The 57671-nt window shown below is 57.3% G+C and carries 49 protein-coding genes (2 of these 49 only partly in view); 25 read left to right on the top strand and 24 right to left on the bottom strand.

Annotated elements, in window-relative coordinates; genetic code table 11:
• Positions 1 to 1166 carry the 3' portion of an alpha/beta hydrolase-fold protein gene (locus AC5S3R_RS13505; protein ID WP_494267581.1) on the top strand. It extends 475 nt beyond the left edge of the window, so 1166 of the gene's 1641 nt are visible here — the last part of the coding sequence; the start codon falls outside the window, past its left edge; it ends in the stop codon at positions 1164 to 1166.
• A gap of 127 nt (positions 1167 to 1293) precedes the next feature.
• On the opposite strand, the gene AC5S3R_RS13510 is transcribed toward AC5S3R_RS13505, so the two are convergent.
• From AC5S3R_RS13510 to AC5S3R_RS13540, 7 genes are all read right to left on the bottom strand, one after another.
• Positions 1294 to 2550: an MFS transporter gene (locus AC5S3R_RS13510; protein ID WP_494267582.1), complete on the bottom strand. Its 1257-nt coding sequence runs from the start codon at positions 2548 to 2550 to the stop codon at positions 1294 to 1296.
• A gap of 128 nt (positions 2551 to 2678) precedes the next feature.
• Positions 2679 to 4271 (bottom strand): hydantoinase B/oxoprolinase family protein, encoded by a 1593-nt coding sequence (locus AC5S3R_RS13515; protein WP_494267583.1) that lies wholly within the window; start codon positions 4269 to 4271, stop codon positions 2679 to 2681.
• On the bottom strand, positions 4268 to 6238 hold the full coding sequence (locus AC5S3R_RS13520; RefSeq protein ID WP_494267584.1) for a hydantoinase/oxoprolinase family protein: 1971 nt from the start codon (positions 6236 to 6238) through the stop codon (positions 4268 to 4270). Before AC5S3R_RS13520 ends, AC5S3R_RS13515 begins: the two co-directional genes overlap by 4 nt.
• Before the next feature lie 113 nt (positions 6239 to 6351).
• Positions 6352 to 7068: a GntR family transcriptional regulator gene (locus AC5S3R_RS13525; RefSeq protein WP_494267585.1), complete on the bottom strand. Its 717-nt coding sequence runs from the start codon at positions 7066 to 7068 to the stop codon at positions 6352 to 6354.
• A 125-nt stretch (positions 7069 to 7193) separates the two neighbouring features.
• Positions 7194 to 8369: a DUF2891 family protein gene (locus AC5S3R_RS13530; protein WP_494267587.1), complete on the bottom strand. Its 1176-nt coding sequence runs from the start codon at positions 8367 to 8369 to the stop codon at positions 7194 to 7196.
• Between the two features lie 108 nt (positions 8370 to 8477).
• Positions 8478 to 9755 (bottom strand): DUF2891 family protein, encoded by a 1278-nt coding sequence (locus AC5S3R_RS13535; RefSeq protein WP_494267588.1) that lies wholly within the window; start codon positions 9753 to 9755, stop codon positions 8478 to 8480.
• A gap of 106 nt (positions 9756 to 9861) precedes the next feature.
• On the bottom strand, positions 9862 to 12864 hold the full coding sequence (locus tag AC5S3R_RS13540) for a TonB-dependent receptor (protein WP_494267589.1): 3003 nt from the start codon (positions 12862 to 12864) through the stop codon (positions 9862 to 9864).
• 510 nt (positions 12865 to 13374) lie between these two features.
• On the opposite strand from AC5S3R_RS13540, the gene AC5S3R_RS13545 reads away from it, so the two are divergent.
• Positions 13375 to 13869 (top strand): hypothetical protein, encoded by a 495-nt coding sequence (locus tag AC5S3R_RS13545; RefSeq protein WP_494267590.1) that lies wholly within the window; start codon positions 13375 to 13377, stop codon positions 13867 to 13869.
• Positions 13870 to 13992: 123 nt separating this feature from the next.
• On the opposite strand, the gene AC5S3R_RS13550 is transcribed toward AC5S3R_RS13545, so the two are convergent.
• On the bottom strand, positions 13993 to 14604 hold the full coding sequence (locus AC5S3R_RS13550; RefSeq protein WP_494267591.1) for a hypothetical protein: 612 nt from the start codon (positions 14602 to 14604) through the stop codon (positions 13993 to 13995).
• A gap of 88 nt (positions 14605 to 14692) precedes the next feature.
• On the opposite strand from AC5S3R_RS13550, the gene AC5S3R_RS13555 reads away from it, so the two are divergent.
• Positions 14693 to 14914, top strand: coding sequence for a helix-turn-helix domain-containing protein (locus AC5S3R_RS13555; RefSeq protein ID WP_494267592.1), 222 nt, complete (start codon positions 14693 to 14695; stop codon positions 14912 to 14914).
• A 17-nt stretch (positions 14915 to 14931) separates the two neighbouring features.
• The gene (locus AC5S3R_RS13560) at positions 14932 to 15183 is read left to right on the top strand and encodes a hypothetical protein (RefSeq protein WP_494267593.1); all 252 of its coding nucleotides are present in this window, start codon (positions 14932 to 14934) and stop codon (positions 15181 to 15183) included.
• Positions 15184 to 15416: 233 nt separating this feature from the next.
• Here the strand turns inward: AC5S3R_RS13560 and AC5S3R_RS13565 are convergent, their stop codons facing one another.
• Both AC5S3R_RS13565 and AC5S3R_RS13570 read right to left on the bottom strand, forming a co-directional pair.
• A complete protein-coding gene (locus AC5S3R_RS13565) occupies positions 15417 to 16508 on the bottom strand; it encodes an IS1595 family transposase (protein WP_494267595.1) in 1092 nt (363 codons plus the stop codon).
• 191 nt (positions 16509 to 16699) lie between these two features.
• Positions 16700 to 20017 carry a vitamin B12-dependent ribonucleotide reductase gene (locus AC5S3R_RS13570; RefSeq protein WP_494267596.1) on the bottom strand — a complete coding sequence of 1106 codons (3318 nt, stop codon included), beginning with the start codon at positions 20015 to 20017 and terminating at the stop codon, positions 16700 to 16702.
• Between the two features lie 577 nt (positions 20018 to 20594).
• Between AC5S3R_RS13570 and AC5S3R_RS13575 the strand changes: the two genes are divergently transcribed.
• On the top strand, positions 20595 to 21263 hold the full coding sequence (locus AC5S3R_RS13575; protein WP_494267597.1) for a GNAT family N-acetyltransferase: 669 nt from the start codon (positions 20595 to 20597) through the stop codon (positions 21261 to 21263).
• A gap of 66 nt (positions 21264 to 21329) precedes the next feature.
• Here the strand turns inward: AC5S3R_RS13575 and AC5S3R_RS13580 are convergent, their stop codons facing one another.
• Positions 21330 to 23879, bottom strand: coding sequence for a sodium-translocating pyrophosphatase (locus tag AC5S3R_RS13580; RefSeq protein ID WP_494267599.1), 2550 nt, complete (start codon positions 23877 to 23879; stop codon positions 21330 to 21332).
• Positions 23880 to 24065: 186 nt separating this feature from the next.
• Positions 24066 to 26231, bottom strand: a complete 2166-nt coding sequence (locus AC5S3R_RS13585) for a sodium-translocating pyrophosphatase (protein ID WP_494267600.1) — start codon at positions 26229 to 26231, stop codon at positions 24066 to 24068.
• 234 nt (positions 26232 to 26465) lie between these two features.
• On the opposite strand from AC5S3R_RS13585, the gene AC5S3R_RS13590 reads away from it, so the two are divergent.
• Positions 26466 to 26855, top strand: a complete 390-nt coding sequence (locus tag AC5S3R_RS13590) for a TOBE domain-containing protein (protein WP_494267602.1) — start codon at positions 26466 to 26468, stop codon at positions 26853 to 26855.
• Positions 26856 to 27015: 160 nt separating this feature from the next.
• On the opposite strand, the gene lptE is transcribed toward AC5S3R_RS13590, so the two are convergent.
• Complete coding sequence (gene lptE / locus AC5S3R_RS13595) at positions 27016 to 27534, bottom strand: LPS assembly lipoprotein LptE (protein ID WP_494267604.1); 519 nt, start codon at positions 27532 to 27534, stop codon at positions 27016 to 27018.
• 22 nt (positions 27535 to 27556) lie between these two features.
• Entirely contained in the window at positions 27557 to 28411 is an 855-nt protein-coding gene (locus AC5S3R_RS13600; RefSeq protein WP_494267605.1) for a class I SAM-dependent methyltransferase, read from the bottom strand.
• 64 nt (positions 28412 to 28475) lie between these two features.
• Between AC5S3R_RS13600 and AC5S3R_RS13605 the strand changes: the two genes are divergently transcribed.
• The 9 genes from AC5S3R_RS13605 (at position 28476) to AC5S3R_RS13645 (ending at position 34199) form a co-directional block, all read left to right on the top strand.
• The gene (locus tag AC5S3R_RS13605; RefSeq protein WP_494267606.1) at positions 28476 to 28895 is read left to right on the top strand and encodes an EamA family transporter; all 420 of its coding nucleotides are present in this window, start codon (positions 28476 to 28478) and stop codon (positions 28893 to 28895) included.
• The gene (locus AC5S3R_RS13610) at positions 28892 to 29425 is read left to right on the top strand and encodes a shikimate kinase (protein ID WP_494267607.1); all 534 of its coding nucleotides are present in this window, start codon (positions 28892 to 28894) and stop codon (positions 29423 to 29425) included. The genes AC5S3R_RS13605 and AC5S3R_RS13610 overlap by 4 nt, the downstream gene beginning before the upstream one ends.
• A gap of 114 nt (positions 29426 to 29539) precedes the next feature.
• Positions 29540 to 30952 (top strand): hypothetical protein, encoded by a 1413-nt coding sequence (locus tag AC5S3R_RS13615; RefSeq protein ID WP_494267608.1) that lies wholly within the window; start codon positions 29540 to 29542, stop codon positions 30950 to 30952.
• 60 nt (positions 30953 to 31012) lie between these two features.
• A complete protein-coding gene (locus AC5S3R_RS13620; RefSeq protein WP_494267609.1) occupies positions 31013 to 31264 on the top strand; it encodes a DUF6364 family protein in 252 nt (83 codons plus the stop codon).
• Complete coding sequence (locus AC5S3R_RS13625; protein WP_494267610.1) at positions 31254 to 31673, top strand: PIN domain-containing protein; 420 nt, start codon at positions 31254 to 31256, stop codon at positions 31671 to 31673. The genes AC5S3R_RS13620 and AC5S3R_RS13625 overlap by 11 nt, the downstream gene beginning before the upstream one ends.
• Before the next feature lie 89 nt (positions 31674 to 31762).
• The gene (gene cyoE / locus AC5S3R_RS13630; RefSeq protein ID WP_494267611.1) at positions 31763 to 32767 is read left to right on the top strand and encodes a heme o synthase; all 1005 of its coding nucleotides are present in this window, start codon (positions 31763 to 31765) and stop codon (positions 32765 to 32767) included.
• A 25-nt stretch (positions 32768 to 32792) separates the two neighbouring features.
• Positions 32793 to 33335, top strand: coding sequence for a DUF420 domain-containing protein (locus AC5S3R_RS13635; RefSeq protein WP_494267612.1), 543 nt, complete (start codon positions 32793 to 32795; stop codon positions 33333 to 33335).
• A gap of 6 nt (positions 33336 to 33341) precedes the next feature.
• The gene (locus tag AC5S3R_RS13640) at positions 33342 to 33611 is read left to right on the top strand and encodes a hypothetical protein (RefSeq protein ID WP_494267613.1); all 270 of its coding nucleotides are present in this window, start codon (positions 33342 to 33344) and stop codon (positions 33609 to 33611) included.
• A gap of 120 nt (positions 33612 to 33731) precedes the next feature.
• Complete coding sequence (locus AC5S3R_RS13645; RefSeq protein ID WP_494267614.1) at positions 33732 to 34199, top strand: single-stranded DNA-binding protein; 468 nt, start codon at positions 33732 to 33734, stop codon at positions 34197 to 34199.
• Between the two features lie 65 nt (positions 34200 to 34264).
• On the opposite strand, the gene malQ is transcribed toward AC5S3R_RS13645, so the two are convergent.
• Entirely contained in the window at positions 34265 to 35794 is a 1530-nt protein-coding gene (malQ, locus tag AC5S3R_RS13650; RefSeq protein WP_494267615.1) for a 4-alpha-glucanotransferase, read from the bottom strand.
• Positions 35795 to 36117: 323 nt separating this feature from the next.
• Between malQ and AC5S3R_RS13655 the strand changes: the two genes are divergently transcribed.
• Both AC5S3R_RS13655 and AC5S3R_RS13660 read left to right on the top strand, forming a co-directional pair.
• A complete protein-coding gene (locus AC5S3R_RS13655; RefSeq protein ID WP_494267616.1) occupies positions 36118 to 38784 on the top strand; it encodes a glycoside hydrolase family 2 protein in 2667 nt (888 codons plus the stop codon).
• A 111-nt stretch (positions 38785 to 38895) separates the two neighbouring features.
• Positions 38896 to 39702: a TIGR03435 family protein gene (locus AC5S3R_RS13660; protein ID WP_494267617.1), complete on the top strand. Its 807-nt coding sequence runs from the start codon at positions 38896 to 38898 to the stop codon at positions 39700 to 39702.
• A 195-nt stretch (positions 39703 to 39897) separates the two neighbouring features.
• On the opposite strand, the gene AC5S3R_RS13665 is transcribed toward AC5S3R_RS13660, so the two are convergent.
• Positions 39898 to 40365, bottom strand: a complete 468-nt coding sequence (locus AC5S3R_RS13665; RefSeq protein WP_494267618.1) for a hypothetical protein — start codon at positions 40363 to 40365, stop codon at positions 39898 to 39900.
• Between the two features lie 91 nt (positions 40366 to 40456).
• On the opposite strand from AC5S3R_RS13665, the gene rplS reads away from it, so the two are divergent.
• The 4 genes from rplS (at position 40457) to AC5S3R_RS13685 (ending at position 43260) form a co-directional block, all read left to right on the top strand.
• Positions 40457 to 40837, top strand: a complete 381-nt coding sequence (gene rplS / locus AC5S3R_RS13670) for a 50S ribosomal protein L19 (RefSeq protein ID WP_494267619.1) — start codon at positions 40457 to 40459, stop codon at positions 40835 to 40837.
• Between the two features lie 154 nt (positions 40838 to 40991).
• On the top strand, positions 40992 to 41315 hold the full coding sequence (locus tag AC5S3R_RS13675; protein ID WP_494267620.1) for an antibiotic biosynthesis monooxygenase family protein: 324 nt from the start codon (positions 40992 to 40994) through the stop codon (positions 41313 to 41315).
• 26 nt (positions 41316 to 41341) lie between these two features.
• Complete coding sequence (rnhB, locus tag AC5S3R_RS13680; RefSeq protein ID WP_494267621.1) at positions 41342 to 42004, top strand: ribonuclease HII; 663 nt, start codon at positions 41342 to 41344, stop codon at positions 42002 to 42004.
• A gap of 14 nt (positions 42005 to 42018) precedes the next feature.
• Positions 42019 to 43260, top strand: coding sequence for a hypothetical protein (locus tag AC5S3R_RS13685; protein WP_494267623.1), 1242 nt, complete (start codon positions 42019 to 42021; stop codon positions 43258 to 43260).
• Positions 43261 to 43263: 3 nt separating this feature from the next.
• On the opposite strand, the gene msrQ is transcribed toward AC5S3R_RS13685, so the two are convergent.
• The 3 genes from msrQ to AC5S3R_RS13700 are packed head-to-tail and all read right to left on the bottom strand — an operon-like array spanning position 43264 to position 46345.
• Positions 43264 to 43887 (bottom strand): protein-methionine-sulfoxide reductase heme-binding subunit MsrQ, encoded by a 624-nt coding sequence (msrQ, locus tag AC5S3R_RS13690; protein ID WP_494267624.1) that lies wholly within the window; start codon positions 43885 to 43887, stop codon positions 43264 to 43266.
• Positions 43888 to 43908: 21 nt separating this feature from the next.
• Positions 43909 to 44880, bottom strand: coding sequence for a protein-methionine-sulfoxide reductase catalytic subunit MsrP (msrP, locus tag AC5S3R_RS13695; protein ID WP_494267625.1), 972 nt, complete (start codon positions 44878 to 44880; stop codon positions 43909 to 43911).
• 43 nt (positions 44881 to 44923) lie between these two features.
• Positions 44924 to 46345, bottom strand: coding sequence for an APC family permease (locus tag AC5S3R_RS13700; RefSeq protein WP_494267626.1), 1422 nt, complete (start codon positions 46343 to 46345; stop codon positions 44924 to 44926).
• A 53-nt stretch (positions 46346 to 46398) separates the two neighbouring features.
• Between AC5S3R_RS13700 and AC5S3R_RS13705 the strand changes: the two genes are divergently transcribed.
• The 4 genes from AC5S3R_RS13705 (at position 46399) to AC5S3R_RS13720 (ending at position 53181) form a co-directional block, all read left to right on the top strand.
• Positions 46399 to 49245: a PIG-L family deacetylase gene (locus tag AC5S3R_RS13705; protein WP_494267627.1), complete on the top strand. Its 2847-nt coding sequence runs from the start codon at positions 46399 to 46401 to the stop codon at positions 49243 to 49245.
• Positions 49246 to 49649: 404 nt separating this feature from the next.
• The gene (locus AC5S3R_RS13710) at positions 49650 to 51434 is read left to right on the top strand and encodes a hypothetical protein (protein WP_494267628.1); all 1785 of its coding nucleotides are present in this window, start codon (positions 49650 to 49652) and stop codon (positions 51432 to 51434) included.
• 687 nt (positions 51435 to 52121) lie between these two features.
• A complete protein-coding gene (locus AC5S3R_RS13715) occupies positions 52122 to 52580 on the top strand; it encodes a lysozyme (protein WP_494267629.1) in 459 nt (152 codons plus the stop codon).
• A 256-nt stretch (positions 52581 to 52836) separates the two neighbouring features.
• Entirely contained in the window at positions 52837 to 53181 is a 345-nt protein-coding gene (locus tag AC5S3R_RS13720) for a phage holin family protein (protein ID WP_494267630.1), read from the top strand.
• A 4-nt stretch (positions 53182 to 53185) separates the two neighbouring features.
• On the opposite strand, the gene AC5S3R_RS13725 is transcribed toward AC5S3R_RS13720, so the two are convergent.
• From AC5S3R_RS13725 to AC5S3R_RS13745, 5 genes are all read right to left on the bottom strand, one after another.
• Positions 53186 to 54544, bottom strand: a complete 1359-nt coding sequence (locus tag AC5S3R_RS13725; RefSeq protein WP_494267631.1) for an amidohydrolase family protein — start codon at positions 54542 to 54544, stop codon at positions 53186 to 53188.
• A 65-nt stretch (positions 54545 to 54609) separates the two neighbouring features.
• Positions 54610 to 55089, bottom strand: a complete 480-nt coding sequence (locus AC5S3R_RS13730) for a hypothetical protein (RefSeq protein ID WP_494267632.1) — start codon at positions 55087 to 55089, stop codon at positions 54610 to 54612.
• Positions 55086 to 55628 carry an RNA polymerase sigma factor gene (locus tag AC5S3R_RS13735; protein ID WP_494267633.1) on the bottom strand — a complete coding sequence of 181 codons (543 nt, stop codon included), beginning with the start codon at positions 55626 to 55628 and terminating at the stop codon, positions 55086 to 55088. Before AC5S3R_RS13735 ends, AC5S3R_RS13730 begins: the two co-directional genes overlap by 4 nt.
• A 231-nt stretch (positions 55629 to 55859) precedes the next feature.
• Positions 55860 to 56564 (bottom strand): tetratricopeptide repeat protein, encoded by a 705-nt coding sequence (locus tag AC5S3R_RS13740; RefSeq protein ID WP_494267634.1) that lies wholly within the window; start codon positions 56562 to 56564, stop codon positions 55860 to 55862.
• Between the two features lie 144 nt (positions 56565 to 56708).
• Positions 56709 to 57671, bottom strand: the end of a protein-coding gene (locus AC5S3R_RS13745) for an Orn/Lys/Arg family decarboxylase (protein ID WP_494267635.1). Its footprint extends 1344 nt past the window's final position; the window shows 963 of its 2307 coding nt (coding positions 1345-2307); its start codon lies off the right edge, out of view — the gene reads right to left on this strand; it ends in the stop codon at positions 56709 to 56711.

Below are 57671 nucleotides of genomic sequence, written 5' to 3' on the forward strand. Positions count from 1 at the left end.
TGCTTAGCGCCTTTTGGGGCCGTCCTGTAGGGCTGGGCGCGTTTGTACTGCTCCCACCGGGATGGGATACGCACCCCAACGCGCACTATCCGCTGGTCATCACTCCAGCTCACTTCCCTACCACTCTTGCCGGCTATCGCGAAACCCCGCCAACTCCCGATATGAAGGGCGTGCCGCGGGCTATGGCCGACATGGCCTACAAGTTCTATCAGGACTGGACCAGCGGCAAGGTTCCGCACATGCTGATTATGACGATTCAGCATGCAACGCCTTACTATGACGACTCCTATGGCGTAAACTCTCCGAATAACGGCCCATACGGAGATGCGATTACGCAGGAACTGATTCCCGAGATTGAAAAGCGATTTCGCGGCATAGGGCAGCCGTGGTCACGCATGCTGAACGGATGCAGCACTGGCGGGTGGGAAGCGCTCGGCATGCAAATCAAGTATCCGGACTTCTATAACGGGGAATGGACCGGCGCTCCGAGCCCTATCGATTTCCGCGCGTGGCGTCTGGTCAACATCTACTCCAATAAGAATGCCTACTTCTACAACGCACCTTGGGCGCTCGTCCCCATTCCCGCCATTGGCAATCGCGGACCGGCCACAGTGGCGCCCGCCGATCGAATGGACGACGACCGCGTAGCAACAACAATGGAGCAGGATGATCGCATTGAACTCGTGGTGGGCGATCATGGCCGCGGCGAGGGGCTATGGGATGGCATGCAGGCCGTCTTCGGGCCGGTAGGTGCGGACGGTTACCCAGGCATGATCTGGGATAAGAAAACCGGCGTGATTAATCCAGAAGTGGCAAAGTACTGGCAGGAACATTCCGACTTGGATTACATCATGCGCCGCGACTGGTCAACGCTAGGGCCAAAGTTGGTAGGCAAGATACACCTTGCGGTAGGCACCCAAGATCAGTTTTATCTGGCAAACGCGGTGCGCTATACCGCAGCCTTCCTCGAAAGCACAAAGGACCCATATTACGATGGCACCGTCGAATACGGAACGCGGCAAATTCACTGCTACTGGGGTGGCGATCCTGCCTTGCCGGGAACGACACTTCGCGGGCAGGTCTATCAACGGCAAATGCCGCTGATGCAACAGCGCATGCTGAAGACCGCGCCCCCGGGAGCCGACACCACCAGTTGGCGATATTAACAATCGGCAGCCAACCCGAAAGCAATTAGATCGAGGTTCAGCAATACACTTCCGCACAGGCTGAACCTCGACGCCTGCTCTTATAGAAAGAGAAAGATATATCCGCTTGGGAATTACACTCTGAGAGCTATTCGTGGATCAGCGCTTTGCCCCGTGTTTCAGGCAGAAGAAAGACACTGAGCGCCATCAGCACATAAGCAGACGCCGAAAAGAGTGCAATCGCCGGCCCCAGGCTCATGCTCGCACTGAAGTGACCAACCAGCGCTGGGAAAAGCGCTCCTACGCCTCGTCCGAGGTTATAAGCAAACCCTTGGCCTGAGCCACGAAGCGATGTCGGAAACAACTCCGTGAAGAAAGCCCCCATAGGGCTGAACGAACCTGACGGGAAGAATCCCAACGGAAATCCAAGAAGCATGATGACCCAGTTATCCGTCGCGACAACCATATATAAGACAATCGTGACGAAAGAAAGCGCAGCAAAGATCACGAGAGTCCATCTGCGGCCCAGCGCATCTGCCAAATGCGCACTGGTCATATAGCCAAAGAACGAACCAGCGATCACAATCATCAGATAACCGCCAGTGTGCGTCACGGAAAGCCCACGCGAATTCAGGTAGAGAGGCAGGAAAGTATTCACCGCATAGTAGCCGCCCTGTGCACCCAGTGCGACCAGGGAAGCAAGTAACGTCGTACGCAGAATGCCAGCGCCAAATATCTTAAGAAAACCCGCTGCCGGCTGTTGCGATGATTCACGATGCTGCATAAACAGCGGCGGCTCTGCAATGTGCTTCCGCACCCATACCGCAATAATCGCCGGCAGCAAGCCTATCCAGAACATCGCTCTCCATGCAATTGCAGGAGGAAAAACAACGAAGAAAATCGTATAGAACAGGGCCGCCATTCCCCAGCCTATCGACCATCCCCCTTGTACTACCCCCACGGCACGGCCACGGTACTCGGCTCGTACAACTTCCCCAATGAGCACAGAACCTACAGCCCACTCCCCGCCAAAGCCGAGCCCCTGGAGTCCTCGAACAATTAGCAACTGCGTAAAACTGTTCGTGAATCCACTCAGAAACGTAAAGAAGGCAAACCAGAGAATCGTAATCTGGAGCACGCGCACGCGGCCATAGCGATCAGCAGCAAGTCCGGCAAGCCAACCACCCACAGAAGAAAGAAGCAGCGCAGAAGTGCTCAGCACGCCAGCCTGCTCCTTATTGATGTGCCAGAGCAGAACCAGGCTGGGAAGCACAAAGCTGTAGATGGTCACGTCCATGCCATCCAGCATCCAACCTGCAAAAGTCCCAATGAGCGTGGACCGCTCATCGGCGCGCAGACGTGTAATCCATACGCCGGACGCTTGGTTGTTGGTGATAGAACTCATCCGCTCTCCAATCCAACTGCGACGCTTTAACCTCGCTCATCTTCAAAGGAGGCTTCTTCTCTACATGGTTGTCGAGAGGCTACAATCAATCCTCAGCCACAATCAGACGCTTTGGCTCGCTGCTGCTGCTACTCGTTACTTCCCCAGCCACCGCCACCCGGCGTTTCTATCCTGATAACTTCATTCTTTTTCAGATACAGTGTGCATTTGCCCGGCAGTTCAGTCTGGGTTCCGTCAACGGCAATAAGAGCAGCCTTCCCTGAGGCTCCTCCATCTCCACCGGCCAACCCATACGGTTGCAGCTTTCTGCGGTCGCACAGGAGAGTCACTTGAGCAGGCGTAAGCAACTCAATCTCACGAACAAGACCATCCCCACCCTTGTATTTACCCGCGCCGCCAGACCCACGGCGATAGCCGTAAGACCGCACGCGGAATGGATAGGCATATTCAAGCGCTTCAATAGGAGTGTTCAAGGAATTTGTCATATGGCAATGAATGCCATCAATACCGGGCATGCCGGGACGTGCACCCATGCCTCCGGCAGTCGTCTCGTAATACGTGAACGGAACGTGAGTGCGATGATCCACGCCACCAATCGTGAGGTTGCTCATAGTGCCATAACTAGCTGCCGGAACACGGTCAGGAGCGGCTTTAGCCAGCGCACGCAGGAGAGTGTCGGTAATTCTCTGGCTCGCCTCAACATTGCCACCAGCCACTGGCGCGGGCAGAGTCGCGTTCACAATCGTCCCAATAGGCAACGAAAGGTTCACCGCATTCATGATGCCCGCTGTCGCCGGCGCATCATCACTCAACAGGCAACGCAGCATATAGAAACAAGCCGAATACGTAATGGGATAGACCGCATTCACACTGCCGCGCACCTGCGGAGACGAACCACTGAAATCAATCTCCACGGAACCCGTATCGGGATGAAACTGAAGCGAAACAGCAATCCGTATCAGTTCATCCGTTACTCCATCTCCGTCAAGAAAATCTTCCGCCTCAAAGGTTCCGGCAGGCATTTTGCGAAGCTCTGCTCGAATCAGTCGCTCGGAATAGGCAATCAGCTCGTCCGTCAAAGCATTGACCTTAGCTAAGCCATACTTCTCGACAATCTCCTGAATGCGCCGCGCACCTACACGGCATGCGCCAATCTGAGCAGCCAGGTCTCCTTTGCGTTCTTCCGGAGTTCTGACATTGGCCAGAAGGAGAGACAGAACTCCCTCTTGTATCTGGCCTTCTCGAATCAGAAGGATCGGAGGAATACGGATTCCTTCCTGATAAATCTCCTGTGCCGGTCCCATCGATCCCGCATACATTCCACCTACATCAGCGTGATGTGCTCGCGAAGCAGCGTAGAAAGCGGGCTTGGGATCATCTCCCATGAAGATAGGCAGTACCAGCGTGATGTCAGGAAGATGCGTTCCACCTGCATACGGATCATTCAGGATCGCAATATCGCCTTCCTTCATCTGAAGGTTATCCACCACTGCCTTAACAGACATCGGCATAGCGCCCAGGTGAACTGGCATGTGATCGCCCATCGCGATAACACGCTGCGCGCTATCAAACAGTGCACAGGAGTAGTCCCGTCGCTCTTTGATGTTAGGCGAGATGGACGTCCGTCGCAATGCTGCACCCATCTCTTCTGCAATCGAGTGAATGCTGTTCTGAAAGATTGCCAGTTCTATCGGGTCACGAATCTCGTCAACCAAACTCATCCGTGCACCTCGATAACAAGATTGCGAAACTCATCCACTCTCAGTACATCGCCAGGAGGCAGGATAGTTGCAGAACTATACTCAGAAACGATTGCCGGGCCAGCAAACGTATCCCCGGGTTTCAGCAATTCGCGATCATAAACGCGTGTTTGTTGGAACTCGCCATTGAAATAAACCTCGCGCATACCAATCAATGCGTGCTCTCCATTGCTTTTCTGCAGATTCTCTTTAGCAGGTTCAAAGGTTTCGGCTGACGCTGTCATTCGCACTCGCACGTTCACCACTTCAATCGAACGGTCCGTGCTGGAAAACCCATAGCGTCGCTGATGCAACTTGTGAAGGCTTTCAGCCATATCAGGACCATATGGAACATTCAGCTCATACCCCTGCCCCTCATAACGAAGATCGACAGTACGCATGGATACGCCCTTCAGCCCTTCCTCACGAAAATCCTCTTCGCCCTGCGCTTCAACCTCAAGAAAGATGCTTTCCAGCGGTGACGCAACAGGCAGCATGACCGTACGTGAATACTCACGCATCGTATCTGCCAAAAGAATGCCCACTGCAGAGAGCGCTCCAGGCAGGCTCGGCACCAGAACACGCGGAACTTTCAGAGCACGGGCAAGCGAACAAGCGTGAACAGGTCCGCCTCCGCCGAAAGCAACCAGCGTAAAATCGCGAGGATCATACCCCTTCTCAACCGAGACAACTCGGATTGCCTTAGCCATGGAAGTTTCAATAACCTGCAGAATGCCTGCCGCAAACTCTTCCACGCTGGCAATCTTGCCCTTGGATCTCTCCATCCAATGCCGCATACGAGCTTCGTCAAGCTTCATGCTTCCACCCAGGAAGCGATCCGTATCCAGCCTGCCCAGTGCGAGATTCGCGTCTGTCACTGTCGGCAGTTCTCCGCGCCCAAAACAAATCGGGCCCGGCGTAGAGCCTGCGGATTCCGGCCCAACTCGCAGCATTCCACCAGCATCGAAACGCGCAATCGATCCACCGCCCGCGCCTGCGGTATGAATATCAAGCATCGGAACGCCTATCGGCACTCCGGAAACCACAGACTCATTGCTGGTGTGCAGCCCTCCCGCTTCACCATCAATCAAGCACACATCCGTCGAAGTACCGCCCATATCAAAACCGATAATGCGGTGGAATCCTGCCATAGCTGCAAGCTTCTGCGCGCCGATTACTCCTCCGGCGGGCCCTGAAAGGACCGTGCGGACAGGTTCGGCTGCTGCAAGACGAGACGAGATAATACCGCCCGACGATTGCATAACTTCCAGGCGCGATCCTGCATATCTCTCTTTGACGCGATCTGCCAATGACGTCAAATAGCCGCCAACCTTGGGCGCAAGATAGGCGTTCGCTACAACAGTAGAAGCGCGTTCATACTCTCGGAACTCAGGAAGAATCCGGTGCGATATGGAGAGCGGCAACCCCAGCTTCTCAAGAGAAGCTGCAATGCGGCGTTCATTTGCAGGATTCGCAAAAGAAAACAGGCAAGAAAGCGCAATTGCTTCCACATTCGCATGCTGCACTGCCGCACAGAGTTCGTCGATCTCTTTCTCATCCAGCTCTGCGACAATCTCCCCTTCTGAAGTAACCCTCTCCGTGATGCCAAACCGCAGCTCCGGATCGACGAGGCACTCCGGCGCAGGCTGGAACCAGTCATACAACTTAGGGCGAGCCTGACGGCCTATAGAGATCGTGTCTTCAAAACCCTTTGTCGTCACAAATGCTATGCGAGCGCCCTTGCGCTCCAGCATTGCATTTGTACCTACCGTAGTGCCGTGGCGCACCAAAAGCTCTCCAGGAGAAGCAATTTGCTGCAGCCCGTTCAACACAGCCTCTCCCGGATCCGAGGGAGTCGAAAATACCTTTAGGACGACTAGCTTTCCATCTTGGAGATACACGCAATCTGTAAATGTACCACCGGTATCTATAGCAATCCCCATTGCCATGGGACACTCCTCCACATCTGCGTGTTCCGCTGAACAAAATCTCGCCTTAGACGAATTCCCAATTCGCCCATAACTAAACCATTCCCCGAGCTACATATTGACTACACGTTTCGTCATCTTGGTGGTGTGCCCGTATAGACACCGATTTCCGGATTGACTGTCCGCAGATCGATGTTCATACTCCTGCGTCTTGTATTCAGGAGATGCTCGCTGGCGCGTGTTCTTGCAAGCTCCGCATTGCCGGCCTTGATGGCGCGCACCAGGTCACGATGTTCCTTCACGAGTTCAGGGCCATAGGCATCCATCACAATCACCAGGTAGTAATAGCGCATCAAGCGCGTCTGAACATTCTGCACTACATCCAACAACGCCTGGTTGCGGCTTGCCGCCGCAATTGCAATGTGAAAGTTCCGGTTCCATTCCAAAAATGTGAAGTAGCTATTCTTCTGCCCCACCTTGTATTCATACGATCCCCATGATTCAATTTCCTTGATCTGCGCCTGGCTGGCACGCTCTGCCGCCATCGCTGCAATCGTAGGCTCCACCACTGTCTGCAGCTCGTCAAGATTGCGGTACTCCTCAATCGTGAGAGCAGGAATTGTGTAGCCGCGAAACGGAATCATTTGCATCAGCGACTCTTCGCACAGTTTGCGACAGGCCTCGCGCACCGGTGTACGGCTTGCGTCATACCTGGAACACATTTCCTGCTCTGACAGAGAAAGCCCCGGTTGCAGAGCGCAGGTAACGATATCTTGTTTCAGTTCCCGATAAATCCTTGCTGATTCGGTCATAAGGGCACCTTGTATATCAAGAGTATACAAAGTACCCATCTTCCCTCCGCACTCAGGTTACTGTCAAACCAGCCTTGCGACTGGCAATTCATCTGAATTTGCCTGAAAAGCACATGACTGATTGCTGCCGGAAACCTCCGTGCACCATGCATATGCAAGCTGAGTTACTTCTTTGCGGACTGTGCTGATCCAGCCTTGCTATCAAGCAGGTTTTCGTACATCAAAGCGTATGTCGCCAGCCAATGTGTCCCAAGGTAGCCGCCGAGGCCGATCTTGTCGTACCCCTGCTTGCCCGTAATCTCAGAAAAGCGATGGTAAACAGGCACTCTGGGATCTCCTTGCGGAAGCGAGCGGGCAATCCAAAGAAAGTCAGCCGCTCTCTGGAAGCTCAAGCCGATAAGATGGGCATTTGGCTGGCCTTCTTGCTCTGTGCCGGTTGTGTCCCGGTTATCGCCATGCAGCGCATCAATATCGGCTGCGTAGATCTGAAACTCGGGAGCATACACCGGGGGCAGAAACTCATCGAGCCACTTTGCATAAGCCTCCGGCTCCATCACACGCCCCATCAACGCTGCTTCGGTAAGGCACGGCGAAGCAAATTCATTGAACACTGGCTCCATAGCCACCGGGCAGTGCTTATCGTTCGAGAACAAGCGTAAGGCAGTTTCGCGCACAGCGGTCTCTAGTGCCGTATCGTGGGTTTGTGCTGTCGAATCCAGCACAAATCCCATATCCAAAGCAGTGTTCGGATGAAGACCAATGCGAATGGGATAGTTCAGGCTGTGAAGATAAGCGATGAACTGCTGGGTCATCCATGTCGCAAGAGGCTCAAGAACTGCAGTGCTTCTCTGCCCTTCAGGATCGTTCCATGATTTTGTTTCGCCATAGAGCTTAATCAGCCACGCATACCCATACGGCTTTTCAAAATCAGCTCCCAACCCCTGCAAATGCGTAAAGTACTGCAATTCTCCATCAATGTTCGGCTTCTGCAACCGGTATTGCAGATCGTTGCGAATGGCCGGCCCCAAGGTGATGGTCGGGTCCGACTTAATCAACGACACCATCATCCAGGTAGAGTTAACAGCGGAATGCCAGTCAAGGCATCCATAGAAGGCGCGATGCTTCTCATACTCTTCCGCGATGTGTGGCTTTCCATCACGCTGCCACAGGTAGCCGGGCGTATTTCTTCCCGGCGCGTGCGGATGTTCTTCGCAACCTAGAGGATTTGCTGCCAGTGCCAGCCGCTCCGTCTCGTTGTAGTCAGGAGGTGCAGCAGTCTTCATGGTCTTGTAATAAGCTGCAATCTTTGCGCTCTCATCTTTCTGAGCAAAAGCGGCCACGGAACTACTGAGAATGAAGAGAAATAACAATTTGGAGAAGGCGCGCATATTAATCCTGTTCTGTGAGGTGTCTGTTGTCTCATTCCCCATGTGTAATAGCCTCGTGCCTTATGGAGCGTCCGTTTCAGCAGCCAGGTCGTGCCCCTTCGGCTTGGGCGGAGGCGCCAACAACGCCGGTCCCTTTAATTCGTTTTCGTACAAAAGGGCATACACATCAATCAGGTGCCTTCCCTCATAACCAGAGATGCCCGCCTTGGAATACCCATTCTTGGCATTGATTGCCGCGAGGCGGCGCAATACCTCAACTCGCGCATCATCTTTAGGCAGGGCATATGCAATGGTTAACATCTGCGTTGCGCGTTGAAAGCTCAATGCAATCAGGCGCGCTCTTGCCGCTTCCTGAACCTGCACGTCAGGACCAGACGTGTTCGTATGGCTTACATCAATCTCTTTGGAATACCCCTGGAAGAGATCGGAATACACAGGCGGCAAAAAGCCATCCAGCCACTTAAGATACGATGCCTGATCCATTACTCTGCCCATCAATGCAGCCTCAGTCAGGCAGGAAGAGATCAAGTCGTTATTTTGCGGCTCAAAATTTACCGGGCAATCTTTGTCTTTCGAGAACAGCCGAATCGCTGTGTCATGAATTGCAGTCTTAAGCGTCTCGTTCTCTGAAAGATTCGCTCCATCAAGCGCCAGGCTCATCGCCCAGGCAGTGTTGCTCTCAACACCCGTACGTAACGGAAACTTAAGATCATAAAGAAAGAAGACGTAGCGTTCCGACATCCATCGGGCAAGCGGGGCAAGCGCCACTGACATCTTTCGGCCATCGGGCGTATACCAGCTTTTGCTCTCACCATAAAGTTTCAGCAGCCACGAGTATCCATAAGGACGTTCAAAGGCCATCCCCATGCCTTCACCACCGCCCTCACCGCCACCGGCAGGACGGGCAAAGAAGGCAACCTCACCATCCGTGTTCGACTTGCGAAAGTGTGTCGTGGCAATGTCCTTAATATCGGATGCCAGTGTAATCTTCGGCTCCTGCCGCAACAGCGAAACCATCATCCATGTTGAGGCAACAGAATCATGCCATGTCCCGCAGCCAAAGAAAGCACGGTTACGCTCATAGCCATCAAGCAATTCCGGAGCTTTCTGGAACGACCATAGATAGTTGTTGCGGTTCGATGGCGATTCCTGGAGATGATCCGCACAACCGATTCCCGATGTTGCTAATGTCTCCTTCTCTGCATCCCCGTACACCGCGGGCGGAACCGTGGGCAGGGTCTTGAGATAGGCTGAGACCTTCGCCGGATCACTCCCCTGGGCCGCAAGACAAACTGTTCCGGCAAGCCCAAGAAACAGCACACCACTCATCCATTTCATAAACATTCCTCAGTGAAAGCGCTGAAGGTCATACATAACAGACCTTCAGCGCCAGTTTCATGCTTACGCTAATGACGTCACCAATACTCATTACTTCGGTTGCAGGTTAGAAGGTAAATTTGGCTGCAAGTTCGCCAATCTGGACCGTATTGGCCGCAGTCGGAGCGCCAAATGTGTAAGAGACCGGCGAGGTTGTAACCGACGTGTAGTTCTCAGTGCCAAACAGGTTGAACGCCTGCCCAATGACTTCCAGCTTCATCCGTTCATGCTGGAAAACCGCTCTGGAGACGCGCAGATCAAAGTCCTTGTAACGGTTTGAGGCAACAGAATCCGCTCCAAGGTTAGTGGTCAGACAGTTCGGCGCTACTCCCGAGGTGGGATGGCAAGCAGTGTAGTAGCTTGTCGCCTTATACCCACCAGCAGGTGCATGATCGTTCAATTGTTGGCGATATTTGTTAATCGCATCCCAGTTGATATCGCGATTACCCTGGTCTCGGGTAGTGCCGGGAACATACTGCGCGGTTCCGTTAAAGTTCGGGTTGTAGGGCAGAACTCCGTAACCGTCATTCGGCTGCCCCGTAGTTGTCGAAGCATCTGCAGTGATCTGCGTAGTCGTTATGCTGTATGGCGTTTTGCTGCGGTACTGGAAGATACCGCCCACCAGAACCTTGATGAAAGGGATCTCATAAGTAGCGCTCGCAACAAACGCATGCCTCTGATCGATACTGGATGGTCCCCAATCCTGATTCAGATTGTTGTAGTTGACCGGCGCGCTATGCGGATTATTGTCCGACGCAGATGCGAGCGCATACGACACCGTGTACATGTACTTATGGGACATCCGCTTGTCGAGTTTGATAAACAGGCCCTTGTATTCACTGGCTCCAGTGGATGAATGCTGCTGGATCTGCGCCATCTGCGTATTGGGACGATGCAGAGTCAAACCGACATAGTTAGCCGGCAAGTTCCGGTCATACACTTTGTAATCACGAAGGCCGCGATCGTAGAGTCCATCGATGGACAGGGACATCGTATCCGTCAACTGCCGGCTATACCCCAGGCTGAACTGTTGAAGATAAGGATTGCTCAGCGTAGGAGACAGAATCGACACATTTGTGTTGGCTGTGGAAGAGCAGAAGCTCGTCACGCTCTGACCGCCATATGGATTCGGATAGGGCACGGTGTTAGTTGAGGTCGAAGTCAGATTGATACTACATGCCACAAAATTGAGCTTTTCAGCCTCACTGAGCTCCGTCTCAATAAAGTTATAGAAAATGCCAAAACCTCCGCGGATCACGTCCTTACCCTTCATGAACGGATCATAGGCAAAGCCCAGCCTCGGTCCCACGTTATTCCAATCGCCGCGATCATGTGGATTCCCTTCATAAGGAATCGTCGGCTTATTGGGATTAGGCGTGTACGTATTCAGGAACGGCGATCCTCGCTGGAGATCATACCGAAGGCCAACGTTGAGCGTGAGATTCGGTCTTAGCTTCCAGCTATCTTCGACGTAATAAGCCTGCTGCGTAGACGGCAGGTAATAGAGCAGCGGAACCGCCGACTGGCTGAAACTTTGAACCAGTGTCGGATCAAGTTTCGATGTCGTTGCCGCTGTCGCATCAAATGGCTGATCCTTCGAGAAGGTGTAAGTGCCATTCAGATTGCTCGCCACGGCATCCGTATAAGGAACGTAGCTTACATCGCCACCAACCTTGATGGAATGCGCTCCCTGCTGAAGTGAGAGTGCATCATTGAGCTGCCAGCGCGATTCCACGCCATCAGCCGCGTAGTTATGTCCGTAGCTGAAGCTGGGAAACGAGTAGGCCAGAGTAATGTTCTGCGCATAGCTAGGCTTGAGGAAGTCTTCGGGCTTCTTCGGCGGAGGCGTATTCCAAGGGCCCAGCTCGTAGGAAATATACGCATACTGAAAGCGTGCTTCGTTCACCATCCTTGCCGTTGGCTCCCATGTATGGCCAAAAACATAAGCCTTGCGCGGGAACTGGCCGTCATAGCATCCGGTTGTATTTGTGCCACCGCAGCCTTGCGCCGTGGCCAGTTGCTCTTCAAAACCTACACGGAAAAAGATTTGCTGGTTGCGCGCCAGGTCATGATCGACTCGACCAACAATCAACTGGTCATGGCTAGGATTCTCGAATGTGCCAAGCAGTGAGGAATAGTATGTCGCTGCGGCTGAGCCGGCGGGCTCAAACAACGTCCACGACGTTGTCGCCTGCGTGCGCTCATAGGCACCGAAATAGTGCGTCCGATTTCTGAAGATCGGTCCCCCCACCGAACCGCCGTACTGATTGCGGTTATAGGTAGGATTGCCCGTGTTCTGCAGAGCTGCCGTCGCCGCCTGAAACTGGTTCGGAGCGGTCATTGCCGTATCGCGATAATACTCAAACACATCGCCATGGATCTGATTGGTACCGCTTTTTGTTACCAGCGCCGTGTAGCCTCCCATCGCCCATCCAAGGTCCGCGGGCATCTGCGCCGTATACGTCTTAAACTCGCCAACCGCATCCTCGGGAATGTTCTGGCGCGGATCGCCTTCCTCTGTCTGCTGATTGGAAACACCGTCCCAGGAAAATCCGTTGGCATAAAAGTAGACGCCGCCGCCAGTCTGCACATTGGAGTAAAAGCTGCGCGAACCAGATTGCGTTGTACCCGGCGTCAGCAACGACAGCGCCAGGTACTGACGATTTTGGATTGGCAGGTCGTTAATTTCTTCCTGCGTAACGAGTCCGCCCACGTCATTGGAAGTCGTATCCACGGCAGGAACCGTGCCGGTGACTTCTACAACCTCACTGGTGCCGCCGGCCTTGAGCGCAACATCTTGATTGACGTGCTGGGCAAGCTCAATCGTTAATCCCGTAATCGATTGCGGAGAAAATCCGCTCGCTGTAATACCAATGACGTAATGCCCAGGAGCGACTGTCGGGAAAGCATAGCGCCCATCGGAGCCAGTCTTGACGACGCGCTTATCACCGCTGTCGGCGTTCGAGAGCGTAACCTCCGCACCGGGGATTACTGATCCGGCAGAATCTTTAACAATGCCCTGTACATCCGCCTGACCCGACTGAGCATTGCCCACAACTGCGCTGATCAACAGGGCTAAAGTCACCAATACACTGCAACATAATTTCCGGACGGTCATCACCCCTCCTAAAACTCATGAAGCTACAAATTATGAAGAAATCTGTCTGACTGAACTGCGAGTACTGAAGGTTCAAAAACGGGGGAAGTGCGAAAGGAATACCTCCTTATATAGTTGTGTAAAGTTAGTGTCAATAAAAAAATTAAAGAAACTTTATCTGAAAATTATGCCCATATTTAGGCTATTTCCTAAGGTTTTTACTTCTCAATACCAAACCATAAGGATGACATAAACTTTCTTGTATACAATTTTTGTACATTGATTATGCATTGCAATATACGTGTGATACACAATCAATCAGGTTCTTCGATATTGAACAATCGATTCTCGCTAAGCACGCAGGTGGAGAGGCCCCCAAAAACAACCCGTAGCCCGCAACAGAACGTCGTGTAGTTATGACTCAAACGCCATTATGTCTCTGACGCACAAGACACGTTAGAAACTTTGCTTTACAAGTAGCTCATGGCCTTGAAAATCCCCTATGAGTTAGCGCGTCTAATCCGAGACCGGGCATATCAATCCGGCGCTTTAGCGAAAGCTGAACGCCGGATTGTTATTCTGCGACCGGCTTTGCAGGAGGCGGAGCAACAGCGCGACCTAGCCCAATCCTCCCTCGCCAAGATAGATGCCAAACTAGCCAAGTTTCCGTCTATTGATCCCACTGATATTCGCCCGATAGAAGCCCATCCTCGCCGCCTGGAATTGGTAAATGGCGCTTTTACGAAGGAGATCATCCGCGTTCTTAAAGAAGCTGGTAGACCGGTCAATACACAAGAGCTACAGACTCACCTGTTTCAGGTGTTTTCTATTGAGCGTGGTCAGACCCTAGAAGAGAGGGAGTGGCAACGACACAAGTTGACCAAGCGGCTGCGGGCTATGGCCGCAAAGGAAGCGGTGATCCGAGTTCACGATCCCAGAGACAACGGGGTTGGATTATGGATGTGGAATGGAAGATAGTTGAGTGCCCGGAAAGGAGGAAGGCCGATGTTGTCAGTCAACATCCGTGCCAACCTAGTGATCCGGCTCCGTTTGCGCTAGATCACATTGAGAAGCATATACTCTCTTGCTTTCCCCAGTCCCTTACTGCATTGGAGTGACTTGATATTTGCGGGCATAATTCAGCGCAGCTATTCCATCTGTCTTGAACTTCTTCATCAGAGTCTGCTTACCATCTTCTCTTTTCACTATGAATTGAACTTCAGCAAACCCTTCGTTACAGAGAATCGCATTCCCTTTGTCGCTGTGCCACGTCAAAACTGCATCCGCGAGTGATGTCCCGTTGGCGGGAGGCGTTGTAAACAGCAAATCCTCAGCATCATCTCCTCCCGTGGTTGTCTCAAGTCCCGGATCGACACCACTAGTCTGCATTGCTCCTTCAGATTCGTTTACTTTCTCCGCGAACTGGCGACGTGTTTCCGCAGTTTTCCCGGCATCCTGCATGAACATCGTGCAGGTAGTTTCTGTTGGTGTGGTGCTTGTTGCATCCTGTGTCGTCTCTGGAGGTTGAGGTGTAGTTGCTGATGCCTGGATGGCGACTGGCGCAGCTACAGGTTGACTTGTCACTCCCTGGTTGACTTGAGAATTACCGTTCCGAATCCTAAGTCCGACCACCAAAGCAAGAACAACTAGTACGCCGACCACGACGATTCCTGTCGTAGCCCTCCTATTTCTCTTCTTTTCGTTTTCTTCCACGCTATCCTCCTTAAAATCCCATCCGAATCATTGCCAAAATTCAGGCATACACGAACTTTCATCGGCAGAAAATTCAGATGCTGGAGTGATGGCAGCAGACATCTCCATTCGGCTCGGGAAGAAGATACGGGACTTGCGCCGCCAGCGCGGGTGGAGACAGATTGACCTTGCTGCTCACGCGGAACTCAGCAAGACGCATATCTGTGAACTGGAGACCGGAAAGCGGGAAGTTGGGCTCAAGACTTTGGAGCGATTGGCCGATGCACTAGAGGTCAAGATTTCTGACCTGATGAGAACCATCGGGCGGTAAAGGTTACAACTCATCAAATGCCCCGCTATCTCATTGTTTATGACGGTTCGAGCAAAGACACCGATTACAACGCACTCGAAGACAAACTTCGAGATATGAAAGCCAAGCACATTCAATACTCGGTTTGGGGCGTTCGTTCTGACGATACTGCCGCCACAATTTTTAAGAAAATCTGGCCGCTGTTGGATGACCCCGAAAACTCGCTAATAGTCGTACCCGCTGGTGAAGGCGTGGAAGAGCACTCCATAGAGTTATGGGGAGATGTCTAAGTTGCCGAGAATATGGGTTGCTCTGCACTTCCTTGCTCTCTAGGCAAGGAGTTCTTTACGCCAATTTCACCGTTCCCTTTGCGATAGGCTCCGATTACGCCGCCTAATCCGGTGTGCATCGTCGCCAACGCAGAGTGCTCTTCCTTGCTCTCCGGGAGAATCCACAGACCACCATCACGCCAAGTCACAACCATAAGTCACCTCTCTGTACAGAGAGGTGCGTAGTTACATCACTAGGATTTACTCTCGGAAGGGCTGCTAGGGAGCACCTGAAACAGAATCTCCGCCGCCCGCTTGTTCCCGTGCCCGTAATTCCACCAGTCCCGCGACTGACCAGAACCGAAAACCCTCCCCATCAGCATGGCGAACTGACTCCGGGTATCCTTCCGCCGCACATCCTCCCGCCATGCAATCTCACTGGCGTAATCCAGCATATACTTCGGTGTGATCCGGTGATAAACCCCTATGCAGGCCCGGCGCATTCGGGAGAAAAAGCTCTCCGCTTGATTCTGGTTGACTCCTGAATCCGTTGAAAACTCAACCGAGTGGTTCACGGTTTCGTGAACATACCCCAGATACTTGAGGTTCCCGTAGGCGGAAAGCTCATCCGAGCGAATGACGGAGCCCTTTTCGACCCACAGGCCGGACAGGGCCTCCAAATCGGCGGAGTTCTCGGATCGACAAACTGCCACCACCGTTCGCGCCGCCCCGAGTCCCTTTCCGGCATACTCCCGCAGCGCTAGGATGATGCGTCGATTGGGGTGATGAGGAAACTCCACGGACTTGAACTTCCGCCGATGCTGGACCTGATATTTCTTCGGAATCTCCGGCGTGGACGGTTCCGACTTCTTCCGGCCCTTTCGTGGGCGACCAGAGAAGTGGCCGCCGTCGATCTCCACGATCCCTTTCAGTTTTTTGGGAGAAACCGTCAGCATGATGGCTTCCCGGATTTTATGGAGCAGGGTGAAGGACGTGCGATATTGACCGCCGATGATACGGCGCAAGGCCAGAGCAGGAAGTCCCTTCTGGTTAATCAGGAAGGCGAAGATGGCCAAGGCCAGCTTCCGGTAACCGACTTTCTGGTCCGCAAACGGCGTTCGGGTTGTGACCGAGAAGGTGAAGAAGCAATGCTTGCATCGCCACTGACGGCGGCAGCGGATGTTGTAATGCTTGTCGATTACCCCGCACTCCGGGCATACCTGCTGTTCTCGACTTCCCCAACGCATCTCGGCGAGTAGCAGCCGCGCTTCCTCTTCGGAGAGCACGGCTACCTCGTGCAGCGTTAATGGGATGGCTGTTTTCTGGAGCCAGAAATGAGCAGGCATCTATGCGTCCTGCTCACATATTTGGGAGCCCAGTGCGGATCGGGTAAATCAGCTAGTTTTGTGCTTCAGAGACATAATGGCGTGACTCAAAAAGAAAGGCCCGCCAAAGCGGGCCTTTCTTGTACAGAAGTTGTAATTTCACTTTATGGACCAACGACATTCACCTCAATCCATAAGGCACAAATCAGTCCTTATGAGCAGCCCGAAGTGCTGCCGCACTCCATGCAGCGATAGCAGCTCCCATTGCGAACCATGATCGCGCCGCATGTACCGCAGCTTGGCGCATCCCCCATCTGGTACATGTCCTTCATGGCGTTCGCCGCCTGGTAGATGCCGCGGTCCTTGAGGTCCGGCACCTCAGCCGTACCAGCCGAAGCGCCCAACTCAGAAGCAATGCCACCCGCGGGAGCAGAAGTGCTGCCCATGCCCGTTCCACCCACCTGGTTCAGCTTGCGGGCAACTTCTTCCGCCAGCTTGCTCAACTGCTCCTGAGGAAGCGCCGTCTCAGCGGCAGGCTCCTCCGCAAGAATCGTCGGCGGAGCGGCAGGAAGCTGCGCAGCCTGCGGAGCGAGCCCCGCAAACAGCGTCAACTGCGTACCCGAAAGAAAGCGAAGGCTCAGCCAGCGGAAGATGTAGTCCATCAGGCTCTTCGCGTAGCCAATCTGCTCGTTCTGCGTCCAGCCCGAAGGTTCAAAGCGAGTATGCGCAAACTTCTCGCAAAGCACACGCAGCGGCACACCATGCTGTAGCGCAAGCGAAACAGCCGTCGCAAACGAATCCATCAAGCCCGAAACCGTGGAGCCTTCCTTCGCCATGCGAATGAAGATCTCGCCCGGCTCTCCCGTCGGATAGAGACCCACCGTAATGTAGCCCTCATGCCCCGCAATGGAGAACTTGTGCGTAACCGAAGCCCGCTCTTCCGGCAGGCGATGGCGCACAGCGCGAGGCGGCGCATTCAAATTCTGCTCAGGGTACACAGGCGCCGCCGGTACAGCCGTAGCAGCAACCGTCGGAATCGCCGCAGCCTTCGCAATCTCATCCAGCGACTTCTGGAACGAAGTGGCCGCCGCGGAAATCTGCTGCGCCGGAATCACAACCTTCTCACTAGCCTTGCCACTCAGCGCAACAACATCTGCCTCAGCCGGAGCCTGTCCCGCCGCAATGCTGGCAAGCACTCGCGCACCCGCCGCATCCAGAGCCGAAGGCTCCTTCTTCGTATCCAGCGAAGTGTTCAGCGGTTGCGTGCCCTTCGATCCGTCACGATAAATTGCCACAGCCTTGATGCCCTGGCGCCAGCTTTCCGCATACGCCTCAGCAACATCCTCCACCGTCGCTTCGTTCGGCAGGTTCACCGTCTTCGAAATCGCGCCTGAAAGGAACGGCTGCGTAGCGGCCATCATCTTGATGTGCCCCATGTAATGAATCGAGCGCGTGCCCTTCGCCGGCTTAAAGCTGCAATCGAACACGGCAAGGTGCTCTGGCTTGATGCTCGGCGCGCCTTCAATCGTGCCCGTCGCATCAATGTAGCTCACAATCGCGTTCACCTGGTCATTGTTGTAGCCAAGCTTAAAGAGCGCAGAAGGCACTGTGTTGTTGACGATCTTAATCATGCCGCCGCCAACCAGCTTCTTGTACTTCACCAGCGCCAGGTCAGGCTCAATGCCCGTCGTGTCGCAGTCCATCATGAAGCCAATGGTGCCTGTAGGCGCAAGCACCGTCACCTGCGAGTTGCGATAGCCATACTTTTCGCCAAGCGAAAGCGCCGTATCCCATGCCTCGCGGCTCGACTCAATCAATTGGTCAAGCTGCGGAACTACAAAGGGCTCGCTGCTGGTCTTGCTCTTGCCAATCTTGTTCACTTCCGCGCGGTGCATGCGAATCACATCGAGGAACGGCTCGCGGTTCACATAGAAACCGGGGCAAGCACCACCCTGCCGCTCAATCGAAGCCGTCAGCGGAGTAGCCGAACCAAGCGCCGGGCAAGCCCCAGCCACCACAGCCGACTGCAGATAAGCCTGGCCGCACATAATCGCCGTCAGCGCCGCGGCAAGGTCGCGTCCCGCATCCGAATCATACGGCAAACCAAACGCCATCAGCAGCGCGCCAAGGTTCGCATAGCCCAGACCAAGCGGACGGTAATCATGCGAGTTCTTCGCAATCGACTCCGTCGGGTAACCCGAGTTATCCACCAGGATCTCCATCGCCGTAATCACCACGGCAATCGCATGCCGATACGCGGCAATATCAAACACGCCACCGGCATTCACAAACTTCAACAGGTTGAAGCTCGCCAAGTTGCAAGCCGAGTTATCAAGGAACATGTACTCCGAGCAAGGGTTCGAAGCATTGATGCGCGCCGTGTTCTTGCTCGTATGCCACTTGTTAATCGTCGTATCAAACTGCATGCCCGGATCGCCGCAAAGCCATGTCGCCTCGGCAATCTTGTTCATAATGTCGCGAGCCTTGTACGTCTTAACCGGCGCATGCTCCTTCACCGTGCGAGTCGCAAAGTCGCCGTCTTTCTCATACGCCTGCATAAACTCGTCCGTCACGCGAACCGAGTTATTTGCATTCTGGAAGAAGATCGACGAGTAAGCCTCGGAGTCCGGCCCCGAGCCGTCATAGCCCTCACGCACCAGTGCAAATGCCTTCGCCTCTTCCTTCGCCTTGCACTCGATGAAGTCCACAATATCCGGATGGTCCGCATTCAGAATGACCATCTTCGCTGCGCGCCGCGTCTTGCCGCCTGACTTAATCACACCGGCAAACGCGTCAAACCCGCGCATAAAGCTCAGCGGTCCAGAGGCCGTTCCACCGCCGGAAAGCAGCTCCATCGAGCCGCGAATCGCCGACAGGTTCGTCCCCGTGCCCGAACCCCACTTGAACAGCATGCCTTCCGTCTTCGCCAGCGTCAGAATCGAATCCAGCGAGTCATCCACCGCATTGATAAAGCAAGCCGAGCACTGCGGATTCTTATAGCCAGACTTCTCCAACTTCACGCAACCCGTCGCCGCATCCCAGTGCCAGCTCGCGCCATCAGAGTTCGGCTCCAGCCGATCGCATCCCACGTTGAACCACACCGGCGAGTTGAACGCCACCTTCTGCGTCAGCAGCATGTGCGCCAGCTCGTCATAAAAAACGCCCGCGTCTTCAGCGGAAGCAAAATAACCGCCCTTCAAACCCCAGTCGCGAATCGTCTCAGCCACGCGCTCCACAAGCATCCGTACGCCGGTCTCACGTTCAGGCGTATTCATCTGGCCGTGCAAGTACTTGGAGGCCACAATGTTCGTCGCTGTCATCGACCAGTCAATCGGCGTTTCCACGTCCTTCTGTTCAAAGATCGTGTTGCCTTTGCTATCGGTAATCGAAGCGGTGCGCTTCTCCCACTTCACTTCGTCATAGGGGGAAACACCAGCCGTAGAAAAGCGGCGGGTAAATTTGAGCCGGGCAGGAGCGGAGGCAGCACCTTGCTGCACGGTTGCCGGAGACTGGACGTGGGCCTCACTCATGGGGGGATTCTCCTAAAGTATTAGATTCCTGAAAACGCGCCATGGTTCCCGGAGGCGCTGGCCGGGCAAGTGTGCACTAAAGAGGTCTCACAACGGACAAAACGGAACGGTGCAAGATACCGCAATCGGGAGCTTCAGGGCTGGTTTCCGGCGGGGCAGACCTGCCGGTTTTGGTTACAATCTTTTTACAGCCGCAGATGAAAAAGTACCGCTATCCATGGACTGAGTCAAGCGGAAACCACAATATCTTGTGTTACCTTGGCGTTCCGGGGAACCAAAACCCCAAACATGGGAATTTAGCCTGTGGAAAGTGGAAATCCCCGCGACTGGCGCGGGGTTCAGCGGTCTGGAATGCACAGTTTCCAGTGCAGTTTTCCACCGCTGCGGGGAAGTTGGACGTTCAGCCGGAGCCATTTTGGGCCATCCAGCTACAACATCCAGCCTATGCCTCCACAAGGCGCCACACAAGGCCCGGAAATGGTGCAAATGAGACGTCTGCTTGTGAATAACTCAGGCAGAATGTGTGGATTGTGGATAACTGAGGCAAAACCCTTCCCGCGCTGATACGCTGGATACCGTGAGCAAGCCCGAAACCCTCAATTGGAAGCCCGCTTCCACGCCCCAGCCCATTACGCTGGCTGGCCGTACTGTCACCCTGGAGCCCCTGGACGCAGCCAAACACGCCCCAGCCTTGTGGCAGGCCGTTCGCGGCCATGACGCCCTCTGGGACTGGCTTCCCGACGGTCCCTACGCTGACGAAGCCACCTTCCACGCCGCAGTAACAGCCAAACAGAACGCCGCAGGCTTCGTCTATCTGGCCATCATCCCGCAAAGCACCGGTACAGCCGCAGGCTGGGCCAGCTACATGCGCATCGACGCCCCCAACGGCGTGATCGAAGTAGGCAGCATCCTGCTCTCCCCCGCCCTGCAACGCACCACCGCCGCCACGGAAGCCATGTACCTCATGGCCCGCCACGTCTTTGAAGACCTCGGCTACCGCCGCTACGAGTGGAAGTGCAACGCGCTCAATGAGCCCAGCCGCCGCGCCGCCCAGCGCCTCGGCTTCAGCTTTGAGGGTATTTTCCGCCAGCACATCATCGTAAAAGGCCGCAACCGCGACACAGCCTGGTTCTCCATGCTCGACCACGAATGGACCACAAGAAAGCAAGCCTTTGAAAATTGGCTAGCCCCGGAAAACTTCGACGATTCCGGCAACCAGCGCGCAAGCCTGGAATCCTTCCGGTAAAAATCTCTCCCCAGCTCAACGCCGCAGGGCACTCCACCTTGCGGCGTTTTTACAGCTAGGGATACCTCAAACGTGAGCCGCGTGCCCTTCCACCGGATGCGAAACGGCCCGGTCGCTAGGCTTCGTCTCAATCCGCATCCCATAAAACGACTTCCGCACAAACCACACCGACACCACAAAGAAGGCAACCGCCAGCCCATGCGCCAGCAGCGGCTTGCCCGTACTAAGCGTCACGGCCAGTTCAACAGCAAGCAATCCAAACAGCGTCGTGAACTTGATAACCGGATTCATAGCCACAGACGAAGTATCTTTGAACGGATCGCCCACCGTATCGCCAATCACGGTCGCATCATGCAGCGGCGTACCCTTCTGCTTCAGGTCAATCTCGACAATTTTCTTCGCGTTATCCCAGGCCCCGCCCGCATTCGCCATAAAGATGGCTTGATAAAGCCCAAAGATCGCAATTGAGATGAGATACCCAACAAAGAAAAACGGCTCAACAAACGCAAAGGCAAGCGTGGCAAAAAAGACCGCGAGAAAGATATTAAACATCCCCTTCTGCGCATACTGAGTGCAAATCTCAACCACTTTCTTGCTATCAGAGACAGAAGCCTTCTCAACGCCTTCCAGCCGGATATTTCTCTTGATAAACTCCACCGCGCGATAAGCGCCCGTAGTAACCGCCTGCGTAGAAGCGCCAGTGAACCAGTAAATCATCGCGCCGCCGCAAATCAGCCCCAGCATAAACGGCGCATGCAGCAGCGAAAGATTCTGCACGCTATGGCTCAGCCCGCCGGTAAGTGCCATGATGATCGAAAAAATCATCGTAGTAGCGCCCACAACAGCCGTACCAATCAGCACAGGCTTAGCCGTAGCCTTAAAGGTATTGCCCGCGCCGTCATTCGCTTCCAGCAGATACTTCGCGCGTTCAAACTCAACCTCAATATTGAACTCCCGCTTCAACTCCTCTTCAATCCCCGGCACATTCTTAATCAGCGAAAGCTCATAAACAGACTGCGCATTATCCGTAACCGGCCCATACGAATCGACAGCAATCGTCACCGGCCCCATACCAAGAAATCCAAAGGCAATAAGCCCAAATGCAAAGACCGCCGGAGCGAGCATCAGGCTGGCCATCGCCGCGCCCGTACTGCAGAAGTAGCCAATCCCCATCAGCGCCACCATGCAAAGCCCAATCCAGTAGCCTGAAAAATTCCCCGCCACAAATCCCGACAAAATCCCCAGCGAAGCACCACCCTCCTGCGCCGAGATAACAACCTCTTTCACATGGCCGGAGTCAGTAGAAGTAAAAACCTTAACCAGCTCAGGAATAATCGCCCCCGCCAGCGTTCCACACGAAATAATCGACGCCAGCTTCCACCACAAACTCCCATCCCCAAGCGTAGGAATCATCAGGTAAGAAACGATGTAAGTAAGCACAATCGAAAGAATCGAAGTAATCCATACAAGCGAAGTCAACGGCGCCTCAAAGCTCATCGTGTCCGAGTTCGCATACTTCGCACGCGCAATCGCGCCATTCAAGAAGTAGGCACCAGCACTGGAAATCAGCATCGCAACGCGCATCACAAAGATCCACACCAGCAGTTGCACCTGCGTCGTTGGATTGTGAACAGCCAGCAGAATAAACGTAATCAGCGCCACACCCGTCACGCCATACGTCTCAAACCCATCTGCGCTCGGCCCCACCGAATCACCCGCATTGTCGCCCGTACAATCCGCAATCACGCCAGGGTTGCGCGCATCATCTTCCTTAATCTTGAAAACAATCTTCATCAAGTCAGAGCCAATATCCGCAATCTTGGTAAAGATGCCACCGGCAATGCGCAGCGCCGCCGCACCAAGCGATTCCCCAATCGCAAAACCGATAAAGCACGGCCCCGCATACTCACGCGGCACAAACAAAAGAATGAACAGCATAATCAGCAGCTCAATCGAAATAAGCGCCATCCCAATGCTCATCCCTGCCTTCAGCGGAATCGCAAAACATGGATAAGGCTTACCCCGCAGCCCTGCAAACGCCGTCCGCGAATTCGCAAATGTATTTACGCGAATCCCAAACCATGCCACCGAATAACTGCCCGCAATGCCAAGCAGGCTGAACAACAAAATAATCGGCAACGTAACAGCAATCGACTTGCCCGGCACCGGAGCCAGCAGCCCAAAGTAAAGCGCAATAATGACAGCAATAAAAGCCCACAGCAGCAGAATGAACTTCCCTTGCGTAATCAGATAAGTTTTACAAGTCTCATAAATCAACTCGGAGATATCACGCATCGTCCGATGCACCGGCAGGTTCTTCAACTGCACATAGATAGTCAAGCCAAACAGCAGCCCGCCAACACAGAAGAGCAAACCAATCATCAGCAGCGCATGCCCATTGAGCCCCAGAAAGCTAACGCTCGACAAATCAGGCAAAACAAGATTAGCCTCGCCCCCGCCAGCATGCTCAGGCTGTGCATAAGCAACACCGGGAAGCAGCAATCCGAACAGGACAGGCAAAGCCTTCAACCCGCGCCACGCAATGCCCTGCCGGATAACGAAGAGCCAAACAACGCTCACAGTGAGAAAGAACCAAACCCACGCTTGTGCTGCCATAAATCCTCCCCGCAGTTCGGCACACGCCTCAGCGCATGTCGAAGAAAGCCGCACACCTTGCCGGCCACAAACAATCGGGGAAGCAAAACCGAAGGTAATCTATCACCGGCTACCAACAATCAGGCGTGATTGCGGTCACTTGGCTTGACAAAGGGAATAGGGCCGCGGAGAGCGGCCCCTGTGCACTTACAAAAACAGCGGAGCCATAACAAACGTCACAGTGCAAAGCAGCTTGATCAGCACATGAATCGAAGGCCCGGCAGTATCCTTAAATGGATCACCAACTGTATCCCCCACAACCGCCGCCTTATGCGCATCGGACCCTTTGCCCTCATAAGCGCCGGTCTCAATAAACTTCTTCGCGTTGTCCCACGCACCGCCGCCGTTATTCATAAACATCGCAAACAGTATGCCGCCAATCGTTCCCACCATCAACAGCCCTGCCACAGCCTCGGCAGCCAACGTCGGGTCCTCCGCCGTATTAAAGAAGCGGAAGAGAAAACCAAGCCCCACCGGAACGCCCACTGCAAGCAGCCCCGGTACAACCATCTGCCGCAGCGCCGCACGCGTAACCATATCCACGCAGCGCCCATAATCCGGCAGTGAAGTCCCCGCCATAATCCCAGGGTTCGACTTGAACTGCCGCCGCACTTCTTCAATCACCGCATAAGCACTGTTCCCCACCGCCTGGATCGCAAACGAACTGAACAACAGCACCAACCCCGCTCCAATCAGCGAAGCAACAAACACAGGCGGCTTCGCAAGATTCACGCTGTTAAAGGTGAAAGCAAGGTTATGCGTAGCCGCGCGCACAAGTGTAGAAACCTCGTCCAGATAAGCCGAGAAAAGTAGAAACGCCGCCAGCGCCGCCGACCCAATCGCATATCCCTTCGTAAGCGCCTTCGTCGTATTGCCCACGGAGTCCAGCCTGTCCGTCCGCTTCCGAACATCCTCCGGCGAATGCGACATCTCTACAATGCCGCCCGCATTATCCGTAATCGGCCCAAACGTATCCATCGCCAGGATGTAAGCGCACGTAGCCAGCATGCCCATCGTCGCAATCGCCGTACCAAAAAGCCCAGCGCCCGGCACGCCCGGCATCGCCTTCAAGCCGCAAAAGAAGCTCCCCAGAATCGAAGCTGAAATCGCAAGCACAGGCATCGCCGTCGATTCCATCCCAATCGCAAGCCCCGTAATAATGTTCGTCGCAGCCCCCGTCAGCGAGCTCACAGCAATCTGCTTCACAGGCCGGTAGCGATACTCGGTGTAGTACTGCGTAATCCAGACAAACAAAAACGAGTTCGCCATGCCGATAAGCCCGGCAAAATAAAACCACCCGTAATTCGACCCCGGAATTCCACCCAGCAAAAACTTCACCGCAACAAAGAACCCAATCGCCGCCAGAACAGAAGTAACAAAGTATCCGCGATTCAACGCCGACATCGGATCTTCGTCCTCGTTCTTCATCCGCGAAACAAAGATGCCCACAATCGAAGCCAGCAACCCAAACGCCGGCGTCACAAACGGAAAGAAAATCACGCCAAGCGCGGCCTCAGGAGCAGTATCTTTGAACCGCGTATAAAGCGCCGCCGCCAGGATAATCGCGCCAATATTTTCTGCCGCCGTGGACTCAAACAGATCTGCACCGCGCCCCGCGCAATCGCCCACGTTGTCGCCAACCAGGTCCGCAATCACAGCAGGGTTGCGCGGATCATCTTCAGGAATCCCAGCTTCAACCTTGCCCACAAGATCAGCGCCCACATCCGCGGCCTTCGTGTAGATGCCGCCGCCCAACTGCGCAAACAACGCCACAAAGCTAGCGCCAAACCCAAAGCCGACAATCTGGAACGGCACCTCATCCGGATGACTCATGCCGCCAAACGCCAGAAACAGCAAGCTCACTCCAAGCAGCGAAAGCGCGACAACGCTCAATCCCGTAACAGCTCCGCCGCGCAGCGCCATCTGCAGCGCCCCATTCAAGCTATGCGTAGCCGCAGCCGCCGACCGCAAATTCGCGCGGATAGAAACAAACATCCCCGAAAAGCCCGCAAGCCCCGAGCAGATCGCCCCCGCAAGAAAACTCACAACCGTCTTGATAGAGAGATCAAGACTCTTCCCCGTAGCGTAGTAAAAAACAAAAATCAAAATTGCAAACAGCAGCGACAGCAGATAAATCGTTCTGTACTGGCGCTTCATAAAGGCTTCCGCGCCTTCCTTAATCGCCCCGGCAATCTGTTGCATGGCGGCGGACCCGGTGTCCGCGCCAATCACCTGGCGAGCGAAAACCGCAGCAACAATCAGCGCAAGCACACTCACGCTGATGAAGAAATAAATCCAGTTTTGAACGATCAAACTGCCTCCACCTGCCACATTTCACTAGGACTCCCGCCTGAAACCGGGGATGTTCCAAGGAAAATTGCGGAATGAATTTTAGACAACGGGCAATGTACCATCCCAATGCGCCACTGTCACCATCCCATTCGGCCACCATGCCCCAGTAGCCTCCACGCAGCGCATGTAAGCGCTTACGAATCCTTTTCTCGATAAATCCGCAAGCCGCGTCCTGTAGAGTACGGTAAGAGCCACATGAGCCCGACACTACTCACACCACGCGAAGCGGCAGAGCGACTGGGAATCAGCTATCCCGCGCTGAAGCACTGGATACTCGCCGGTCGCATCCGCACCATAAAAACGCCCGGTGGCCACCACCGCATCCCCGTCGAAGCGTTGGAAGAGTTCGTGCCCAAAAGCCCGGCCCGGCCCGGTCCCGCGCGCATCAGCGGCCGCAATCAACTAGCCGGAACCGTAGCGGAAATCACCGTAGATGGCCTGCTGGCCAAGGTAGTGCTGAATGTTGGCGGACAACGAATAACAGCCATCGTGACAGTGGACGCCATTCGCGATCTGGGCCTGAAGGTCGGCGATCAGGCACTGGCACTCGTAAAAGCCACCGAAGTAATGATAGGCAAACCCTGAATCCGGCTTACATCCCCCTGCTCCCGATAATCTGACAAATCGTATCGAAGGGTACGGGCTTTAGCCCGTACATAACAGGCAGTCAAGTTTGCGGGGCTTTAGCCCCTGAGGGATGCTTTTTACCTGCACCAGCACGGAATCGATCCGTCAGACACCGCTCCTACAGCCCTTCTAAGACATCCGCAACCAACGCCCGCGCAAAATCCCGCGCCAACCGCTCTTCCGCCGCCGGGTTTTCATCCAGAAACGTAGGCAGATTGCTGGTCGATTGGAACTGCTGTCGGTAAACATAGTTCTTGTTTTCGTAAAGCACATTGCCACCGCGATCCGTCAGCTTAACGGCCACAACCACCGTCACCAGGAAGCTCGAAGACTGCTGCGTCTGCGTGTTATAGGTAAGCGGCGTAACCCCCTGCTTCAAAATCGTCCCATGCAGCACGGCATCCGGATCGCCGTCAGACGACGGCGTAACCCGCAGCCGCGTACGCGTAAGAAACTCGCGAATCACAGCCTGCGTCATCACAGTTTCGGTATGGAAAGCCTCTGTCCGCGTAGCAAAAACAGGCACAGAAAGCGTATGAACCGCAGGCGGCAAATGCGTAGCCGCTCCCAGCGTATGATAACCGCAGCCAGTCAACCCCAGCAGCAAACCCAGCGATGCAAGAAAAAACCTGCGCATATAGATAGATGGTAATTGCTCTTCACACCCAGGCTGTAGCCCACAATCCAAACCGAACCGGACTCAACTTCAGCCCATCCGCCCGATCCGCAAAATACCGCCGGTTCAGCTCATCCGTATCAATCTGCTCAACCCGCGCAAACCCGGCCTGCCGAAACTCCTCTTCCATCTGCTCCGGAGTAAAGAAAAGCTGAAACGGCTCCCCAGCCGCAGCCACGCGCTCCGCCAGCCTGTCATAAATCACGCGCCGTTCCGCGCTCAGCGTCTCTGGCGGAAACCCATAATCCAGCGTCACCGCCGACCCCGCCGGAAACCGCGCAACCACCGCCAGCGTAGCGCGAAAAGCCTCCAGCGTCAGGTAAGGCACCACCCCCAGCCAGCTAAAAAATGCAGGCGCGGAAAAATCCACACCCGCCTCGCGCAGCCCATCCAGCAGCGTCTGATGCTCAAAGTCCACCGCAGCAAACGTAAGGTTCTCAGGAACATCCACACCCGTAGCATCCAGCACCCACCGCTTCCACTCCTGCGTCGCCGGAAAATCCACCTCAAACACCTTCAGCTCCGCATAAGGGTTGCGATAAGCAAACGTATCCAGCCCCGCGCCCAGCACCACATACTGCCGCACGCCCGCATCCACGCAAACCGCAAGCTGGTCTTCCGCATACCGACTCCGAGCCGCCATCATGCAGCGAAAATCCCGCGCCACAAAATGCTGCGCACGTTCCAGGTCGCGATAATACGAAGGCCCCACCGTCTCCGGCGTAAGAATCCGCGTCACCACAGGGTCCACCATCACCGTAGGCCTGTCGGCAAGCTGATGCGCCGCCCGGCGAATCGCCACACGCAATGCAGTCCGGCTTGGCTTCCCATATCTCATCTAATTTCGAGTGTACCGATATGCCCCCCTGCACCCTGCACCCCGTACCCTGTACCCTGTACCCATGACTTGGATAGGATGGGCACTGCTCTCCGCCGTCTTCGCCGCGGCAACAGCGCTCCTGGCAAAAATCGGCGTAGCCCACGTGGACTCCAACCTCGCCACAGCCGTGCGCACCAGCGTAGTCGTGGTCTTCGCCTGGGCCATCGCCATCTTCACCGGCAAGCACACCGCCCTCCGCGAGCTCGACGGCAAAACCCTCCTCTTCCTCGCGCTCTCCGGCCTCGCAACCGGCCTCTCGTGGCTCTGTTACTTCCGCGCGCTGCAGCTCGGCCCAGCCTCCCGCGTCGCGCCGCTCGATAAATTAAGCGTGCCGCTCGTAATGCTCTTAGCCGTACTCCTGCTACACGAAAAAATGACGCTACCCGCGGCAATCGGCGGCCTCCTGATTACCGCCGGAGCCGTAGTAATGGTTTTGGGATGAAAACAGAAAATCACACAGCAGCAATCAATCCAGCAATCCGCCGCGTAGTTCTCACCGGCTTCATGGGCTCAGGAAAAAGCACCGTAGGCCCCTTGCTAGCCTCCCGCCTCGGCTGGCGCTTCATCGACGCCGACGACGCCCTCGTCAACCAGCTAGGCATGACCATCGCCGACTTCTTCGCACAACACGGCGAAGCCGCCTTCCGCCACCGCGAGCACGAAACCATCGCCCAGCTCATCCATGAAGATGCACTCGTACTCGCCCTCGGCGGCGGAGCTATCGAAACCGACGCAACCCGCGACCTGCTCCTGACCACCCCCGGCACAAAACTCGTGCATCTCGAAGTAGCCCTCGAAACCACACTGGAGCGCACCAAAGGCACCGAAGGCACGCGCCCCGTCCTCGCAGACGCCACCAACCTGCAAGCCCGTTACAACCGCCGTCTCCCGCTCTATCGCACCGCCCATCTCTCCATAGTCGTAGACTCGCTAACGCCCGAGGAGGTCGCCGAGTCCATCCTGCAGCAATAAAGCCATTCGGAAACATTCCCCGCCCTCACGGTGTCTAAATAGGAAAGCCGTAACGCAAATCCCCGGCAAGGCACAACTCCGCACGAAAAAATCAGCACGACTGAGAGGGCGCAGGTGTCAATCGGCGATCCTTCCCTGGCCTCAATCAACCCGGCCGCAGTCAGCCCCCAAGCCGCAGCCCGCTTTCCGCGATGGGCCATGGCCGGTGGACTGCTCAACGCGCTCCTCGCCGCATGGGTGCTCGCCTGGTGGCGCGACAGCTTCTCGCTCCCGCACGTCGTCATTCTCTTCATCGCCGTGGCCTATGTAGCCATCGCCGCACTCGCCGCCGCTGCCGGAGCCCGCTACTACTGGCGCCGTGCCAAATCCCGCTCGCACTTCACACTCGAAGAACTAATCCTCACCTGGGCAGCCGCCTGGGTATGGGCCCCAGCCGTAGTCCTGCTCCTGCGCCGCGACCTCTGGTGGGCTCCCATAATGGCAGCCTTAGCCGCCGCCGTCCCCGCCTGCACCATGCGCTGGCTACGTGTAAAAACAGAGCGCGCACAAACTACGGACAACCCCACCGAGCCCCTAATCCGCCAAATCTTCGCAGAAACCCTGCAGCCCATCCCGTGGGACTGGCGCGGAATCGCAATCTCCGTCTGCATCTACGCCGCCTGCGCAGCCTATCTCGATGTAGACACCCTCCTCGCATGCACAGCCGCAGCCATCGCCGCATTTCTCTTCGCAGGCCAGCGAGCCGCCGCGCTGGATGAACGCGCCGAAAAACTAACCACCCGCGACCGCACCCGAGGCCGTCTCGTATGGTCCGCAAGCCTCGCCGTACTCGTAACAATGCTGGCCCTGATAGCAGGCAAGCCCGCCAGCGAAACAACCTCCGTAAACGCCGCCAGCGCCAAGGTAAAACACCCCGACGTAAACGCCCCCGGCGGACTCGGAAATTATCAGAGCGTAATCCTCTGGCCCGCCAAACCAGAAAAACAACTCATTCTCCCACCCGACCTCCTCCCCGCAACGCCCCTGACCAACCCGCAAATCATCCACTTCAGCGGTTCTTACTGGTACTTTGAAGCCCCCGCAACCGAGCCCGGCCCGCACGCCTACAAGGCACACGGCAACCCCATGAACGTAAACATCCGCACAACCAACGCGCGCCCGCTCATGATGCAGGCGCACCAGAAACTCGTCAAACCAATCCGCCTGTCAACCGTTCGCACCCTGGACATAACCACGCTCAACCGCGAAAACGACCCCGGCCGTCTCTACATCGGCATAACCCTGACAGACTCCACACTATCCGACACCGCCGGGGTAAACCTCGGCATGCAGCCCCTGCCCTCCAGCGAGCCCGAACACTTCGCCACCAAAACCACTCCAGTCACCGAAACCCTGCGATTCCCCATCCCTCCGCAAGCCCGCACCCGCCGCTTCGACGGAATCACCGTCATGATCTTCCCCGACGCCAGCCACATGCACGCCGGCACGCGCCTGGCCATCGACCGCTTCAATCTCGAACCCCGCTAAGCAAAAGATTGATTTCCACGTGTAGCACGTGCTACACGTATTACACGTGAGGGAATTTCCATGCCTGCAGTCGATGAAAAACAAAACATCACGGTGCGCCTGAGCAAGCAAACCATCCAGAAAGCACGAGTGCTTGCGGCACGAAAAGCCACGTCCATCAGCGGTCTGGTGGCGGAGCAAATTGAAAACCTTGCAGCCGAAGAAGATGCCGCTTATGAACGCGCCATGAAGCGTGCAATCGCTCGGATGGAAAAAGGCTTTCATTTAGGCGGCGTGCACAAGATTAATCGGGCAGAACTGCATGAACGATAAGGTTTTTGTCGATTCAAATATCTTGCTTTACGCACATGATCAGGACGCAGGTGAGAAGCAACGAATAGCAGAGGATATTCTCGCCCGCTTGGCCGTGGAACGGCGCGGAGTGCTCAGCATGCGAGTACTGCAGGAGTTCTATACCAATGCCACCCGCAAACTGGCGCACAAACTGCCAAAGCATGAAGCAAGAGATACAGTCGAAGACTTTGCACACTGGTGCGTAGAAACCACTCCTGAAGAGATACTTCGAGCATTTGAAATCGAAGACCGGACACATTTCCATTTCTGGGATGCCTTGATTCTGGCCGCAGCCGAAAAGTCCGGTGCGCGGCTTATTCTGAGTGAAGATTGGAATCACGGTCAGATAGTGGAAGGCATAAAAATCGAAAATCCCTTTTTGAGCTGATTAAGCAACTCCCCTCCCCGCTTGCTATCATCAAAAGCAGGCCCAGTTTCACCCGGGCATTTTCCTGCTGAGGTTTTTCTACCCTCCTGATGGCTCCTGTCTCCCAGGCCGCGATTCCGGACCCTGCATCGGTTGCGCTCAAAGCACCGGCAGAAGAGCCCGCACCAACCAGCATCCACGCACCAAGCCCCGGAACCACAGCCCAGCTCATCATCGACATTCAGGAGCTCTTCAAGCCCCGCGTCACTGGCCTCGTGCTCGTAACCGGCTGGGCAGGCTTCTACCTTGGCTCCATGCAGTCTGGAATCTCCAGCCTCCAGCGCGGCCTTCTCGACACCCTCATCGGCATCGCCGCGGTCTCCGCCGGAGCCAGCGCCCTCAATCAAGCCATCGAGCGCAAAAGCGACGCCAAAATGAAGCGCACTGCGGACCGCCCGCTCGCCTCAGGCCGCTTCCCGCTCGCCGTCGGAGTCCTCGCCGGACTCGGTGCGCTCGCAGCAGGTGGCGCATGGCTGGCCTTCCACACAAATCTGCTCACCGTAGCCCTGGCGCTCCTCACAGCCTTCACCTACGTAGCCATTTACACTCCGCTCAAGCGCATCACCTCGCTGGCCACCTTCATCGGAGCCTTCCCCGGCGCCATGGGCCCCATGCTCGGCTGGACCGCTGCCCGCGACCGCATCGAGTGGCCCGCCGTCGCCCTCTTCGCCATCCTCTTCGTCTGGCAATTCCCGCACTTCATGGCCATCTCGTGGATGTACCGCGAAGAATACGGCAAAGCCGGCATCAGAATGCTCCCCGTCGTACAGCCCGACGGCTGGTCCACCGTAATCGAAGCCCTCTTTTACGCCGTCGTAATGGTCCCCGTAAGCCTCGCACCATGGGCCCTCGGTATGACCAGTTGGCCCTACGCCGCAGTTGCAGCGATCCTTGGCACCGCCTACCTCGGCTACACCATCCGCTTCGCCGGAATCCTGCGCACCAAGGACGCAGCCCAAAGCCGCATGCTGGCTCGCGACCTCTTGAAGGTAAGCGTCATCTACCTTCCGCTTTTAATGACCGCCCTCATGGTCGGCGCAATCGCAAAACACTGACGTACTGAACGCATAAAAGGGACACATGGCGACACTTGTACAAGACAACTCCAAGCCCGCAGTAGCCGCAATCATAGCCATCAGCGCGGTAGCCACACTCTTTCTCTTCTGGCTCATTTACCTGCACCCCGCAGCCGACGCCGCCGGAACGCAGTTCGCCTTTCTGCCCGCGCTCAACGCCATCCTGAATGGCCTCAGCGCCGTGGCCCTGCTCATCGGCTTCACCTTCGTCAAGTCAAAGAAGATCCCGCAGCACCGCGCCGCCATGATGACGGCCTTCCTCTTCTCATCGCTATTTCTGGTCAGCTACATCGCCCACCACGCGCTGCACGGCGACGTGCGCTACCCCGCCGCAGCGGCCTTCCGCACCCTCTACCTCTGGCTGCTCGCCAGCCACATTATCCTCGCCGTCGTAGCCCTGCCGCTCGTACTGGTAACGTTCTTCTTCTCGCTCACAGGCCGCATCCGCCAGCACCGCGGCGTCGCCCGTTGGACCTTCCCCATCTGGCTCTACGTCTCCATCACCGGCGTAATCACCTACGTCATGCTGCGCCTCGCCATGAGCTAACCCCCAATGCACCCCCGCGCGAAGCACGCAGAACTGAACCGCCAGGACGGAACCTTCGAGCTGCTGCGCTGGGGCGGAAGGATGGTCGCCGCCGGCATCCTCTCCGCCGCATTGCTCCAAGTCGTATTAGGCGGCTTCTCCGCCACCGGAGCCCACACTAACGGCGGCTGGTTCGCGCTCATCGTCGCGCTCATGTGCCTCCCCTTCGGCGGACTCCTCCTGCTGCTAGGCACAGCCAAATGGTTCCGCAACCGCACCTTAAGCCGCGAACAATAAAGCAACTTTCTGAATGAACTGCTGTATCTCTCGAACGAACAAAAGAGCGCCGCAGCCACAAACGCCTGAACAGCCAGCCCCTCTGCTATTCTTGACCATTACGGGGAGAAAAAATTCACCATGGCAAAGAGCGTAAATAAGGTTATTCTTCTGGGCAACGTAGGCAAGGACCCCGAAATCCGCGCCACAGGCGGCGGCACAATGGTCGCCACTTTCAGCATCGCCACCAGCGAGCGTTACAAGGATCAGCAGGGCAACTGGCAGGACCGCACCGAATGGCACAACCTCGTTGCCTACGCCAAGCTCGCGGAAATCGTCCGTGACTACGTGAAGAAGGGCCACAAGCTCTACACCGAAGGCCGCCTCACCACCCGTAGCTGGGACGACAAGGACACCGGCAAAAAGGTCTATCGCACGGAAATCGTCGTCAGCGACCTCTCGCTGCTCTCAGGCCGCGACGAAGGCGGCTCCAGCGGTGGCTACAGCCGCGGCGGCAGCAGCTCCACGGCCAGCTTCGACCAGCGCCAACCCGCCGGCGCAGACGACTACGCCTCCACCGAAATCTCCGACGACGACATCCCGTTCTAGTTCGGCAACGAATCTCCAGTCCACATCAAACCGCCCCAGCACCGGGGCGGTTTTTCTCTGCACCATCATCCATCGACGCCTTCAACCTTCCCCACCGGATCATTATCCCGATCCGTAACCAAAACAATCGCCGCCAGCCTCTCCGCCAGTTCCGAAGTCCAACCCCCTTCCGAAGCCCGCCACGCCCAGTTCCCGCTAGGCACCGCCGGCGTATTCATCCGAGCCTCCGACCCCAGCTCCAGCAAATCCTGCGCCGGCGCAATCGCCAACGACGCAACCGAGGCCTGCGTAGCCCGCAACAGCGGCCAAACCGGACGCCCATCCACCGGCCCCACATAACTCTCAGCCGCCGCGCGCTCTTCCTCGCCCGCCGTCCCCCACCATCCCTGCGTCGTGTCGTTGTCATGCGTCCCGGTATAAGCCACCGAGTCCGTCGTATACCGATGCGGCAAATGCAAATGCGCCCCCACGCTGCTAAAGCCAAACTGGATCACCCGCATCCCCGCCAGCCCCAGCCCCTTCCGAAGCGCATCCACCTCAGCCGTAATCACGCCAAGGTCCTCCGCCACCAGCGGCAATGTGCCCAGCGCCTGCTCTAATGCGTGAAACAGCGCCGCTCCCGGCCCTTTCACCCACTCGCCATTCACCGCCGTCTCTTCCTCTGCCGGAATCGACCAGTAAGCCTCAAACCCGCGGAAGTGGTCCAGCCGCACCACGTCATAAAGCTGGCACGACCGCCGAATCCGCTCCACCCACCAGTCAAATCCACGCTCGTTCAACACATCCCAGCGATACAGCGGATTCCCCCACCTCTGCCCCGTCTCCGAAAAATAATCCGGCGGCACACCCGCAACATGAACCGGCTTCAGCTCCTCATCCAGCTCAAAAATCTCCGGATGCCGCCAAACATCCGCCGAGTCCATATTCACAAAAATCGCAATATCCCCAAGAATCCGAATCCCATGCTTAGCCGCAGCCGCCCGCAACCGCCCCCACTGCACAGCAAAGGCAAACTGCAGCGCCTGCTGCACAGCAAGCTCTCTCCCATGCTCCCGAACCAGCGCCTCCAGCGCCTCAGGATGCCGCCGCCTCACCCCTTCCGGCCACTGCGTCCAATCCCCTGTCCCATGCAAATCCCGCAGCACCGCATACATCGCATAGTCATTCAGCCAGAACGCCTGCTCCCGGCAAAAACCATCAAACTCCGCCCACTGCGAATGCCCTTCTCCTGCATTCAAAAAGTTCCCAGCCGCCTCAATCAATAACGGCAGCTTCCACGCCTCCACTGCCTCATAGTCAACAGCAGAGCCCCCCTGTACCCCGTGCCCTGTACCCTGTACCCTGTCTCTCCATCCCCACTCCGCCAACACCTCCAAACTAATCAGCGAAGGATTCCCCGCAAACGCACTCGTCCCCGCATACGGAGAATTCCCATACCCCGTAGGACAAAGCGGCAACACCTGCCAAACATGCTGTTTCGCAGCGGCAAGAAACTCGACAAACTCAAACGCAGCGGGCCCAAGGTCGCCAATCGGCCCCCGGGAAGGCAACGAAGCAATATGGAGAAGAACTCCGGAAGAGCGCTCAAATCGCATGCACTCATTATCACGGCCCCGGCCGGTAAAATGGCTACGTTCGCATTACAGCTTTCATTTGCATTGGTTTTGTATTCGCTATCATGGAACTGACGCGCAAAAGGTAGGCCGGGGATTTATCCCCGGCAATAAGCCAAAGCCACGTGCGTGGGGCCTTCAGGCCCTGAGGTATGCTTTCAGCTTGAATGACCGCCTTGCGCAGCAAATCCATAATCGCGTTCATAATCAGGGCTCGATTTTCAGTCCGCCCCAAAATTTCACCTTCCGCAGTGAGGACTTTCTCCGTGCATGATCGACTTTTCGGCCTTTTCCGGGTTCTGACAATGACACTTCTTGCCTCAGCAGCCGCCCTCGGCTCCGCACAACCCTACCCTCCCCCGCAAGTCGAAATCACCTCCGGCTGGCAGCTTCAGGACGCCGCCAAAGTCACCCAATCCGGCGAAATCCTCTCCACAGAAAAAGCCTCCACCTCCGGCTGGCACGCCGCCATCGTCCCCGGAACCGTCCTCACCTCGCTCGTCGCCGATAAAACCTACCCCGAGCCCCTCTACGGCGAAAACAACCGCCCCGAAGTCATCCCCGAATCCCTCAACAAAACCTCCTACTGGTACCGCGCCGCCATAGAGGTCCCATGGACCTACACCGGCCGCCACATCTGGCTCAACTTCGACGGCATCAACTACTCCTCGCAAATCTGGGTCAACGGCCACCAGGTCGGCACCACAAAAGGCGCCTTCATCCGCGGCAAATTCGATATCACCGCCTTCATCCACCCGAAACAGAAGGCAGTAATTGCCATCCTCGTCGCCCCCCAGCCCCACCCCGGCGTCCCGCATGAGCACACACTGAAAGATGGCATGGGCCTCAACGGCGGCATCACCGCCATCGACGGCCCCACCTTCCTCTCCACCATCGGCTGGGACTGGATTCCCGCTATCCGTGACCGCGACACCGGCATCTGGCGCAAAGTCTTCCTCTCCGCCACCGGCGACGTAGTAGTAAAAGACCCGCTGGTCACCACCGACCTCCCGCTCCCCAAAACCGACTCCAGCGACGTAACCGTAACCGCCACCGTGCAGAACGTCACCGACAAGCCCCAGCGCGGCACTCTCAAGGGCACCCTCGAAAACATCGTCTTCCAGACAGAAGTCGAAATCCCCGCGCACAGCGAGCAGAAGGTAACCTTCGACCCCAAGACCACCCTCGGCCTGCACATGCAAAACCCGCGCCTCTGGTGGCCCAACGGCTACGGCCCGCAGAACCTCTACACCCTCCACCTCACCTTCTTCGACGAGGCAAAGAAAGTCTCCGACGGCCAGGACGTAACCTTCAGCATCCGCAAAATCACCTATGCCGTCCCCGGCACTGACACCCTCACCATCAGCGTCAACGGCGTGCCCGTCTTCATCCGCGGAGGCAACTGGGGCCTCGACGAAGCCCTCAAGCGCCTCCCCCGCGAGCGCCTCGAAGCCCAAATCCGCATGCACAAGCTCGCCAACCTCAACCTCATCCGCAACTGGGTTGGCCAGTCCACCAACGAGGACTTCTACGAGCTCTGCGACAAATACGGCATCCTCGTCTGGGACGAGTTCTTCCAGCCCAACCCCTCCGACGGCCCCGACCCCACGGACCTCGACACTTACATGGCCAACGTCCGCGACAAAATCCTCCGCTTCCGCAACCACCCCTCCATCATGCTCTGGTGCGCGCGTAATGAAGGCTTCCCGCCTAAGGAAATCGACGACCGTCTCCGCGTCCTGCTGGCCGAGCTCGAACCGACCCGCCGCTACCAGCCCAGCTCCACCTCCGGCGCAGGCGTCCAGTCCCACGGCCCGTACCACTGGCGCACCCCGCAGGAGTATTACAAAATCGGCGAAGACTACTTCAAAACCGAAACCGGAACCATGTCCATTCCCACCCTCGAATCCATCCACGGAATGCTCGAAAAGAAGGACTGGGAAACCATCACCGACGCCTGGGCCGAGCACGACTACGCCGCCGGAGCCGTCGAAGGAAATAAATTTAAAGATTTACTTGAAGCTCGCTACGGTAAAGTGCTCAACCTCGCGGATTTCGTCCGCAAGTCGCAGCTCATGAACTACGAGGCCTACCGCTCCATGTACGAAGGCCGCCAGACCGTCATGTTCCACCCCGCCACGGCCATCATCACCTGGATGAGCCACCCAGCGCAGCCCAGCTTCGTCTGGCAGCTCTACCACTACGACCTCGAACCCAACTCTTCGCTCTTCGCCGTCCAGAAGGCAGGCGAGCCGGTTCACATCCAGCTCAATGAAGTCACCGGCGCCGTGCAGGTCATCAACAACCTGCCCGCCGCCATCACCGGCGGCTCCGCACATTACTTCATTTACAACCTCAGCGGTGGCTATCCCAACGAGGGCGACTTCCCCGTCAATGCCCCCGCCTCCGCAGCCACCACGCTCGGCCAGCTCAACGTGCCCGAGCACATCTCCCACGTCTTCTTCGTCAAGCTCGAACTCCGCGACGCTTCCGGCAAGCTCCTCTCCACCAACTTCTACTGGCGCGGCAGCCGCTTCGGAGCCACCACCGAGCCCGCCCCCAACGACGACCTCTCCGACCTCAACAAGCTGCCCAAGGTTGCGTTAGAGTCCACCGTCACCCGCACCGACGACAACGGCACCACCCGCATCACCGTCAACCTCAGCAATCCCTCCACGGCCATCGCGCTCATGACGCACATCCAACTCCGCCGCAAGTCCGGCGAGCGCGTCCTGCCCGTCTACTACAGCACCAACTACCTCAACATCACCCCCGGCGAAGGCCAGACCATCACCATCGAAGCCGCTACCGCCGACCTCCACGGAGAAGACGCCGTAGTAGTCCTCGACGGCTGGAACGCATCGGTAAACAAAGCCTCTTCCAACGGTGTCTCCATCGAGCCCAACCTCGAAGCCGACCCCGCCAACTCTCCCGTAACCAACCTCCCTGTCCAGACAGCCGGCCTCCGCTAGAAAAAGCGGACAAAAACAAGGCCATCCCACGCCAGTACATTCGTGCAAGAATGTACTGGCGGATAGGACTCCGCAGATGGGATTCTTATGACACGAAGAATCTTCTGTGCCGTGGCACTCTCAGCCTGCAGCCTCTGCGCCTACCTCCCTGCGCAAACTACGCCGCCGCAAGCCACATCCGCGCCTCCGGCATCCCGGCCAGCTTTCGACACCTTCGACGTAGCCACCGTCAAGCCCATCGAGCATGACCCCAAAGGCGCACGCTACCTGCTCATGCAGAGCCCACATCGCTTCGTGGCAAAAGACTACTCGCTCAAGATGCTCATCGCCGCGGCATACGACCTGAACCCGCACGCCGTCCTCGGCGGCCCGCCCTGGCTCGACTCCTCGCACTTCGACATCGCAGCCCTCACGCCCGGCGAAGTAAAGCCCACCCGCGAAGAGCAGATGAAAATGCTCCGCGCCCTGCTTTCAGACCGCTTCCAGCTCGCCTTTCACCGCGAGCAAAAAGTCTTCACGGTGTACGAGCTAAGCCTCGCCAAAAGCGGCTCCAAAATAAAGCCAAGCGCCGCCCCACCCGACCAGCCACCGGCCTTAATCAGCGTCGTCTACCCGCAAAAAATCGTCCTGCCCGCCCGTAACGCCACCATGACGGAATTCGCCCTCATACTGCAGCGAGCCATCCTCGACAAGCCAGTAGTAGACAAAACCGGCCTCACCGGACGCTACGATTTCGACCTCGAATGGGCTCCCGACGAAACCCAGTTTGACGGCGAAGTCCCCGTCGCCTCCTCGGACGCCCCCAGCCCCCCGCTATTCACCGCCATGCAGGAACAACTAGGCCTCCGCCTCCAAACCACCAGGGAACCAATCGCAGCGCTAGTAGTCGATTCCGCCAACCAACCCTCCGCCAACTAAATCGCGGACCAGTTCTCCATCCTCGTTCTCCCACAAATGAAGGCGTGTCGTCCTGAACAAACAGAGTGCCTTCCAGAAGAAGCAGAGGGCTTCCGGAGGGAGCACAGGCCTTCAGGCCCCTGAAATCAGCCGCAAAAGGAAAAGGGGCTTTAGCCCCGGGCCTTAATTCCCAGACGCCGGAGCCTCAGAAAACCCCTAATAACGAAAAACCGCCTTAGGCTGCTCTTCCCCCACCTGCCCCACGGCAATCTCCGCCCGGTAAAAATCCTCATCCATCTTCTTAAACCCGGCCAACCGCCGCATCATCGCAATCTGTCCGGTATGCGTCAACACATCCGCCACCGGCCCCTGAAACAGCCTCTCCAACGGAGCCTGCAACTCCGCATCCCCGGCCAGCAGCGCATCGAAAGCCCCCAGCACCGCAAAAAACCGCTTTTTCTCCTCCGCCCACGGCAGCGGAGTCGAGTTATGCCACTTCTCTTCACCCTTGGCAGCACTCAGCGCCCAGTCAAACAGGTCGCCCATATGCGCCAGGATCTGCCCCGGCGTCCGCCCCACACCATCAAACGCCCCAAACTCATCCGGCGCGCCCTCCACAGCACGGGCAGCACGATAAGCCAAAGTAGCCAGCGTATGTCGAAGAAATACAGGGTTCTCACTCATGCCGCCCAATATAACTCCGCACAAAGGTCACAAAGGCAAGAATTTCTGGTAAACTAAAAATTCTGAGTTCAAACGCAGGAAGAAGCTAGCTATGTCCATCCATCCAGTAATGCAGCGCCTCGCCGACAAGCTGAAGCGCACCGATCTGCCCAAGTTCGTCCCCGGCGACCAGGTTCGCGTCCAGGTCAAGATTAAGGAAGGCGATAAAGAGCGCCTCCAGGCCTTTGAAGGTCTGGTCATTGCGATTAACAACGGCCCCCAGGGCACCTTCACAGTCCGCAAAATGAGCTTCGGCCAGGGCGTCGAGCGCATCTTCCCCTTCAACTCGAAGGTTGTCGATAAGGTCGAGAAGGTTCGCAGCTTCAAGGTCCGCCGCGCCAAGCTGTTCTACATCCGCAAGCTCCGTGGCAAGGCTGCCCGCCTCCAGGAAGTGGATCGCGCAGTAGCCGCCAAGGCAGCCGCTCGGGCTTAATTAGCCTTCCATTCCGATTTACAAAGAACCCCGGCCTTGGCCGGGGTTCTTGCTTTTGCCCCATTCACCACAAACCTGGGTGCCCCATTCGTGGCAGGTCTTTTGTGCCACGGGTGGGGTTGGGCTACCGCTACCATTATCCCGGAGGCCCAAATTGCCAACCGCATCCACTCCCGCCCCGCCCTACTACGCCGTAATCTTCACCTCGCTCCGCACAGAAGGCGACAACGGCTATGGCACAATGGCTGAAACCATGGTCAAACTCGCCGCCGAACAACCCGGCTTCCTCGGCATAGAATCCGCCCGTGAAGACCTCGGCATCACCGTCTCCTACTGGCAAACCCTCGAAGCCATCGCCAACTGGAAGCGCAACGCCGACCACCTCATAGCCCAGAACCGTGGCCGCGCCAACTGGTACGCCCACTACAAAGTCCGCATCTGCCGCGTAGAACGCGACTACGAATTCCACAAGGAATAACCGCGCTCGCTCCCTATACTGAAAACATGCCCCGAATCTCCCGGCCAGCCCCCATCTGCGGATGGTCCCTCGAAGACGCCGCCCGTAAGAGCGGCGCACTCCGCATCGCCGGTGTCGATGAAGTTGGCCGCGGCCCCATGTTTGGCCCTGTAGTCGCAGCCGCAGTCATCCTCCCCAAGGGCTGCCACCTCCAAGGCCTCAACGACTCCAAAAAGCTCTCCGAAAAAAAGCGCGAAGCCCTCGACATTGAAATCCGCGCCAACTGCGTAGCCTGGGCCATCGCCGCCGTCGATGTAGAAACCATCGACCGCATCAACATCCGCCGCGCCTCGCTCCTCGCCATGCGCCGAGCCGTCGAGCAGCTAGCCCTCACCCCCGACCACCTGCTAATCGACGGCGTCGATACAATCGACTGGCCCTGCAAGCAGCAATCCGTAATCAAGGGCGACGCCACAAGCGTCTCCATCGCCGCCGCCAGCATCCTCGCGAAAGTCTACCGCGACCGCATGATCGTAGAGCTGGACAGCCAATACCCCGGCTATGGCCTCGCCAAGCACAAAGGCTACGGCACCCCCGCCCACATGGCAGCCCTCGCCAAACTAGGCCCCACCCCGCTCCACCGCAAGAACTGGAGCCCCGTAGTCCAAACGCTGTTAGCATTTTCTTCGGAGATCGATCTCACTACTTAAAAGGGGGGAGAACGATGCGCTTACTCGCCGCCACGATGCTGCTCTGCACGTTCTGCGGCATAACAGCGCAGTCGCCCAAACACGCGCCAACCGCAAAAGCCGCCCGAGGCACAGTAATCGGCACCGCCTACTGCGCCGACACAAACATGCCCGCACGCCGCGTCGGCATCATCCTCGTCCCGGCCTCCGGGGTGGACATGCCTCACATGCTTGCCTCCACAACCGACCTAGAGGGCCGCTTTACGATTACCGGAGTCCCGGAAGGAAGCTACTACGTTTCGCCTCTGCTGGCAGGCTATCTCAATCCGCTTTCCTCATCAAAGTCGAATCAGCTCTCCACCCTCTCTGACAAAGACCGCAAGGAACTCGAAGCCCGCGTCACCAAAGTCGAGGTCACAACCGGCGAAACTTCCTCCATTTCCATACGCCTCGAGCGCGCAGCAGAAATAGACGGAACAGTTCTCTACGACGACGGCAGCCCCGCTATCAGCTTGCAAATCGGCCTGCACCAGAAATCCACCGAGCCCCAAAAGCCGGGCGAGGAAAAAAGGTACGCAGGCTTTCTCGAATACGCTGACCAGCGCTCACACGTCACAGATGATCGTGGCCGTTTCCGCCTGCTTGGCATTGCACCCGGTGAGTACATCGTAGACGTGCAGATTCCCACCCCCACCCACAACAGCGCGCAGATCAACCTCATCACCTTGGCGCTTGAGTCCTCTTCCACAGGCTCGCTCACTGTCTATTACGGCAACACAATGCGGCCAAGCGCTGCCAAGACCATCAAGATTGACGGTGGGGAAAGCTTCGCCGGCGCAGACATCACCATTCCTCTGCAAAAACTGCACACCCTGCGCGGCCGTGTCATTATGAAACGCACTGGTCAGCCTCCACCAACCGCCGCTCTGCGCCTGCTCTTTGCAGACACACGCGAGACAGCGCGGGTAGGGCTTGCGGTCAATGGCGAGTTCACGATTCCGTATGTGCCGGAAGACTCCTTCATCCTGCAGGCAATCGCAAGCGAAAATTCGCTGCCCAACTCCGACCCCACAGATGGGGATGCAGGCCTAGGAATCTTCTGGGGGGACGATCAGGATACGCAATGGGAGATAGACAACCCGGACAGCCAGAAAGCTGCGGAACTCCCCTTGGTCGTTCAAAACGATATGGACGCAATCGTTCTGGAAACCCCCGATCCATCCACAAAGAAAACCACCGCGGCATCGGGCTCATCCCCCACCGCACCGCAGCAATAATCGTTATGCGGACTGCGGCACACGCCTCCGGACAAGCTTCCATAGTGCAAAGAAAACGCGCACCAGCAGCAGCGACCCAATGATAATCGTCAACGGAACCGGCGTCAGCACCCCCGTCTTCACCTGCCACCAGAAGTGCACAAGCCCCAGGAACGCAATCACGTAAATGAGTTTATGCAGCAGGTTCCATCGCTTGCCGCCCATCTTGCGAATCGCCCATGTAGTGGAAGTAATCGCAAGCGACAGCAGCAACACCCACGCAGCCACGCCCACCGTAATAAAGCGCCGCTTCGCAACATCTTCCAGTATCGTGTTCACATCAAAGCCGGCATAGAGCGCCACATACGCAAGCATATGAACCGTCGCGTAGAAGAACGCGAAAAGGCCAAGCAAGCGGCGGAAACGAACCAGCCAACTGAGGCTGGGAATCAAACGCCGCACTGGCGTAATCGCAAGCGTAATAGCAATGAGAACGAGCGTGGTATAGCCAGTGGATAACTCCACATTCGCCGCCGGGTCCGCGCCCAGCCCTGCAGGCGTAAGCGCGCCATAAACAAGCCGCGCAAACGGCACAAGGCAGCCAATCCACGTAAGAACCTTCAGCAAAATAATCGTCGAGCGTTTCATCAGTCGGCTTCGCTTACACCCTCAATAGTTTTTACGCAGGTCCATGCCATTGTAGAGCGAAGCCACCTGGTCGCCGTACCCATTAAACATCAGCGTTGTCTTGCGCTGCGCAAACAGCGACGCGCCAATCCTGCGCTCCGTCTTCTGGCTCCAGCGCGGATGGTCCACATTCGGATTCACATTCGAGTAGAAGCCATATTCGCCGCTGTTCTGGTCATTCCAGGTAGTGCGCGGCTGCTTCGCAACAAAGCGGATCGCAACAATCGACTTCGCCGACTTGAAGCCATACTTCCACGGCACCACAATGCGCACCGGCGCGCCATTCTGATTCGGCAGCACCTCGCCATAAAGCCCAAAGGTCAGCAGCGTCAGCGGATTCATTGCCTCATCCATGCGCAGCCCTTCGGAGTAAGGCCAGTCAATCGTGCTCTCACCCGCCCACGACTCAACCTTGCGGTCATAGTAGGAAAGAAACTGCACATACTTCGCCGTCGAAAGCGGGTCACACTGCTTAATCAATTCTGAAAGCGAGTAGCCCACCCACGGAACCACCATGCTCCACGCCTCAACGCAGCGGTGGCGATACACGCGGTCCTCAAGCGGACGCATCTTCAGCAGCGTATCAATATCAAACGTCTTCGGCTGCTTCACCAGCCCTTCCACGCGAACAGTCCATGGCCGCGTAGGCAGCTTGCCCGCATTCTTTGCAGGCAAACTCTTGTCCACACCAAACTCGTAATAGTTGTTGTAGCTCGTAATGTACTGCAAGCTCGTCAACTCTTCGCCCTTCGTAGTCAGCGGGCTGGCAACAGTCTGCAAACGCGTGTCAGCCAGAACGCTGTGCGCCGGCGAAACAAGCTCAGCAATGCGTTCCGCCCCAAGAGCAGCAGCAGACACAGCAAGCGCCCCGCCAAGAAAATTGCGGCGGCTCATGAACTTCTCCTTCGGCGTAATGTCAGACGAAGGAATATCAGATCTCTTATGAATAAGCATGGGAAGCCTCAGCGACCATTAGACACCCAACTGGCCAAATTGGTTACAACCTTTCGTTGGAGGCAAACGGCCACTGCCGCGTAGCGCGAGCCCGCAACAGATAAATCCCCGTCCCTGAAATCCCAATCCCCGCCGCAACAGCCAGCCCCTGCAGCGCATTCACGCGGTTCGCAAGAATAAAAAGAAAGCCCGCCATAGCCGCCAGCGGAGGCAGCGGATAAAACGGAATCCGAAATGGCCGCACCAGCCCCGGCTGCTTCGCTCGCAGCCACATCACGCCAATCTGCTGCAAAAAGAACTGCAGCAGAATCCGCGTCACCACCAGCATCGTAATCACCTGCTGCAGCGAGAAAAAGCAGAACAGCGATGCAACCACTCCCAGCGCAATCAGCGAGCGGTGCGGAATATGATGCTTCGGATGCACCGCAGCAAGAAAGCCAAAGTAGTTCCCTTCCTTGGCCGCAGCATAAGGCACACGCGAATACCCCAGCAGCAGCGAAAACACAGAAGAAAACGCCGTCCACACAACAAGAGCAGCCATCAGCGCCCCAGCCCAGTGCCCAAAGGCAGAGCCTGCAATATCCGCAACAAGCTGCAGCCGTGACGCAACCGTGGCAACAGCCTTCGCGCTGTCATGCACAGCCGGAAGCGCCGCAAGATTCATCCCAACATACATCGCGGAAACAATCGCAATCGAAATCAAAATCGCACGGGGAATCGTGCGCTCCGGCTGCTTCACCTCGCTGCCCAGGAACGTAATGTTGTAGTAGCCCCAATAGTCGTAAGTAGTAATGAGCGTAGCCTGCGCAAGCCCGCCCAGCGCCAGCGCCGCCGACTGCGCAGGCGTTGCGGGCATATGCCATCCCCCCACCGAAGCCGCATGCGCAAACCCTGAAACAATCACCCCCGCAATCGCAGTAATCACGCCGGCAAACAAAATCCACGCCAGCCGGGTAACCGCGCTCAGGTTGCGATAAAGCAGAGCAGTCACCAGCAAACAAGCGCCAGCCGCTGCAAAGTTCCCCCAATGCAATTGCGGCAACGCAGCAAACGGCGCAGCATCCAATCCCGGCCAAAACCACGCCAGAAATCCCGACAACCCAATGCACCCCGAAGCAATCGACAACGGCGCAGAAAAACTCAGTTGCCACACGTAGAGAAAGCTAAGCCAGTTCCCTGCCTTCTCCGCCCCATAAATCTCGCGCAAAAAAGCATACGAGCCACCCGCCCGCGGAAACGCCGCGCCCAGTTCCGCCCACACCAGCCCATCGCAAACCGCAATCGCCGCGCCCAGCAGCCACGCCCACGTTGAAAGATGAAACCCCGCCGCCGCAATCACCAGCGGCAGCGTGATAAACGGCCCCACGCCAATCATCTCCAGCATGTTGAAGAGCACAGCCGGGCGCAGCCCTATGCGGCGTTCAAGATGAGGCGCATTGCCAGACATGGATGTAGGTTCAACCATAGTTGAAGAGTAATTTCAAAGACGCTCTGGCGGATTGTACACTGGCGACACCTATGTTCCTTGCGAAGAGATCTCACAGCGCAGCCGCGCGCATCGCAATCCCCGTCCTTGCCGCAACCATTCTCGTAAGCACCAACACGCACGCGCAGCAGTGGGACCCATCCGCGCTGGCTCCTCACGAAGCCAGCTCCATCGCTCTTCCCTTAGGAGAAGATCGCGGCAACGCAGCCCTGGAACAAGCTCTCCGCCGCCTCAACACCACGGCCAGCGTCATGATGATCGTCGCCCACCCCGACGACGAAGACGGCCCCCTGCTCGCATACCTCAGCCGCACGCAAGGCGTACGCACCACCCTGCTCACGCTCACCCGCGGCGAAGGCGGCCAGAACGCCATGGGCCCTGAAACCTACGACACCCTCGGCCTCATCCGCACTAACGAGCTCCTCAAAGCCGATGAATACTACGGCGCAACCCAGCTATGGGGCACGCAAGCCGACTTCGGCTTCTCCAAAACAATGGAAGAGTCCTTCACCCGCTGGGGCCACGACCGCGTACTCTACGATGCCGTGCTGGCCGTACGCCGCATGCGCCCGCAAGTCATCGTCGCCACCTTCATCGGGGCCGTAAGCGACGGCCACGGCCAGCATCAGGTCTCCGGCGAAATCGCACAGGAAGTCTTCAAAGCCGCAGGCGATCCCAAGGTCTTCCCCGACCAGCTCAAAGACGGCATCCAACCCTGGCAACCGCTCGCCGTCTACGGCATGGTCCCTCGCGCGCAGCTCACGCAGCAAGGCATCTTCGATTACGCAACCGGCAAGTGGGCGCCCGTCGAATTCAAAAACTACATAACCGGCGAAACCACCCACACCGCGCTCACTGCTGACGTAACCATCCCCGTCGGCAACCGCGATGAAATCCTCGGCCGCAGCCCCGTTCAAATCTCCCGCGAAGGCTGGGGCATGCAGAAGTCGCAATACGGCGGCGCAAGCCCCGCGCTCAGCGGCCCCGCAACCTCCAGCTACCACCTCTGGGCCGTAGCCCCCGTAGCAGCCGCCAGCAAAACCAACACCGGCAACCACAGCCTCTTCCTCAACGACCACGTAGCCATCCCGCCAAGCCTCGCAGCCCTAAGCTACCTCGCTGGCGACAACCCGCCGCAATGGCTCCGTGACGGCCTCAGCGGAATCGACACCGAGCTAGCCGCCTTCACCGCTCGCCGCGATCCCCGCGCCAACATCATGGCCGCCCACGAGCTCGCCGCAATCTACCAGCGAACCATCGAGCTACGCGACCACATCTCCACCAGCGAGCTAAACCCTCAGGCCAAAGCCAGTCTCATCCTCGAGCTGAACTACAAAATCGACGACTTCCAATCCGCCCTGCAGCAACTCCTCGGCCTCGAACTAACCGCCTTCCGCACAAAGTCAGCATCAACCTCGCGCGGCATGTCCCGCGGCGACTCCGCCGACGAAACACCCGCCAGCGTCTCCCCCGGCGAAGAATTCTCCGTCCGCATCCACACCTCCCACGCCGAGCCGTCCGCCGTGCTATCCAAAAACGGCCTCGTCAGCCCCTCCAGCGAAATCACAGCATCAGCCATCCCTTCAGCAACCGCCCCCAGCACGCCCGCAAACGACATCTTCTACCGTGCGCAAGTCGAAGCCGCCGCCAAGCCCACCGAGCCCTACTTCACGCGCCCCTCCATCGAGCAGCCTTATTACGACGTAGCCAACCCCGCATGGCGCGGACGCTCCTTCGCTCCCTGGCCGCTTGAAGCCTGGGTCGAGTACGACTTCGACGGCGTCCCCATCCGCCTCAGCTCCGTCGTGCAAACCCTCCAGCACATTCCCGGCGAAGGCGGCCTCTACGAACCTCTCGTCATCACCCCCGCCATCGGCGTCAGCATGACACCCGAAGCCCGCATCCTTCCCCTCGACGGAAGCCCTCTTCCAGTCAAGGTCGTAGTCCACACGCAGCACGCCGCCGAAGGCACCGTCTCCCTCAAGCTCCCCGCAGGCTGGACCTCCCAACCCGCGGAAGCCCACTTCGCCACCAAATCCGCCAGCAACACCGAACCAATCCTCTTCTCCGTCACACCCAGCGCCGCACAAGCCACCGCCTACAGCCTGCAAGCCGTCGCACAATCCGGCAACGCAAGCTACACCAGCGGATGGAAGCGCGTAGGCTACGACGGCCTGCGCCCCTACAACCTCTACAACGCAGCAGAACTCAAAACCCGCAAAATCGACGTCAAGCTAGCCCCCGGCCTGCGCGTCGGATACGTCATGGGTGCAGGCGACCTCGTCCCGGAAGCAATGGAAGCCATGGGCATCACCCCGCACCTGCTCTCCGCCTCGGAAATCGCCTCCGCCGACCTCTCCACCTTCAACGTCATCGTCATCGGCATCCGCGCCTACACCACGCGCCCTGAGCTAACCACCAACCACGCCCGCCTCGACGCCTTCGTAAAAGCCGGCGGCACGCTCATCGTGCAATATCAGCGAACCGCCTTCCCTTCCCCGCTGCCGCTCGACCTCGGCCATCCGCAATCTCCTGAAAACGTCGTAGACGAAACCGCCCCCGTAAAAATCCTCGCCCCCCAGGACCCGCTCATGAGCTGGCCCAACACCATCACCATCGCCGATTTTGACAACTGGGTAGAAGAGCGCGGCCATTCCTTCCTTGTCTCATGGGACCCCGGCTACACACCCCTCACCGAGACAGCCGACGCAGGCCAGGACCCGCAGCGCGGCGGCCTCATCGTAGTTCGCAACACCGCCGCCACCGGCAAAGGAACCTATATTTATGTTGCCTACGCGCTCTACCGGCAACTCCCGGAGCTGGTCCCCGGCTCCTACCGCCTGCTAGCAAACCTCCTAAGCGCCGGAGCCGCACACTAAACAGCCTCTGACGAATCGAATGTGTTTTGTATGGAGGGAGTAGGGGCCTTCAGGCCCCTGAAAAACTAACGAAGAAAAGAAAAGGGCTTTAGCCCCGGACTTCTTCTCAAAAACGCCATGCTTGCCCCAATATCTAATTCCGTCAAATTCCTTTAACCGACCCCGCCTTCACAAAGATTAATGCAGCGTAAATTCTCTTTTATCAATCTGTTACAACCATTAAATCTCTGTAAATTAGTCATATATTCATCTTCTCCTGTCAGTCTGAGGCTGGAAGCAACTGGGTTTGCACGCCGCAATAGGTGTGCGCCTGGGGATCTGGTTGTGTCCGGAATAGTTCCGAAGCAAACCGTCGGAGCACGCCGGGTGCATGAAACAACGCTGAACTGAACAAGAGAGGCCCAATGAATTTCAAACTCAAAGCGGTTGCCGCAATGATCCTGGCAGCCAGCATCCCTGGCACGTATGCCGTGGCGAGCGACGGCACGCCAAAGAAGCATAAGGCCAAGAAAGCCGCGCATGTTGAAACCTGCGGTAGCTGCGATCAGATCGACGCACTCCGCCGCGACCTTCAGGGACAGATCGATGGTCTGAAGACTGACCTCGCGTCCAAGGACGCCGCTCTGCGCCAGGCGCAGCAGCAGGCCGCCGACGCGCAGGCCGCTGCCGACAAGGCCAACGCCGCTGCCGCCGGACTGTCTGACAATGCCACTGCGGTCAGCGCGCTTCAGGGCACGGTCAACGACCTGAAGGCGAACCAGCTTTCGCTGGCCACCACCGTCTCCGACGAAACCTCCAAAATCAAGCAGCAGCTCGAGAGCCCGGACACAATCCATTACAAGGGCATCACGATTTCGCCGGCTGGCAGCTTTATCGAAGCCGCAACAGTATGGCGTAGCGCGGCAACGGGTGGCGGCATCAACACCCAGTTCACCGGCATTCCGCTGGAACATGGGGAAACAGGCAACGTAAGCGAATTCCAGGGAGAAGGTCGTCAGTCCCGCCTGGCCCTCAAGGCCGTTGGCAGACTGAACAACATGACCATGACCGCCTACTACGAAATGGACTGGTTGGGTGCAGGCGCAACCTCCAACAACAACCAGTCGAACAGCTACGTGCTGCGTCAGCGCCAGTTGTGGGCGCAGGCAGCGCTGCAGAGCGGCTGGAAGTTCACCGGCGGCCAGATGTGGTCTCTCGCGACGGAAACCACGCACCTGCTGGATAACGGCACGGAAATCCTCCCGGGCACCATCGACCCGCAGTACAACGCCGGCTTTGTGTGGGCGCGTCAGTATGGCTTCCGCGTCTCGAAGGACTTCGGTAACAAGTTTGCCCTCGGTGTCTCGGCGGAAAATGCGGAGACTCTGAACCCGGCCGGTTCGGGTCTGCCCGCCTTTGTGCTGCTCGGCCAGTTGGGCAACAGCGGCGGTCTCTACAACGCGTTCAATGCGAACATCTCTTACAACCTGGCTCCGGACATCGTCGCCAAGCTGGCAGTTGAACCCGGCTGGGGACACTTTGAAGTCTTCGGTATCCAGCGTATGTTCCGTGATCGCATCTACCCGAACGTGGCCAATGGCTACACGGAAGCTAAGAATGACGACGCTGTGGGTGCAGGCATCGGCGGCGGCTTCCGCGGACCTCTCGGCAAGTATGGTTCGGTTGGCCTGAAGGCTCTGTACGGCAAGGGCGTTGGCCGCTACGGCAGCTCCACCATTGCGGATGTCACGATTGCGCCTTGGGGCGGCATCGTGCCCCTCAAGAACCTCTCCGGCTTGGCAACGTTGGAACTCACTCCCACCAAGCGCCTCTCCATCTACCTGAACTATGGTGGCGATTACGTATATCGCCAGACCGATGGCGGCACGTGGGGCTACGGCTCGTACCTGACCGACATGTCGGGCTGCAACACAGAGCCTGCTCCTGCTTCAACGGTGACCAATGGTTTCCCGCCTTCCACGGTTGGGCCGGCCCATTGCGGCAACCAGAACAAGGACGTGCAGGAAGCCACCGCTGGCTACTGGTATGACATCTACCGCGGCTCGAAAGGTCGTCTGCGTCAGGGCATCCAGTACAGCTACTTCGCTCGCAACCTCTGGTCTGGTGTAGGTGGCCCGCTCAACCCGAGCGGCTCTGCCCAGGGCACGGACAACGTCGTAGAAACCTCCTTCCGCTACTACCTCCCGTAGTCGCAGAACAACCCCAAACGAGGAAGGGCAGCCCGATGGGCTGCCCTTCCTCGTCCCCCCCTCTCATCTTCGTTCACCCGCAAAATCATCGGGTATCATCCTGCACGAAGCGCATTGGGGCCCCGCGCACAGGTTTCATCGTGCATGGGGTAGGCGGAGCGAAGGATCTGCGGTTGCCTTGTATAGTTTTTGCCTTTTACAGTTTTTCCGTCTTTTACAGTTCTGAGCCCTTTATCTAAAAACCCTGTACCCCACACCCTATCCCCTGTACCCTGCTCTCCTGTGGAAAACCCTTGTCAAGTCCCAAACTCGAAAATATTTCCTAACTCATTGATTCTATTAAGCAAAAATCTTCTCCAGGTTTGCGCTCAATTATGGCCTTTTATGCCAAACTAAAAATAAGCAGAAAAACAGCCCGATTCCAAAGGAATCGGGCCGTTCCGTTTTAAGGGCCGGAAGATACTCCCCCCTCTTAATACTGGGACTGTGAGACTGTAGACCCACAATCCAAGCCAGAAAAAAGGAAAGAATTTTTATTTTTTCCGCAAAGTAACCACTTTCCGTCACCCCATTAACCACTTAATAAACACCAAAGAACACCTACAAACGCAACCAAATCAGCAACATAATGCCGCTCCCACCCGGGAGCGGCATTTTTCATGCACAACCGCCAAAAGGAGACCCACCATGCGCACCAGCCCTCAGGGCATCAACCTCATCAAGCAGTCCGAAGGCTTCCGCCCCACCCTGTACAAGGACGCCGTAGGCCTCCTCACCATCGGCTACGGCCACCGCATCCGCCCCACCGACTGCTTCTCCGGTCGCATGACCGAGCCACAGGCCGAAACCATCCTCGCCGCCGACATCGCCGCCGCCGAGCAGTCCGTCACCCGCCTCGTCAAAGTCCCGCTCACACAAGGCCAGTTCGACGCCCTCGTAGACTTCGTCTTCAACCTCGGTTCCGCACGCCTGGCCTCCTCCACACTGCTCAAGGACCTCAACGAAGCCCGCTACCCCGACGCCGCCCGCCAAATCCTCCGCTGGGACCACGCCGGAGCCAAAATCCTCCCCGGCCTCGAACGCCGCCGCATGGCCGAGTACCAGCTCTTCACCGCGCAGCAGCCCCCACAATCCGCCGCCGCCTGAAAGCAGGTTCTTCTGGAATTTCGAGTCAAAGATAGGCCGGGGCTTCAACCCCGGCAATCAAACCGACAAATAAAGAGGAGGGCCTTTAGGCCTGAGGTATGCCGGGTACCGCCAATCCTCCGACTCCAATTCCCCAGGCAGCAACACCCCACCCACCCGCATCCAAGCATTCTGGAAAAGCTGGTTCTAAAAATAGATACACTTAGCCTCAGCAGCTTTTCCGATACCATAACCCACACAAGGAGAACCATCCCTTATGTTCAAGCTTCTTGTTCACTGGTTATTGAGTGCTCTCGCCCTCATCGTCACCGCGGAAGTCATCCCCGCCTTTGAAGTCCAGAGCTTCAGCTCCGCGCTCGCCGCCGCGCTCGTCATCGGCCTGCTCAACGCCACCATCGGCCTCATCCTCAAGATTCTCACCATCCCCATCAGTATTCTCACCCTGGGAATCTTCCTGCTAGTCATCAACGCGCTGATGATCCTCTTCGCCTCAGCCATCGTCAAGGGCTTCCGCGTCCACGGCTTCCTCCCCGCATTCATCGGAGCGGCCATCCTGGCCCTGCTAGGCATCCTCATCCGCACCATCTTGAAAGAAGCCTGATTCGCTACTTCCCGCAACTATCCAGCGGGCCAAGCTCACTGCCAACCTTTTCGAGCCTGGCCCGCAACCTCGCCTCCACCTGTGCAAATGCCCCCACCGGCAGCGCCGCTGGATTCAACGCCTTCTCCGCACCGCAAACCCGCAGCGGCTCCCCGGCCACGCCCAGCGAATGCAGCTTCCCCGCATCACCATACACCGCCACACCGCCAATCATCACCAGATCAATCGCCGTAATCCGGTTCGCCACAATCGCATCGTAAGGATTCCCCGCCGCACCCGAAGCCTTAACCAGAAACAAATCCGCCAGCATCCCCGGCGCAATCGTTCCCACCTTGTCGTCAATCCGGGCCACCCGCGCCGGCACACTCGACGACATCTCCACCAGTTGCCTCGCACTGAACAACCCATGCAACTGCTCGCGGCTCACCCTGTCCGCATACTGAATCTCTTCCCAAAGATTGTCCGACCCGCTCGGCGACCAATCCGGAGCCAGCGAAATCGTCACACCCTCGCGAAACGCCGCATCCACATTCGCCGTCTTCCCATACAGCTCAAAGTTCGACCGCGGCGACCACACAATCGAAGCCCCAGCCTGGTGCACCCGCGCCAACTGGCTCTCACTCAACCCCACCGAATGCACCAGCGCCGTATGCGCCGTCAGCAGCCCATGAGCCTCCAGCAAATCCAGCTCCTGCGCAGACTCCGCATCCGTGGGCAGCCCCTCGGCAATATGAATCGCCAGCAAGTCCAACTCCCCATCGCGAATCTCCCGCGCATACTTCGCCGCCGTCGCCCCATCCATATCCCGCGGCAAAATCCCAATCGAGTTCGCAATGCGCTCATGGTCCACCGCATCGCCATAAAACCCCGTCGCATGGTCCAGGTTCCTCACCAGCCCGCGAATGCAACCCGGCCCGCCCATCCCAATAAACGAGGTAGTCCCCCCAATCAGCGCCTTCACTTCCACATACTCGTCAATGTCGCAAACGCTATCCGCCGGCAGCGCGCGATACTTCGCCTCCAACTGCCGCTGATACACATCCCAGTCGCGCCACTCATAGCGATTGGCAAACTTATGCGGTGGCGTCCATCGCGGAAAAACATTGAACGAAGGATGATTATGCAGATCCACAAACCCCGGAAAAATCAGGTCGTCGGTCTCTACCACCTGCGCCCCGCTAATCTCCGGCTTCGCACGCTCCACATGCAGAATGTGGCCCTTCCAGATATCGAGCCACCCATGCTCAATCACGCCCTCCGGCGTAACAACATTGCCACCCAGCAGCAAATGCACAGGCTCCTGCGCCCTCGCGCAGACAGCACTCCCCAACACAAGCATCAAAAGACAAAAAGAACGGCGCATGGTGGATTCATTCTCCCACACCATGCGCCGCATTCTTACTCGTCCAGTTCTGTTTAGCTTGTTACTCAGCGCTGCCCAGCATCAGCAGCCTTCTCCTTCCAATCCTTCTTCTTCGCTGCATCCGCATCTTTCGCGCCCTGCGGCTTCTTCGTCAGCCCCTGATTCGTCAATACTGGCCCATTCAGCGTCTCAGGAGTCCGCATCGCACCGGCACTAGAAAACCCACCCGCAGGCCGCACCCTCACCGGAGCAGCAGTAGCATTCCCCGCGCCCACAACAGCCATCCGCGCAGAAATCTGCCATGCCCCGCCAGCCACCACGCAAACAATCGCCGCTGCAGCAGCGCCACGCGTCCAAACCGGCAGCCATCCTCGCGAGCCTTCCGCCGCAACTGGCCAATCCAGCACACGCGCATTGCGCGGAACCGCCTGCAATCCCTTCTGCACCCGCTCCGCCAGACCCTCCGGCGCAGGCAGATTCGCAATCAGCCGCAGCGTAGCTTCCGCCTCACTCAATCCCGTATTGTTAACCTCGTTCTCACTCATAGCCCACTCCCGCCGCGGTCTTTTCGCGCCCGTCCCATCTTCTCCGACATCAAGTTCCGCGCACGAAACAACCGCGACCTCACACTCGACTCCGTAACGCCCAGCACATCGGCAATCTCCACGCTCGAAAGCTCTTCAAACGCCGAAAGCGCCAGCACTTCCTTCTCCTTCGCCGGCAGCGTCTCCACCATCGCCAGCACATGCGCATGATGCTGCGCCGCCGCCGCGCGCTCCTCCGCGCTCAAACCCTCCGCAGGAAGCACCCGCGCCATCTCTGCCACATCATCCGTCTCCGGCCGCGTCTTCGCCCGCCGTTTCCGGTCCAGCACAATATTCCACACAATGCGAATCAGCCACACGCGATGGTCGCGCACCTCACCCAGCATCTCGCGATGCTTCATCACGCGCAGAAACGTCTCCTGCACCGCGTCCTCGGCGTCTTCCGCCTGCCGCAGCACAGAGTAGGCCACGCGATAGAGCGTACCTGCATACTGCTCCACCAGTGCCGCAAGCGCCTGCTCGCTCGTCCGTTCGCTCATTTCCCCGTACACAGCGCTCCCGGCCGTCCCCATCCACGCCCGTTCCAATACCAAGGTGCCCATACAGCCACCAGACGCAGAGCAGGGCAATTCTGCTCATCCCAATGCAATGGACGAATTACCCACTCAAAATAGCAAATCCCACCTCCGCGAACCCGCAAAGGTGGGATTATTCTCTTCAAAAATCGAAGGCCTTTTTCGTCTCTCGTCCTTCGTCACTCGTCCCTAAACTTACTTTCCGCCTAACTTCTGCGCCGCAAACGAGCCGGCCATGCCTTCCTTATCGGCGTCCTTAATCTTCGCCCACAGAGCCTTCGCCTGCTCCTGCTTGCCCTGCGCAACGTAAAGGTCAGCCAGCGCAAGCTGCGCCACCGGCGTGCTCACCGTCTTGGAAGGGCTGCCAGCCAGTTCGTTGTACAAATCAACCGCCTGCGAATCGCGGCCCGTCTGGTGGTAGAGCCCCGCCAGCGCAAGCTTCGCAAGATTGGCCGTGTTCTTATCCCACGCACCGGCAGCAGCCTTCAGCTCACTCTCCGCCGTGCCGTTCTGTCCCAGCTCTTCCGCGGTAATTCCCGTAAAGTAGTGCGCCTTCGCGCCCACCGGAGTCCAGCCGTAGCTCTTCGCCACATTCTCAAACTGCTGATTCGCAGCCTTCGCGCGCTCGGCGGAAGTGTTATAAAACCCGCTCTGCGCAGGCACTCCCGGCTGGTTCAGCGGAGCCGTATAGGTATCCACCGCCGCTCCAAGAGCCTTCTCCGCGGCGCCGGTCTGCACATTCCAGAAGATAAGAGCGCCAATCACCACAACCAGCGCAACTCCGGCAATCACGGCATAGCGCACAGCGTTGGCGCGATGCGCTTCCAGCCAACCAAGGCCGGACGCGGTTGCCTGTGCAAACTGATCCTGTTTCAGGGCGTGACGTGTCTGTGTATCCACTTGTTTTTTCTCGTGTTCTTTCTCTGGAATCTGTGCAGGCCAATCGAACTAAGCAAGCCCGGCAAAAAGGAAGGCACTGCTGCTGCAACCCCAATAGTTTATCAGCGAAGGCGCCAGTTTCGGAATGGCGCCACGCAGCAACTTCTACTTCTCTACCACCGCCCGCATATAGTACCGCCCGCCAATCTCCTCAATGCCGTGCACTTCCCGCTCAAACCCCGGAAAACGCCGCCCAAACTCTTCCATTGCGGAAATCAGCTTCACCACCGGGCTCCCCGCATCGCCAAGCCGCTCGCCCGGCATACACATCGGAATCCCCGGCGGATATGGCACCAGCATCACCGCCGCAATGCGCCCGGCCATCTCGTCAAACGGAACCTTCTCCGTCTCGCCGCGCACCAGCTTCTGGTAGGCCTGCCACGGCGTCAGCACCGGGTCAAAATCCTCGTCGCAAGCCGCGTTCACCAGCCCCGGCAAGTTCAACTCAATCATCGCCAGGTGCATCTCGTCGCTCAGCTCGCGCAGCGTTACGCCGCGATACCGCTGCGGAAACTTCGACACCAGCTCCGGCATTGCTTCCGTCAGCTCGGCATCCGAGTCATACAGCCGCTTGAACTCGAAGAGATTTTCCAGCAGCGCGCCCCACTTGCCCGTACTCGTTCCCACTGAGAACAGCACCAGCACCGTGTAGTCGCCCGTACGCGCAATCTCCACGCGCCGCCCATCCAGAAACTCCGTCAGCAGCGCCGCCGGAATCCCAAACGTATCAAGCTGCCCCTGCGCATTCACGCCCGGCATCACGATTGTGACCTTCGTAGGGTCCAGCATCGAGTAGCCGTCGCCAATATCCGCATCCTGGTAGCCGTGCCACATCTCGCCCGGCTTCAGCGTCCAGCAGCTCGACTGCGTAGCGAGCACCTGGTCCGGCGTCTCTTCCAGCAGCATGCTGTCGCCCGTCGCCGGGTCCGTCACGCGCTCCGGCTGATACAGCTTGAAGAACCATCCATCGCCATTCTTCGCATCCGCGCGCAAACGGTGCGCCACCGAAGCAATCGCCTTGCGAAACGCAATCGCATCCAGCAGCGTCTCCTGCATCAGCGTGTGCCC

It is taken from the genome of Occallatibacter sp. FHG110214_02 (genome assembly GCF_059115385.1).

Bases quoted from the DNA above. Each gene is read 5' to 3' on its own strand.
- AC5S3R_RS13515 (WP_494267583.1), bottom strand. From the start codon at position 4,271: ATGAGTTTGGTTGACGAGATTCGTGACCCGATAGAACTGGCAATCTTT.
- rnhB (WP_494267621.1), top strand. From the start codon at position 41,342: ATGCCCCGAATCTCCCGGCCAGCCCCCATCTGCGGATGGTCCCTCGAA.
- AC5S3R_RS13560 (WP_494267593.1), top strand. From the start codon at position 14,932: ATGCCCCGCTATCTCATTGTTTATGACGGTTCGAGCAAAGACACCGAT.
- malQ (WP_494267615.1), bottom strand. From the start codon at position 35,794: ATGCGATTTGAGCGCTCTTCCGGAGTTCTTCTCCATATTGCTTCGTTG.
- AC5S3R_RS13520 (WP_494267584.1), bottom strand. From the start codon at position 6,238: ATGGCAATGGGGATTGCTATAGATACCGGTGGTACATTTACAGATTGC.
- AC5S3R_RS13700 (WP_494267626.1), bottom strand. From the start codon at position 46,345: ATGGTTGAACCTACATCCATGTCTGGCAATGCGCCTCATCTTGAACGC.
- AC5S3R_RS13720 (WP_494267630.1), top strand. From the start codon at position 52,837: ATGTTCAAGCTTCTTGTTCACTGGTTATTGAGTGCTCTCGCCCTCATC.
- AC5S3R_RS13525 (WP_494267585.1), bottom strand. From the start codon at position 7,068: ATGGGTACTTTGTATACTCTTGATATACAAGGTGCCCTTATGACCGAA.
- AC5S3R_RS13645 (WP_494267614.1), top strand. From the start codon at position 33,732: ATGGCAAAGAGCGTAAATAAGGTTATTCTTCTGGGCAACGTAGGCAAG.
- AC5S3R_RS13735 (WP_494267633.1), bottom strand. From the start codon at position 55,628: ATGAGCGAACGGACGAGCGAGCAGGCGCTTGCGGCACTGGTGGAGCAG.
- AC5S3R_RS13730 (WP_494267632.1), bottom strand. From the start codon at position 55,089: ATGAGTGAGAACGAGGTTAACAATACGGGATTGAGTGAGGCGGAAGCT.
- cyoE (WP_494267611.1), top strand. From the start codon at position 31,763: ATGGCTCCTGTCTCCCAGGCCGCGATTCCGGACCCTGCATCGGTTGCG.
- AC5S3R_RS13725 (WP_494267631.1), bottom strand. From the start codon at position 54,544: ATGCGCCGTTCTTTTTGTCTTTTGATGCTTGTGTTGGGGAGTGCTGTC.
- AC5S3R_RS13555 (WP_494267592.1), top strand. From the start codon at position 14,693: ATGGCAGCAGACATCTCCATTCGGCTCGGGAAGAAGATACGGGACTTG.
- AC5S3R_RS13655 (WP_494267616.1), top strand. From the start codon at position 36,118: ATGACACTTCTTGCCTCAGCAGCCGCCCTCGGCTCCGCACAACCCTAC.
- AC5S3R_RS13710 (WP_494267628.1), top strand. From the start codon at position 49,650: ATGAATTTCAAACTCAAAGCGGTTGCCGCAATGATCCTGGCAGCCAGC.
- AC5S3R_RS13665 (WP_494267618.1), bottom strand. From the start codon at position 40,365: ATGAGTGAGAACCCTGTATTTCTTCGACATACGCTGGCTACTTTGGCT.
- AC5S3R_RS13705 (WP_494267627.1), top strand. From the start codon at position 46,399: ATGTTCCTTGCGAAGAGATCTCACAGCGCAGCCGCGCGCATCGCAATC.
- msrP (WP_494267625.1), bottom strand. From the start codon at position 44,880: ATGCTTATTCATAAGAGATCTGATATTCCTTCGTCTGACATTACGCCG.
- AC5S3R_RS13565 (WP_494267595.1), bottom strand. From the start codon at position 16,508: ATGCCTGCTCATTTCTGGCTCCAGAAAACAGCCATCCCATTAACGCTG.
- AC5S3R_RS13590 (WP_494267602.1), top strand. From the start codon at position 26,466: ATGAGCCCGACACTACTCACACCACGCGAAGCGGCAGAGCGACTGGGA.
- AC5S3R_RS13605 (WP_494267606.1), top strand. From the start codon at position 28,476: ATGACTTGGATAGGATGGGCACTGCTCTCCGCCGTCTTCGCCGCGGCA.
- AC5S3R_RS13715 (WP_494267629.1), top strand. From the start codon at position 52,122: ATGCGCACCAGCCCTCAGGGCATCAACCTCATCAAGCAGTCCGAAGGC.
- AC5S3R_RS13600 (WP_494267605.1), bottom strand. From the start codon at position 28,411: ATGAGATATGGGAAGCCAAGCCGGACTGCATTGCGTGTGGCGATTCGC.
- AC5S3R_RS13620 (WP_494267609.1), top strand. From the start codon at position 31,013: ATGCCTGCAGTCGATGAAAAACAAAACATCACGGTGCGCCTGAGCAAG.
- AC5S3R_RS13610 (WP_494267607.1), top strand. From the start codon at position 28,892: ATGAAAACAGAAAATCACACAGCAGCAATCAATCCAGCAATCCGCCGC.
- AC5S3R_RS13580 (WP_494267599.1), bottom strand. From the start codon at position 23,879: ATGGCAGCACAAGCGTGGGTTTGGTTCTTTCTCACTGTGAGCGTTGTT.
- AC5S3R_RS13545 (WP_494267590.1), top strand. From the start codon at position 13,375: ATGGCCTTGAAAATCCCCTATGAGTTAGCGCGTCTAATCCGAGACCGG.
- msrQ (WP_494267624.1), bottom strand. From the start codon at position 43,887: ATGAAACGCTCGACGATTATTTTGCTGAAGGTTCTTACGTGGATTGGC.
- AC5S3R_RS13640 (WP_494267613.1), top strand. From the start codon at position 33,342: ATGCACCCCCGCGCGAAGCACGCAGAACTGAACCGCCAGGACGGAACC.
- AC5S3R_RS13570 (WP_494267596.1), bottom strand. From the start codon at position 20,017: ATGAGTGAGGCCCACGTCCAGTCTCCGGCAACCGTGCAGCAAGGTGCT.
- AC5S3R_RS13625 (WP_494267610.1), top strand. From the start codon at position 31,254: ATGAACGATAAGGTTTTTGTCGATTCAAATATCTTGCTTTACGCACAT.
- AC5S3R_RS13535 (WP_494267588.1), bottom strand. From the start codon at position 9,755: ATGAAATGGATGAGTGGTGTGCTGTTTCTTGGGCTTGCCGGAACAGTT.
- rplS (WP_494267619.1), top strand. From the start codon at position 40,457: ATGTCCATCCATCCAGTAATGCAGCGCCTCGCCGACAAGCTGAAGCGC.
- AC5S3R_RS13510 (WP_494267582.1), bottom strand. From the start codon at position 2,550: ATGAGTTCTATCACCAACAACCAAGCGTCCGGCGTATGGATTACACGT.
- AC5S3R_RS13685 (WP_494267623.1), top strand. From the start codon at position 42,019: ATGCGCTTACTCGCCGCCACGATGCTGCTCTGCACGTTCTGCGGCATA.
- AC5S3R_RS13635 (WP_494267612.1), top strand. From the start codon at position 32,793: ATGGCGACACTTGTACAAGACAACTCCAAGCCCGCAGTAGCCGCAATC.
- lptE (WP_494267604.1), bottom strand. From the start codon at position 27,534: ATGCGCAGGTTTTTTCTTGCATCGCTGGGTTTGCTGCTGGGGTTGACT.